We start from the raw sequence: 54,393 nt of genomic DNA, 5'->3' as shown, positions 1-54,393 counted from the left end.
CGAGCCGGACGACCCCTACCGCCTGCAGGAACAGGTAGGCTTCGTGCTGCGCAAGGCGCATCAGCGCCACGTCGCGATCTTCGCGGCGAAGATCTCCGACCTGACGCCCCCGCAGTTCGCCGCGCTGGCGAAGCTCGCCGACGTCGGCGAGACGTCGCAGAACCAACTCGGCAGCCTCGTCGCCATGGACGCGGCCACCGTGAAGGGCGTCATCGACCGGCTGAAGGCGCGCGGGCTGGTGCAACTGTCGAAGCACGATGTCGACCGCCGCCGCCTGATGGTCAGCCTGACGCCCGAAGGGCGCGACACGGTCGCGAGGCTGGTGCCGCTGGCCGAGGAGATCACCGCCGAGACCTTGCAGCCGCTGTCCGCCAGGGAGACGGCGACGCTCTTGAAGCTGCTCTCGCGGATCGCTTGAGCGTCCCGCGCGTTTAGGTCCGTCGATTGTCGAACTGGATGGCCCGACCGCATGACCCTTTCGCGAACCGCCCTTTGGCAGAACCTCCACACGCCCGGTCACGACACCGCCCTGATCGCTCCCGCGCTCAGCGGCTGGCTCCTGACCGGAATGGCGACGTTCCTCGGTGAACAGGGGCCGGCCGCCGTCAACTACACGGTCGAGATCGACGATGCCTGGCAGGCGCGGCGCGGCAGCGTCAGGGGCATCGCCGGCGGGCGGCGCTTCTTCCATCAGATGGAGCGCACGACCGATGGCTGGATGCTCGACGGCAAGTGGCAGGGACTGTCGGAACTGGTAGACCTCGATTTCGGATTCACCCCGGCGACGAATTTCCAGCAGTTGAAGCGGGCCGGGCTGGCGGTCGGCGAGCGCGCAGGCTTCTCGGTCGCATGGTTCGACATCGGCAAGGATGCGCTGGTCGACCTGCCGCAGATCTATGAACGGCGCGACGAGACGCATTACTGGTACCAGTCGCCGACATCCGGGTACGAGGCCATGCTGGTGCTCGACGAAAGCGGTTTCGTGCGGGTCTATCCAGAGCTTTGGGAGTTGGAACCCGCCTCAGCCGGCTGATCCGCCGAACAGCCGCTCGGCCTCCTCGGCGGTATAATAGCCCATCGCGACGTCGCGTTTCACCAGTGCCGGATCGCGTTCGCGCGGGTCGCCGTAGCCGCCGCCGCCCGGGGTTTCGACGCGCACGCGGTCGCCTGCCTTCAGCGGGATGTCCTGTTCCTTGGACAGGTGTTTCGGCACGTGCGTGGCGCCGTCGCGGAACACCGTGACGGTGTTGACCGCGCCGTCGGCGCCGCCGAGGACGCCCTGCGGCCCGACGCGGCCATGGTCCATGACGAAGGAGGCGCGCGCCTCTCCGCGCAGCAGTTCGACCTCATAGGCGAGGCCGAAGCCGCCGCGGTGTTGCCCGGCGCCGCCGGAGCCCTCGCGCAGCTTGTAGTGGCGGTAGATCACCGGATAGGCCTGCTCCATGATCTCGACCGGCGGCGATTTCGAGATGCCGATCGTCGAGCAGCCGTTGGAAAGACCGTCCTCGCGGCCATTGCCGCCATAGCCGCCGCCTGAAATCTGGTACATTACGAAGTCGCGGCCGCGCTGCGGATCGTGGCCGCCGAGCGCGAAATTTCCGCTCGATCCTGCGGGCGCCGCGGTGACGCGGCCCGGCACGGCCTGCACCATCGCGGCGAACACCGCCTCGGCGATGCGCTGCGATACCTCGGCAGCGCAGCCGGACACCGGCCTGGGATATTTCGCGTCGAGGAAGGTGCCCTCCGGGCGTATCACGGTCAGCGGCTCGAAGGCGCCGGCACTCATCGGCACGTCAGGGAAGATGTGGCGTATCGCCAGATAGACGGACGACATCGTGGTGGCGAGCACGCTGTTCATCGGCCCGGCGCAGGGTTTTGACGATCCCGCGAAGTCGAAGACGAGCTGGTCGTCCTTCTTCTCGACCGCCAGCGCGATGGTCAGCGGCTCGTCGACGACGCCGTCGGAATCGACGAACGCCTTGGAGCGGTAGACGCCGTCGGGAATGGCCGAGATGCAGGCGCGCATCTGCTCGGCGGCCCGCGACCGCAGCTCGGCGATCGCCGCCGCCACAGTGTCGTCGCCGTAGCGGTCGAGGATCGCGAACAGCCGGTCCTGGCCGACCCGGAGCGCGGCGGCCTGGGCTCGGATATCGCCGATGCGCTGGTCGGCCACGCGGATGTTGGAGGTGATGATCGCGTAGATCTCGGGATCGAGCTTTCCGCGCTTGAACAGCTTGACCGGCGGCAGCCTGAGGCCTTCCTGCTCGACCGCCGTCGCCGATGCGGAAAAGCCGCCGGGCACGGCGCCGCCGATGTCCGGCCAGTGCCCGGTGTTCGAGAGCCAGCAGAAGATCTTGCCGCCGCGCCAGACCGGCATGGCGAAGCGCACGTCCATCAAATGCGTGCCGCCGAGATAGGGGTCGTTGACGATGTAGATATCGCCTTCTTCAGGCGGCAGGCAGCGCCCCTCCGCGATCATCTCGATGATCGTCCGCGTCGAGTACTGCATGACGCCGACGAACACGGGCAGGCCCTGGTTGCCCTGCGCGATCAGCGAGCCGTCGAGCGCTGAATAGATGCCGTCGGAACGGTCGTTCGCCTCGGCGATGACGGGCGAGAAGGCGGCCCGGCTGAAGGCCAGGTCCATCTCGTCGCAGGTCTGCTGCAGCGCGGCCTGGATCACGGAAAGTGTGATGGCGTCGAGGCTCATGTCGTTCCCACCTCGATCAGGATGTTGCCGTCGGCGTCGCCGCGCGCGACGTCACCGGGTTCGAGGACCGTCGTGCAGTCGAGTTGTTCGAGGATCGCCGGGCCGCGCACGACCGCATCGAGGGGCAGCTTCTCGCGCAGATAGACCGGCGTATCGAGCCACGCGCCGTCGAACCAGACCGGGCGCGTCTCGCGCCTAGCGTCGTCGAGCGTCTCGGCGCGCCCGGCCGGGTTGATGAGCTGGCTGAGGTCGACCGCCGCACGCACGCCGATGACCGACGTGTTGAGGTTGACGAGGTTGGCCCGGATTTCCGGAAGCTCGACCCTGAAGCGCGCGAAATAGGCCTTCTCGAACAACTCCTGCAGCATGGCGCGCGAGACGTCGGCCGAAGGCAGCGGGACGTTGAGGATATGCGTCTGCCCGACGAACTGCATGTCGGCGGAATGGACGGTGCGGATCGTTTCCGGCTCGATCGCCTCCTTGGCGATCAGCGCCTCCCCCTCCTGCCTGTGGCGGTCCAGGGTTGCACGGACCAGCGCCTCGTCGATCAATGGAACCGGCTGGTTGATCGTGTTGACGAAATCGTGGCGCAGGTCGGCGACGACGCAGCCGAGCGCGTTGGTTATGCCCGGCCGAGCCGGCACGAGCACCGTAGGCAGCCCGAGTTCGCGCGCCAGCGCCGATGCGTGCAGCGGTCCCGCGCCGCCGAAGGCGAACAGCGCGAAATCGCGGGGGTCGTGGCCGCGCGCCACCGAAACCATGCGGATGGCGCCGGCCATCTTGAGGTTGCCGAGCTTGAGGACGGCGCCTGCCGCGGCGGTCGCGTCGAGCCCTGCGGCGCGGCCGATGCTGTCTTCGAACACGCGGCTGACCTGGTCGATCGTCACCGGCGCATCGACGGCGAGAAGCCGCTTCGGGTCGAGCCGGCCGAGCAGCAGGTTGGCGTCGGTGATGGTCGGCTCTGTCCCGCCGCGCCCGTAGCAGACCGGGCCGGGAGACGCGCCAGCGCTCTCGGGTCCGACCTGGATCAGCCCCGAGGCGTCGACGCGCGCGATCGAGCCGCCGCCGGCGCCGACCGTGTGCACGGCGACCATCGGCACGTGGATCGGCATCGCATACTCGATCTCGGTTTCGTTGGAGACCGCGGGCTCGGCGTCGAGGATCAGCGCGACGTCGGTCGACGTGCCGCCCATGTCGTAGGTCACGAGGTTCCTGTAGCCGGCGCGCCGGCCTGTATAGGCGGCGGCGATGACGCCGGAGGCCGGGCCGGACATGACCGTCTTGGCGGCGTCGCGCGCGACGAAGCGCGCCGAGATCATGCCGCCATTGCCGTTCATGATCAGGAAGTCGCGGGCGTAGCCCAGCCGCTCCAGTTCGGCGCGCAGCCTCTCGACGTAGCGCTCGAGGATCGGCTGCACCGATGCGTTGACCGAGGCGGTCACGCCGCGTTCGAATTCGCGCGCCTCCGACAGCAGGGAGTGTCCGGCGGTGATGTAGCGGTTGGGCCAGATGCCGGCTGCGATCTCGGCGGCGCGCCGCTCGTGGTTGGGATTGGCGTAGGAATGCAGGAAATGGATGACCAGCGCCTCGCAGCCCGCGGCGAGGAGCCGTTCCACGGCGGTTCGGACGCCGTCCTCGTCGAGCGGCGTGCGCACAGCGCCGGACGCCTCGATGCGTTCATCGACCTCGAGTCGGAGATCGCGCGGGATGACCGGCACGAACGTACCCGTCATGCCGTAGGCCTGCGGCCGCGTGCGCCGGCCGAGCTCGATGATGTCGCGGAAGCCCCGGGTCGTGATCATGCCGGTGCGGGCAAGCCTGCGTTCCAGCACGGCGTTTGTCGTCGTCGTGGTGCCGTGGACGATCAGGTCGACGCCCGATGCCTCGACACCGGCCGTGCCGAGCGCGCTGACGACGCCGAATGCCTGGTTGCCGAGCGTCGTCGGCACCTTGGCGATGCGCACGCCGCCCTGGCGCCCGTCGATCAGGATGAGGTCGGTGAAGGTGCCGCCGACGTCGATGCCGGCGACCACGCCGCGGTTGGCCTGTTGCGGGCGGCTGGCCTGAAAATTCTCAACCATGCACGAAATCCGAAACGTCGAGGCTAAGGATGGCCATCAAGTTGGAAGCCTGTTTCGCGCGGTTATCTTGACCTGATATTCATTTGTATACTAATTAATTTCCCAGACAAGGCATTGCCATTTTCAGCCGCCTGCCAACGTGCCGGACGCCGACGGGTCCGGGTGCGTGGACGGTCGAGTGCGTCGAAAGGACGAGGAATGCAGCAGGTCTCCGCAGTGCTGAAGGACGACGTCGCGGGCGAAAGCGTCGCGCGCTCTGACTTCCTCATTCCCGCGAACGTCCATGCGGAACGGGTCGTCTCGGTGCGTCACTACACCGACCGGCTGTTTTCCTTCCGGGTGACACGGCCGCAGTCCTTCCGTTTCCGCTCCGGCGAATTCGTGATGATCGGCCTGCCCAACGCCGAGAAGCCGGTGTTCCGCGCCTATTCCATCGCCAGCCCCGCCTGGGACGACGAACTCGAGTTCTTCTCGATCAAGGTGCCGGACGGCCCGCTGACCCAGCACCTGCAGCGAATCCAGCCTGGCGACACCGTTCTGCTGCGCCAGAAGGCGACGGGAACGCTGGTGGTCGATGCGCTGACGCCCGCCAAGCGGCTGTTCATGATCTCGACCGGTACCGGCATCGCGCCCTTCGCCAGCCTCGTGCGCGACCCCGACACCTACGAAAAGTTCGACGAGATCATCGTCACCCACACCTGCCGCGACCACGCCGAACTCGCCTACGGCGTCGAACTGTTCGAGAACCTGGAGGCAGATCCGCTGATCGGCGAACTGACGGCCGGGCGCGTCACCCTCTATTCGACCACGACGCGTGAGATCACGCCGCGCATGGGCCGCATCACGCGCCTCATCGAGACGGGCCGGTTCCATCAGGATCTCGGCATTGCGCCGCTGTCCCCCGAGACCGACCGGGTGATGATCTGCGGCTCGATGCACATGCTGAAGGACGTCAAGGAACTGGTCGAAGGCCTCGGCTTCAGGGAAGGCTCGCTCAGCCAACCGGCCGATTTCGTCGTCGAACGCGCCTTCGTCGGCTGATTCCCCCTTGTCGGCGACGCCGACACCTGCAAATAAGATGCGCTGCCGTACCCGTCGGTACGGTTAAACCTTGGCGGCTGGTGACAGCTCGTCGGAAACACCGACACGCCCCTCCGCCGGATGTCGTTCATGCGTCGCGCAAACGGTTGTTTGCGGGTGCGCCGTAGGAGGGAATTTCCTTGAAACTGCTGCGTTATGGAAAGCCGGGCAAAGAGCGTCCGGGCCTGCTCGATGCGGATGGCAAGATCCGCGATCTGTCCGAACATGTCGCCGACATCGGCGGCGCCGCGATCTCGCCGGCTTCGCTGAAGAAGCTCGCCAAGATCGACCCGAGCTCGCTGCCGCTGGCTAAGGGCAAGCCGCGCCTCGGCCCCTGCGTGACAGGCACCGGCAAGTTCATCTGCATCGGCCTCAACTACGCCGACCACGCAGCCGAATCCGGCATGGCCGTGCCGTCCGAACCCGTCATCTTCATGAAGGCGACCTCGTCGATCGTCGGTCCCGACGACGACGTTCTCATCCCGCGCGGCTCCAAGAAGACCGACTGGGAAGTCGAGCTCGGCATCGTCATCGGCAAGACGGCGAAATATGTCACCGAGGCCGATGCGCTCAACTATGTCGCCGGCTACTGCGTGATCAACGACGTCTCCGAGCGCGAATTCCAGGCCGAGCGCCAGGGCCAGTGGACCAAGGGCAAGAGCTGCGACACCTTCGGCCCGACCGGCCCGTGGCTGGTCACCAAGGATGAGGTGAAGGACCCGCAGAACCTCAAGATGTGGCTGACCGTCAACGGCAAGAAGCGCCAGAACGGCTCGACCAACACGATGGTCTACGGCGCGGCCTACCTCGTCTCCTACCTCAGCCAGTTCATGTCGCTGCTGCCCGGCGACATCATCTCGACCGGCACGCCGCCCGGCGTAGGCCTCGGCATGAAGCCGCCGAAGTTCCTGAAGAACGGCGATGTCGTCGAACTCGGCATCGAGGGTCTGGGCACGCAGAAGCAGACCTTCGTCCAGGACAAGTGATCGAACCGGCTCTCCGCCCGCGCAGGGCGGGGAGCCGTTGTCTCGACATGCTCGAGGGGACGCTCGTCACGATGGCCGTCGGCGATGACCGCATCACCTAGCTTTCTCGGCCTGCCAGAAAACTTCGGGGATGGCCGGAAACCCCGTGCCGTGATCTTCGGCGCCGGCCACGGCAGCACATATCCTGGCAGGGACAGCAGCTCCTACGCCATGGCTGCTGACTCCATCCGCGCCGCGAGCCAGGACGACGCGGCGCTCGTCGAGCACTGGGACTTCGATCTCGACGGTCCGCTGTTCGACGGAAAGCCGATCTCATGCATCGATATCGGCAACATCCCGACCATCATGCATGACAATGTCGGCAACCGGGCACGGATCGAGGCGAAGACGCGCGATATCCTGGCATCGGGGGCCGTGCCGATCCTGCTCGGGGGTGACGATTCCGTACCCGTTCCCTTCCTCGCCGGCTTTGCCGGCCACGGCCCCGTCTGGGTCCTGCAGATAGACGCCCACATCGACTGGCGCGACGAACTGCATGGCGAACGCCACGGCTATTCGAGCCCGATGCGCAGGGCGAGCGAGATGCCGCATGTCGCCGGTATCGTACAGGTCGGCCTGCGCAGCGTCGGCAGCGCACGCCTCGCTGAAGTCGAAGCGGCCCGGCGCTATGGCAGCCGTTTCGTCACCGCTCGCGAGGTGCATGCCCATGGCGTCGAAGCCGCCCTTCGCCATATTCCCGAGGGTGCGCGGGTCGTGGTTACGCTCGACTGCGACGGCCTTGATCCCGGGATCATGCCGGGCGTTGCCGCGCGCACGCCGGGCGGGCTTACCTACACGCAGGCGATCGATCTGATCTCGGGCACAGGCAGAAGGGCGAGGATCGAGGGGTTCGACATCGTCGAACTGTATCCTCCAGCCGACATCGACGGCCTGTCGGCAACGACTGTGGCGCGCCTTCTCGTCAACGCGATCGGCACGATCGTCAGGCAGGCCTGACGCGGCTGCGAGCCTGGTTTGCCGGGACCGGTTCTCAGAACAGGAAGTAACGCTGCGCCATCGGCAGCACGGTCGCCGGCTGGCAGGTCAGCAAGACGCCGTCGGCGCGCACTTCGTAGGTCTCCGGATCGACCTCGACGTCAGGCGTCGCGGTGTTCAGCTTCATCGCGGCCTTGCCGATGCCGCCGCGCGTGTTCTTCACCGCCACCAGCGCCTTGGCGACGCCCAGCCGTCGGGCGAGGCTGGCGTCGAGCGACGCCTGGCTGACGAACGTCACCGACGAACTTGTCCGCAGCTTGCCGAAGGCCGCGAACATCGGGCGAAAATGCATAGGCTGCGGCGTCGGTATCGATGCATTGGGATCGCCCATCGGTGCGGCCGCGATCGAGCCGCCCAGCAGCACCATTTCCGGCTTCACGCCGAAGAACGCGGGGTTCCACAGCACCAGGTCGGCCCGCTTGCCGACTTCCACGGAACCGATTTCGTGGGAGAGCCCGTGCGCGATGGCTGGATTGATCGTGTATTTGGCAATGTAGCGGCGCACCCGGAAGTTGTCGTTGTCACCGCTCTCCTCGGGCAGGCGCCCGCGCTGCCGCTTCATCTTGTCGGCGGTCTGCCATGTCCGGATCGCCACCTCGCCGACGCGCCCCATCGCCTGGCTGTCCGACGAGATGATGGAGAACGCGCCCATGTCGTGCAGGATGTCCTCTGCGGCGATGGTCTCCTTGCGGATCCGGCTTTCGGCAAAGGCGATGTCCTCGGGAATCGACGGCGACAGGTGGTGGCAGACCATCAGCATGTCGAGATGCTCGGCCAGCGTGTTGACGGTGTAGGGGCGCGTCGGATTGGTCGAGGAGGGGATGACGTTGGGCAGGCCGCAGACCTTGATGATGTCGGGCGCGTGGCCGCCGCCCGCGCCCTCGGTATGGAAGGCGTGGATGGTGCGGCCGCCGATGGCCGCGACCGTGTTCTCGACGAATCCGGATTCGTTCAGCGTGTCGGTGTGGATCATCACCTGGACGTCGTTCGCGTCGGCCACCGTCAGGCAGTTGTCGATCGCTGCGGGCGTCGTGCCCCAGTCCTCGTGCAGTTTCAGCGAGGACGCGCCGGCGAGGATCATCTCCTCCAGCGGCGCCGGCAGCGAGGCGTTGCCCTTGCCGGCCAGAGCGAGGTTCATCGGGAAGGCGTCGAAGCTTTCGATCATGCGCTCGATGTGCCACGCCCCGGTGCAGGTGGTGGCAAGCGTACCGTGCGCCGGGCCGGTGCCGCCGCCGAGCATCGTGGTGATGCCCGACATCAGCGCCTCGTCTATCTGCTGCGGGCAGATGAAATGGATGTGGGCGTCCATGCCGCCGGCGGTCAGGATACGCCCCTCGCCGGCGATCGCTTCGGTCGACGGGCCGATGACGATCGACACGCCGGCCTGCGTGTCGGGGTTGCCGGCCTTGCCGATGGCGTGGATGCGCCCGTCCTTCAGGCCGATATCGGCCTTGTAGATGCCGGTCCAGTCGACCACCAGCGCGTTGGTGATGACCGTGTCGACGGCGCCTTCCGCGCGGGTCGCCTGGCTCTGGCCCATGCCGTCGCGGATGACCTTGCCGCCACCGAACTTCACCTCCTCGCCATAGACGGTGAAGTCCTTTTCGACCTCGACGAAGAGCTCCGTGTCGGCCAGCCGAACCTTGTCGCCCACCGTCGGGCCGAACATCTGGGCATAGGCGGCGCGCGCGATTCTTGCAGGCATCTATCGGGCTCCCTGTCGGCAGGAGGTCACGCGCCGGGGAACCCGCGGCCTCGTGACATCGTTGCCACATTTCGGATGCATCGTGATGGGGCGTCGGACAACCGGAGGATGGCTGCAGGCATGGCGACAAGACGAACGCTGACGGCGGCCGCTCTTGCGGTGGCCCTGGTGCTTCCGGCAGGCGCGGCGATCGCCCAGGAAGCCGTAGAGCCGCATGCCGTGGATCCGATCATCGGAACCGAGGTGCAGGAGGAAGAAGCCAGCGCCTCGGTCGACGCGGCGCGGGTGATCGCGGCGATCGCCAAGACGGCCGAGAACGTCGCGATCGTGCGCAAGACTTCCAACGTCGCCAAGGTCGACATCGTCTTCCTGTCGGACGCCGCCCGAACCGAGGGCGGGCCGCCGCCCGAGATCGAGGTCAAGGTCAAGGAGCACGAGCCGGAGATCGCCGAACTGCGCAATGAGATCGAGGGCAACGCGATGCTGTTCCACGCGATCGACTCGCGCCAGATCCTGCCCCGGGACGTGCTGGCCGTCGAATTCAATTCGACGACGCCAACGGCGTGGTGATCTACGCGGCGGCCAAGCCTGCCGGATAGGTCTCCGGCCGTTGCGGGCGTCGCCCCCTCGCGCATCGCCTAGAGCTTCCCCATGATCTTCTGCTGGAAGCCGTACACCGTTCGGCTGCCCGACAGCGGCACCAGTGTCACGTCGCGCTCCTGGCCCGGCTCGAAGCGGACCGCCGTGCCGGCGGCGATGTCGAGGCGCATGCCGCGCGCCTTGTCGCGGTCGAAGACGAGGCCTTCGTTCGTTTCGAAGAAGTGGTAGTGGCTGCCGACCTGGATCGGCCGGTCGCCGCTGTTGGCGACCTTGAGCGTGACACTTGGCGCGCCGCTGTTGAGTTCGATCTCGCCGGCTGCGGTGATGACTTCGCCCGGGATCATGGGGGCCTCCTAGGCTCCGAAGGCGAGCCAGAGGCCGCCAAGGGCAGTCGCGCCGCCGGCCAGGCGGGTGGCGGCGGAGCCTACATCCTCGTTGAAGAACCTTGCGGTCCCAAGCGCCAGCGCGATCCCCGCGGCGTGAAGCGCAGTAGTGGCAACGGCGAAGCCGGCGCCGAAGGCAAGCGCGCCGGCGCCGCCGAGTTCGCCGCCATGCGCATGGCCGTGGAAAATTGCGAAGGAGCCGACCAGCGCCATCGCCGGCCCGGCGGGCATGTCGAGCGCGGCGGCGGCCAGCAGGCCAACGATCACAACGGAGGCGAGAATGATCGGTTCGACCGTCGGCAGCGCCATCCCGGCGATCGCAGCCGCAAAACCGAGTGCCATTGCGGCGACGAAGGCGCCAGGCACGAGCCACAGCGCGCGGCCGCCGGCGGCCCGCGAGAGCAGCGCGGCCCAGAGGCCGACCGCCACCATGGCGAGGACGTGGTCGGCTCCGAACAGCGGGTGCGAAACGCCTGCGAGGAACGAGCCGTGCTCGGCCGGGTCGAGGTGCGCCATGGCAGGCGCGGCGGACGCTGCAAGCAATGCGGCAGTTGCGGCCAAACGTCTGATCATCGGCATATCAACTCCTAGCGTATGGGTTCGTGCACGGTGACGAGCTTGGTTCCGTCGGGAAAGGTCGCCTCGACCTGCACGTCGTGGATCATCTCGGCGATGCCTTCCATCACCTGCGAGCGGCTGACGACATGTGCGCCTGCCTCCATCAGGTCGGCGACCGAGCGGCCGTCGCGCGCGCCCTCGACGACGAAATCGGTGATCAGCGCTATCGCCTCGGGATGGTTCAGCTTGACGCCGCGCTCGAGCCGCCTGCGGGCGACCATCGCCGCCATTGCGACCAGCAGCTTGTCCTTTTCCCGCGGCGTCAGGTTCATGCGCGCTCCTAGAGTGACCAAACCTTGGGCAGGCCTGCCTGCCCGTTGAGCAGCCCCACCAGGGGCGCCAGCCGCTTGCGCAGGGCATAGCCGTCCCCGGCGACTATCCTCGCAAGAAGCTTGCCAGTTCCGCCGACCGCCCAGGCGCTGGCGCCGCCGGCGTCGCCGATGATGCGCCGCGCCTCGGGCAGGAATGTCTCGGCGTCCTGCGCCACCAGAAGCACGGTGGCGAGGGCGGTCGCGCCGCCCGTCGCGGCAGGGCGAGCCAGTGTCGCGGCGATGTCGGGGCCGATCCTGAAATCCTCGGCATGGACCAGCCGGCCGCCGTGCCTGATCCTCCAGCGATCGTGGAAATGCGCCGTCGTGACGGTTTCGCCCATGGCGAGGCGGCCGAACAGGACCGCCTCGACGATCAGCCCCCGCGACCCCGCCGCCAGATCGGCCTCCAGCCGCCGTTCGAGCGAGGAACTGTCGTAGACGATGGTTTCCTGCGGCAGCCAGGCGATGCTCGCGCCGGCGCCCGCAGCCAGCCTGACGTCGACGCGGGCTGCGCCGGAGCGCGTGCGATAGACCTTTTCGCAGGCCTGTGTCGTCACGGCGACCGCCGAATGGGCCTGCGCCTCAATCTCCCAGGCGATTCGGTCGCCGCCGGTCAGGCCGCCGGCGGTGTTGATCAGGATAGCCTCCAGCGGATCGCCCTGCGAGCGCGGCATCCGGATCTTCGCCGCCCCCTCCTGGAACAGCCGCTCGATCCGGGTGCGGCCGGGACCCTGCCGCGCGGACAGGCGGGCGCGGGCGTCGACCCGCTGGGTCGAAAGCGCGGCGGATTCGCTGGCGGTCATCGGCATGCGATCGGTCCTTTGCCGGCATCGTCCGACACGCACGGCGTTTTGTCGAGGAAACTCCATTGTTGCTTCCCGACGCCCGGCTTTCTATAGAGTGCTGGTGTCCCCGTCGGCGGGGCACCCTGGATGCGCGGAGGCCGCATCCAAAGGGTCGCAGACGATCGACGCCCATGTAGGATGGGCAGGCGTTGGGGTGACGCATCATTCTGGAAGGGCGCAATGGCTGATCAGCTCGCAGAAGACATCATTTCCAAGGTCAAGGCGCATGCCGATCCGGAGATCGGCGAGATCGGCCCGGACACGGAACTGACGTCGCTGGGCATTCATTCGCTCGAACTGACCGAGATCATCTTCGACCTCGAGGAAGCCTATGACATCGAGATCGAGATGAACACGGTCGAGGCGTGGAGCAACCTCAAGACCGTCCAGGACATGGTCGAGGCGGTTCGCGCCCTGATCGCGAAAAAAGCCTAGGCAGTATGCGCAAGCGCATCGTCGTCACCGGCATCGGCGGGCTCTGCGGGCTCGGCCCCGATGCGGCGTCCGTCTGGCAGGCGATGCGTGAGGGCCGTTCGGCGATCGGCCCGCTCGACGGCGAGGTTCTGAAGGATCTGAAGATCAGGACCGGCTGCCAGATCAGGCAGCTGCCGGATCACGGCATCGAGCGCAGGCGGACCGTGACGATGGACCGGTTCAGCCTGTTCGCCGTGATCGCCGCGCGCGAGGCGCTCGCCCAGTCGGGCATCGTGGTGGACGAGAACAACACGCTGAGGGTCGGCGCCGTCGTCGGCGTCGGCGTGTTCGGCGCGGAAACGACCGACGAGAACTACCGCAAGCTGCTTGTCGAGAACAAGCCGCGCGCGGAAATCTTCACCGTCCCGAAGACCATGCCTTCCGCGGCAGCCGGCCAGGTCAGCATGAATCTCGGCCTGCGCGGGCCGACCTTCGGCGTGACGTCGGCCTGCTCGTCGTCGAACCACGCCTTCGCCAGCGCCATGGATCAGCTTCTGCTCGGGCGCGCCGACATGATGCTTGCCGGCGGCACCGAGGCGCCGTTGTCCTGGGGCGTCCTCAAGGGCTGGGAAGCGCTGCGGATCGTTTCGCCCGACACCTGCCGGCCCTTCTCGGCCGACCGCCAGGGCGTCGTGATGGGCGAGGGTGCGGGAATGGCGGTTCTCGAGACCTATGAACATGCCAAGGCGCGGGGCGCCACGATCCTCGCCGAACTGGCGGGCGTCGGCATGTCTGCAGACGCTTCCGACATCGTCGCGCCGACCATAGAAGGCCCAGCCGCGGCCATGCGCGCATGCCTTGCCGACTCCGGGCTCAATCCCGAGGACGTCGACTACGTCAACGCCCACGGCACCGGCACCAAGGCCAACGACCAGATCGAGACCGTGGCGATCAAGCAGGTGTTCGGGGCGCATGCGGCCAAGCTTTCGGTGTCATCGACCAAGTCGATGCACGCGCACTGCCTCGGCGCTTCCGGCGCCATCGAGATGATCGCCTGCATCATGGCGATCCGCGAGGGCCTGGTTCCTCCGACCGCCAACTACCGCGAGCCGGATCCCGACTGCGACCTCGACGTGACGCCGAACGTGGCCCGCGAGCGTAAGGTGCGCGCCGCGATCAGCAACGGTTTTGCCTTCGGCGGCACCAACGCGGTGGTGGCGTTCAAGGCAGTCTGACCGAAACGGCCGCCCCGGCGCTCGCGGCGTTCGCCGCCGGCGCCATTGATGGCCGCGCGCCGGAATCCTACCTGCGGGGCGCGACATCCTCCACCATCTCTTCCAGCCCTCCCGGAGCCTCCCATGACCGACCTTTCCGCATTTCCGATCGCCCTGCGCTGGAAGCCGCGGCATCCCGACCGCATCCAGCTCTATTCGGTCGCAACGCCGAACGGCGTGAAGGTGTCGATCGCTCTGGAGGAACTGGAGCTCGCCTACGAGCCGCACTACGTGGACATCATGAAGAACGAGAGCTGGACGCCGGACTTCCTCTCGCTCAATCCGAACGGCAAGATTCCGGCGCTGATCGATCCCGACGGACCGGGCGGCAAGCCGATCGGCCTGTTCGAATCCGGAGCGATCCTGCTCTATCTGGCGGAGAAGACCGGCCGGCTGATCCCTGCCGATCCGGCGCGTCGCTACGAGACGATCCAGTGGCTCTTCTTCCAGATGGCGAGCATCGGGCCGATGTTCGGGCAACTCGGCTTCTTCTACAAATTCGCCGGCCGCGAAATCGCCGACAAGCGTCCGCTGACGCGCTACGTGGAGGAGTCCAGGCGCCTGCTCGGCGTGATGGAAACCCGCCTGGCCGGCCGCAAGTGGTTCATGGACGACGAGTACACGATCGCCGACATCGCGCATGCCGGCTGGGTGCGGAATCTGATCGGCTTCTACGGCGCGGGCGAAGTCGTCGGCTACGACGGGTTTCCCAATGTCGATGCCTGGCTAAAGCGCGTGCTGGAGAGGCCGGCGGTGCAAAGAGGGCTTGCCATCCCCGCCCGCTCCTGAGGAACTGGCGCCCGCGCGGGCGCCAGTTGCCGCCCGGCCTACTTGCTGCCGGACTTGGCCGGCTTGGCGGCCTTGGCGCTCTTGCCGACCACCGCGGCCGCCATGGCCACGGCGCCCGCCATTGCGCCGGTTGCGCCCGTCGCGACCTTCCTCATCGCGCGCGCGGCGATCGACGAGGTCTCGGCGGCCTTCTTCGTCGGCGTCGCCGTCGAGGGTTTCGCAGCCGGCTTCACGGTCTTGGGTGCCGCCTTGCCAAACGTCTTCTTGGCGTCCTTCGAGCGTGTGGTCGAGGTCGTCGCGGCCTTGGCCGCAGACGGCTTTGCCGTCTTTGCGGTTGTGGAAGATGCCTTCTTCGTCCTGGTAGCCATTACCCGTTCCTTCCGGCCATTCGGCCCGATAGCGTTCTGCGCTAGACAAATCCAGTGCGGCGCGCGCCGCAGGCAAAATCAACGGCTGGGCGCGAACTTTGTTCCGCCTGGCCCGGCACGGGCTACTGGCTGAGCACGAGGTCAGCCTCGCGGCGGCGCGCAAGAACCCGCTCGATGTTGGGCATGTCGTTGGACGCGATCCAGGCGCGCGCCTCCTCGTCGGACTTGCCGTGCCCGCGCCAGCGCTGCATCAGCCTGCGCTCCAGTTCGCCGCGTGTTGCGTCCAGGAAGATGGTGAAGTCGAACAGATCGCCGAGCCGCGACCACGGTTCCTCGTCGAGCAGCAGGTAGTTGCCTTCGACGAGAACGAACTTGACGTCGGAGCCGACGATGGCCGCCCCGGCGCGCGACAGTTCCATCGAGCGGTCGAAGATCGGGATGGCGACGTCGGGCTCGCGCGCCTTGATGCGCCTCAGCAGGGCGGCGAAACCGGCCTGGTCGAACGTCTCGGGCGCACCCTTGCGCTGGCGCAGGCCCCTGCTGTTCAGCACGACATCATCGAAATGAAAGCCGTCCATGGGAACGACCACGGAGGATTGTTCCGGCAGCACCTCGTGCAGCCTCTCGGCGAGCGTCGACTTGCCCGAGCCCGGAGGCCCGGCGATGGCGACCAGGAAGCGAGGTGACTTGCCGGCGCGCTTGAAGATGGCGGCGGCGATCGAGGCGATCTCGGACATGGGGCACCGCGCTCCGGAGGCGTTTGGACCATACTGTCGCCGGCAGGCGAAAAATTCAATCGCGACCGCCGCCTGGTGGCCGGCCGCTAATGGTCGCGGCCTTCCTCGATGCGGCGCAGTTCCTCCAGCACCGGCATCGAGACGATGTGGTAGCCCGAATCGACGTAGTGGATCTCGCCGGTGACGCCTGAGGACAGGTCGGACAGCAGATAGAGCGCCGAGCCGCCGACCTCGTCGATGGTGACGGTGCGGCGCAGCGGCGAATTGCGCTGCTGGTAGGAGAGCATCTGCCTGGAATCGGCGATGCCCGCGCCCGCCAGCGTGCGGATCGGGCCTGCCGAGATGGCGTTCACGCGGATGTTCTTCGGGCCGTAGTCGCTGGCGAGGTAGCGTACGCTCGCCTCCAGGCCCGCCTTGGCGACGCCCATCACATTGTAGTTCGGCATGATCCGGACCGAGCCGGCGTAGGTCAGCGTGATCATGGCCCCGCCGCCGGTCATCAGCGGTGCCGCCTTGCGCGCGCATTCGGTGAAGGAATAGCAGGAGATCACCATGGTGCGGATGAAGTTCTCGCGGCTGGTGTCGGCGTAGAGCCCCTTGAGCTCGTTCTTGTCGGAGAAGCCGATGGCGTGGACGAGGAAGTCGATGCCGCCCCATTCGTTGCCGAGCGCCTCGAAGACGGCGTCGATCGACGCGCTGTCCTCGACGTCGCAGGGCAGCAGGAACGGCGCGCCGAGCTTTTCGGCGAGCGGCTTGACGCGCCGGCCGAACGCCTCGCCCTGGTAGGTGAAGGCCAGGGTCGCGCCCTCCGCGGAGAGCTTCTGCGCAATGCCCCAGCCGATCGAGTGATCGTTCGCGACGCCCATCACGAGGCCGCGCTTGCCCTGCATCAGCTGACCCATCGGCCCGCTCCCTACGCGGCGTAGCGCTGGAAGACCAGCGTTGCGTTGGTCCCGCCGAAGCCGAAGGAGTTCGACAGGACGGTGTCGATCTTTGCGTTGTCGATGCGCTTGCGCACGATCGGCATGCCCTCGAACTCGGGATCGAGGTTCTCGATATGGGCGCTCTCGCCGATGAATCCGCCCTGCATCATCAGGATCGAGTAGATCGATTCCTGCGCGCCGGCGGCGCCGAGCGAGTGGCCCGTCAGCGACTTGGTCGAGGTGATGTTCGGCATCTTATCGGCGAACACCTCGCGGATCGCCGCCATCTCGCGGGAATCGCCGACCGGCGTCGAGGTGCCGTGCGTGTTGATGTAGTCGACCGGCTGCGACACGCTGGCAAGCGCCTGGCGCATGCAGCGCACCGCGCCCTCGCCGGACGGGGCGACCATGTCGTAGCCGTCCGACGTCGCACCGTAGCCGACGACCTCGGCGTAGATCTTGGCGCCGCGCGCCTTGGCGTGCTCGAGTTCCTCGAGCACCAGGACCGCGGCGCCGCCGGCGATCACGAAGCCGTCGCGATCGGCGTCGTAGGCGCGGCTCGCGGTTGACGGCGAATCGTTGAACTTCGACGCCATCGCCCCCATCGCGTCGAACAGGTTCGACATGGTCCAGTCGAGATCCTCGTGGCCGCCGGCGAACACCATGTCCTGCTTGCCCCACTGGATGAGTTCGTAGGCATTGCCGATGCAGTGCGCCGACGTCGAGCAGGCCGACGAGATCGAGTAGTTGACGCCGTGGATCTTGAACCAGGTGGCGAGCGTCGCCGAGGCCGTCGATGACATCGCCTTGGGCACCGCGAACGGACCGATGCGCTTCGGGCTGTTGTTCTTCAGCGTGGTTTCGAAGGCCTCGACGATCGTGCGCGTGGAGGGACCGCCGGAACCCATGATGATGCCGGTGCGCTCGTTGGAGACGTCGGATTCGTCGAGCCCGGCATCCTTGATCGCCTGGTCCATGGCGACATGGTTCCACTGGCCGCCCTTCGACAGGAAGCGCAGCGCGCGCCGGTCGATCAGCGGGGTCGGGTCGAGCGTCGGCGCCCCCCAGACCTGGCAGCGGAACCCGTGTTCGGCAAAGGAGTCGGAAAAACTTATGCCGGATTTGGCGTCGTGGAGGGAGGCGGAGACCTCCTCCGCGTTGCTGCCGATCGAGGAGACAATCCCCAGGCCCGTCACGACGACACGTCTCATGATGCGCTCCTGATCAAGATCGCTGCGTCCGCCGGTCAGGCGGCGGACTGCTTGGACAGGCCGACCTTGAGGTCGGTTGCCGCGTATATGGGCTCGCCGTCGGCCTTCAGCCAGCCGTCGGCGATGCCGAGCACGAGACGCCCGCGCATGACGCGCTTGAAGTCCACGCCGTATTCGACCTTCTTGACCGACGGCGTGACCATTCCCTTGAACTTCACCTCGCCCGTCGACAGGGCCATGCCCTTGCCAGGTTCGCCGAGCCATCCGAGGAAGAAACCCGTCAGCTGCCACATGGCGTCCAGCCCCAGGCAGCCGGGCATGATGGGATTGCCGATGAAGTGGCAGTCGAAGAACCAGAGGTCGGGCTTGATGTCGAATTCGGCGCGGATGAAGCCCTTGTCGTAGGTGCCTCCGGTCTCGCTGATCTCCGTGATGCGGTCGAACATCAGCATCGGCGGATAGGGCAGCTGCGCATTGCCCGGACCGAAGAGCTCGCCGCGGGCGCAGGCCAGCAACTCCTCATAGCTGTAGCTGGACTTCGATACCGCCATCAAAACGCCTTCTCGTTCCTCCAGGCGACATGGCGTCGCCCCTCGTTATTGTTGCGTAGCTAACACAGCCATTGGCAGGCGGAAAGCGAAGTCAGCGATTATCGCGGCCCATCGCCGGGGTCAATCCGGGGCATTCCGGCGGGTCAAAGCGCCGCTATTGATCCGTTTCGGCTGACCGAATATATCTCGGGGGCAGGAAACCAACGAATTCGCGGCCTCCGGGGCCGTGAAAAACCGAATCTGGAACCGGATGGATCACAAGATCCGCGACGATGTGACGGCGATAGACAAGCGCGTGCGCGACGCCGGCCTGAGGCCGACGCGCCAGCGCGTCGCGCTTGCGCATCTGCTGTTCGCCAAGGGCGACCGCCATCTCTCGGCCGAGGAACTGCACGAGGAAGCGCTGAACGCCGGCGTTCCGGTGTCGCTGGCGACCGTCTATAATGCGCTTCACCAGTTCACCGAGGCCGGGCTGCTGCGCATCCTGGCCGTCGAAGGGTCGAAGACCTACTTCGACACCAACACGTCCGACCACCACCATTTCTTCATCGAGGGCGAGAACAGGGTGTTCGACATCGCGTCCGGGCCGGTGCGGGTCGTCAACCTGCCGGAACCGCCGGACGGCATGGAAATCGCCAATGTCGACATCGTGGTGAGGCTGCGCCCAAGGCGCGGCTGAGCGGTGTCCGGCGCCGGCTGCTCATGCCGCGCGATCAATCCTTCACGAGTTCGCCCGGATAGGCGCCCCAGACCTGCGACTGCATGATCCAGCCGTTGCGGCCGGCAAACGACATCTCGCACCACTGGCCGTCGCAACTGCGGATGTTGCCGATCGCGCCGGGCTCGACGATCGCCACGACGCGTCCGCTCGCCTCGGGGCGGTCGAAGAGGTCGATCCTGGCGTCCTTACCCTTCTGCCAGGGCGCGGCGATGGCGGTGCGGCGGCCGGAAAGCAGCGACTGGTTGATCCACCCCTCGGAGCCGTCGGCGTCGCGCACGCGGCGCCAGTTGTCATACTCCTGGATGATCTCCATCGGCAGGCCCGGCTTCAGGTAGAGCCAATCGACCGCGTAGTTGACGCCGGGTCCGATGCGCGAGTTCACGCGGCCGGACTTCAGGCTGACGAAGCGCGGCAGCGGCAGGCCGCTCGGTCCGCGCCTCGCGTCGGGCGACGCTTCCTGCTGCTCCGCCGGCGCGGCGGCTGCCGGCGGGGCGACCAGCGGGATGAGGGCCAGGCCTGCGAGGAACATGGCGTTCACGCCGAGCAGCGACAATCGGGGCACCTTGGATCCTATGCAATTGCGCGCCCCGCGGCAGGCACCGGGCAGGGCGACCCTTTTTCTTTGTCTTAGGCCCGGGCGCTTGTTACACAGGCAGCCGCGCCGGAGCCTGTTTCCAGTTTCGCCCCTCTTGGTTAAAGAGGTCTGAAGCGGGGCCAGGATCAACGGCTCCGAATCCGAGGAAAGCATGGTCGGCAGAAAGAAGCCTCTCGTCGTCATCACCCGCAAGCTGCCCGATCCCGTCGAGACCAGGATGCGCGAACTGTTCGACGCCAGGCTGAATGTCGACGACCAGCCGATGAGCCGCGACGAACTGGCAGCCGCCATGCAGGAGGCCGAGGTGCTGGTCCCGACCATCACCGACCGGATCGACGAGGAGCTGATCGCCGGCGCCGGCGCCAACCTCAAGCTGATCGCCAATTTCGGCAACGGCGTCGACCACATCGACGTGGCGGCCGCGAGCCGCAAGGGAATCGCCGTCACCAACACGCCCAACGTGCTGACGGAAGACACCGCCGACATGACGATGGGGCTGATCCTCACCGTTCCGCGCCGCCTGATCGAGGGCGCCAAGGTGCTTGCCGACAACGGCAAATGGGCCGGCTGGTCGCCGACCTGGATGCTCGGCCGCCGCATCTGGGGCAAGCGGCTGGGCATCGTCGGCATGGGCCGCATCGGCACCGCGGTGGCGCGCCGCGCCAAGGCGTTCGGCCTGTCGATCCACTACCACAACCGCAAGCGCGTGATGGCCTCGCTCGAGGACGAGCTGGAGGCGACCTACTGGGAAAGCCTCGACCAGATGCTGGCGCGCATGGACATCATCTCGGTGAACTGTCCCTCGACGCCGGCCACCTTCCACCTGCTGTCCGGGCGGCGGCTCGCCCTGCTGCAGCCGTCCGCCTACATCGTCAACACCGCGCGCGGCGACCTCATCGATGAGGATGCGCTGATCCAGCTGATCCAGAACGGCAAGATCGCCGGCGCCGGGCTCGACGTGTTCGAGCATGAGCCGGCGATCAACCCGAAGCTCCTCAAGCTCGCCGCAAAGGGCAAGGTGGTGCTGCTGCCGCACATGGGCTCGGCGACCATCGAAGGCCGCATCGACATGGGCGAGAAGGTGATCATCAATATCCGCGCCTACCAGGACGGCCACCGTCCGCCCGACCGGGTGCTGCCCAACCGCGCCTGACGTCACCCGGTTCGGCCATCCGGCGCGCTTGGGAGGAAGCCGACATGAAACCGCTGACGCGACTTCTCGCGGCGACAGCCCTGCTGTCGGCCGTGGCCTCGCCGGCGCATGCTGGCGAGGGATTCGACATTGTCGTCCTTGGCGCGCGCGGCGGCATCCAGGACGGCAATCTCAGCGCCTTCATGATCTCGCCGGCGGGTGACGACCGCGCCGTCACCTGTGATGCGGGGTCGCTTGTCGGCGGCCTCGTCGCGGCCGACGCCAGGGGCGCGCTGGACGGCGTCGCGGTACCGGCCGATTCGCCCTACACGCGGGTCGGCTACGTGTTGACCGACCGCATCCGGGGCTATCTCGTCAGCCATGCGCATATGGACCATGTCGCCGGCCTGGTGGCGGCCTCGCCCGACGATTCCGAAAAGCCTGTCTACGGCCTGCCTTCGGTGACCGAGCGCCTGCAGCGCAACTATTTCAACTGGGAGGCATGGCCCAACTTCGCCTTCGAGGGCGAGCCCCCTCAGCTCAGGAAGTATCGGCTGACCGACCTCGTCCCCGGCGAGGCGCGTCCGCTCGACGGGACGGCCATGCAGGTGACGGCCTGGCCGCTCTCGCACGCCGGCGTCGAATCCACGGCGTTCCTCGTCGAACGCGGCGAAGACGCGATCCTGTGCTTCGGCGACACCGGCCCCGACGAGGTCGAGAAGTCGAGCGCGATGCGTGACGTCTGGGCGGCAGTCGCAGACCGGGTTAGGCAGAAGCGCCTGAAGGCGATCATCATCGAGGTGTCATACGCCAACGCGCAGCCCGACAAGTTCCTGTTCGGCCACCTGACGCCGGCCTGGCTGCGGCGGTCGCTGGAAGAACTGGAGGCCATGGCCGGCCCCGGTTCGCTGAACGGCCTGCCGGTGGTGGTCAGCCATGTCAAATATTCGCTGAAGGCCGGGCTTCCGCCGACACAGGTGATTCTCGGCGAACTGGAGGCGGGCAATACGCTCGGCGTCCGCTACATCATGCCGGAGCAGGGCGACCGCTGGCGCTTCTGAACGCGTCAGCTCAGGCGCCCGTCCACGGCGACCGTGACGTCTCGGCCCGCGAAGCGCTCGAACTGGCCTCTGTCCAGCCTGACGGCGACGGGTGAGGGCCAGCCCATCTCCCGCGCCACGATCAGCCCGAGCAGGAGGATCGCGTCCGGCTCATGCATCACCAGCGCCGCCGGCGCGTTGCCGCGGCGGGTCAGTTCCAGCATCACCGACGAAGCCGACGACGAGCCGATCGTCCCGGGCAGGAAAAGGACGCGCCCGGCGATCGAGCAGCCGCGCTGGGGGTGGCGGACATCCACGATGTCGCCGGTCCTGGGGTCGACGCCGCCCCAGAAGCTGATCGGCGCCGACAGGACAAGCGCGGGCCCCGATCCAGCGTTTCCGGCAACCAGCACTTCTCCCTCGGCCGCTCCGCCCTGCTGCGCCGGGCTCATCGCGATCCTCCGAACGACGGCCTGCCGAGAACCGCGCTCTCCACGCAGTCGGCGAGCGAGGCGTAGAGGACCGCATAGCCGGTGTTGCCGGGCGCATAGTGCGCGAACTTGCCCGAATTGGTCATCAGCACGCCCGTCGTCCTGTCGGGCAGGATCGGCGTGACGACGACGCATGTGTCGGCGACGACGGTGACGCCGGCGTCTTCCAGCGCCTTGCGTCGGCCGGCCCGGTCGAGTTCGGCGAGCACATGGCGTCCCGTGCAGGCGTAAAGCGGCAGGGCGAGCCTGCGGCCCGAGATCGCCGTTTCGAGCGCGTCGAATTCGGCGAGCGAGAGATGCGGGCTGCCGATCGCGACGGCGTCGAGCCGGTCGGCGGAGGCGGCCGTCGACAACGACGCCTGCGCCTGCGCGACCATCTCCCCCGTCACGCGGATGACCGCCGCCGGCGGGCCTCCGCCGAGCGCTTCGGCCAGCGTCGGCGCTTCCGGCGTGATCCCGCAGACGTGAAACAGCCCGACGGCGCCGGAGGAAGCCGCCGCCGCGCCGAATGCCTTCAGGGCATCCTCGCCGGGATGCGCCGCAACGCCGTGGACGACGCCCACCGCATTGCCGACCTCGCGCCCGTAGAGGCTGCCCAGCACCGGCCAGGCGATCTCGGAGGCGAGGAATCCGGCCGGCAGCGCCGAGACGTCGAAGACGAGCGTCGCCAGGCGGTTTTCCGGTCGATGCAGCCCGCAGTCGGGGGCCCTGCCGGCGATCGCGCAGGCGATGTCCAGGAAGTCGCCGTAGCGGTTCGTCCGCGCGCCGAGCACCGAATTGCAGAAGACGACCGCGTTGGATTCGCCCCAGGCAACGTCGGTTCCCCGGGTCGGCCGGTGGCCGGCCTGGTAGGGCGCGCAGGTCCAGCTCTGCTCGCAGCCGAGATTTCGGTAGGCCTCCATCAGGCGGCGCGCCATCCCGCGCTCCGGTTCTTCTAGCCGCACCCGCGAACAGCCCATCAGGTCGAGCGCGCCGACATTGAGCGTCGAGTGCACCGCGACGCGGGCGCCACCCGCCACCAGCTTCTCGGCGAACAGCGTCCCGGAGTCGCCGTGATAGAGCGCGCCGTCGATATGCGCGGACACGATGGGCAAGAGGCGCGGCGCGGCCAGCAGACGCGCGCTTTCGGCGACGATGCGCATCGCCATCGCGGCGCCGTCGCCGGTCTGCCCGTCGGCGATAGCCCGTTCTTCGGCGGTCAGGTCCAGGCTCACGCGCGCCGCCGGCCGCCGGCCGCGGTCGTCATGTCCGGGCCCGGTAACGGACAGTGTCGAACCGTGCGGCGAGCGCGTCGTAGAGCAGCAGGCGACCGACCAGCGGCTCGCCGATGCCGGTGATCAGCTTGATGACCTCCATGGCCTGGAGCGTGCCGACGACGCCGGTCAGCGCGCCGAGCACGCCCGCCTCGGCGCAGGACGGCACCAGCCCGGCGGGCGGCGGTTCCGGAAAGAGGTCCCGGTAGGACGGGTTTGGCTGGCCGTCGCCGTCGTTCCCAGGCATCAGCACCGTCAGCTGCCCGTCGAAACGGCCGACCGAGGCATGCACCAGCGGCCGGTGCTCGGCCGCGCAGGCATCGGCGACGGCGTAGCGCGTCTCGAAATTGTCGGAGCCGTCGGCCGTCACGTCGTAGTGCGAGACCAGCGCGCGCGCGTTGTCGGCGTCGATGCGGAGGTCGTGCAGTTCGACGTTCACTCCGGGATTGATCCGCTCAAGGGAAGCGCGGGCGCTCCACAGCTTCGGCATGCCGACGCAGGCGGTATCGTGGATGACTTGGCGCTGCAGGTTGGAGAGCGAGACCGTGTCGTCGTCGACGATGCCGAGCGTGCCGACGCCCGCTGCCGCGAGATACTGGAGGACGGGGGCGCCGAGACCGCCGGCCCCGATGACCAGTACCCGGGCCCGTTTCAGGCGCTGCTGGCCGGCGCCGCCGATCTCTGGCAGCACGATGTGGCGCGCATAGCGTTCGAGTTCCTGGGGCGACAAGGGGGCTCGGGCATCCATGGCGTGAGATTACCGCGCCGGCGTCCGGTTGTCAGGCCTCAGCTGCGCCATACGCTGCCATGATCGACGGTGAGGAACTGGGCTCGGCCGGCGATACTGGAGAACAGCGCGGCGTCGGTGCCGGTCATGAAGCTCTGGCATCCGAGGTCCTCGAGGATAGAGAAAAGCGCCGCGCGCCGGCCGGCGTCGAGATGCGCGGCGATTTCGTCGAGGAGAAGAATGGGCACGTCGCCCGACATCTCGCCGGCCAGCCGCGCATGCGAAAGCACGATGCCGACGAGCAGCGCCTTCTGCTCGCCGGTCGAGCACTGGGCGGCGGGCATCGATTTGGGCCGGTGCCGCACGACGAGGTCGGAGCGATGCGGTCCGTCGAGGGTCCGCCCGGCGGCGCGGTCGCGCTCGCGCCCGCCGGCAAGGGCCACGCGGAAACGCTCCTCGATCTCCACCGCGGGCGCGTGGCCGACCATGGTCTCGAGGGGACCGTTGAGGGCAAGTTCGGCCTGCGGAAACGGGCCGTCCGGCAGCCTGCCGACCATGGCCGCCAGCAGGCCGACCATCTCGGCGCGCGCGGCCGCGATGGCCGTGCCTGATTCCGCCATCTGCGTCTCGATGGCGTCGAAGAAGGCGCCGTCGCGCGAGCCCTCGGCGAGCAGCCGGTTCCTGCCGCGCATCGTCTTTTCGTAGTCCTGCGCCCTGCGCCCGTGGCCCGGATCGATCGCCATCACCAGCCGGTCGAGAAAGCGGCGGCGGTCGCCGGCGGGGCCGGTGAACAGCGCGTCCATCGCTGGCGTGATCCAGAGGACGCGAAGCCAGTCCAGCAGGTCTTCCGCGGCGGCCTGGGCCGCGTTGATGCGTACGCGTCGGCCGCCTTCGCCGATTATCCCGGCGCCAGCGGTTCCGGTGCCGATCTCGAACGATCCCTGGGGGCCGTCGAGCGCCGCGTGCAGGGCGAAGCCGCCGGGACCGCCCTCGCGCGCGACCTCGCCGTAGGGCGCGCGGCGCAGGCCGCGTCCGGGCGTCAGCAGCGATATGGCTTCGAGCAGGTTGGTCTTGCCGGCGCCGTTGTCGCCGCTGAACACGACGAGGCCGGGCGCGAGATCCAGCGCGAGCGCGGCATAATTGCGGAAGTCCGTAAGCTTGAGCTTGCGGATATGGACCGGACCTGCGCCGTCAGCTGCAGGCGTCGGCGTCATTCCTGGAACAACCTCTCGTCGTTGCGGCCTACACGCGCATCGGCATGAGCACGTAGAGCGCGTTCTCGTCGGCGGTGTCCTGGATGAGGGTCGGCGAACCCGCATCGGCGAGCATGAAGCGCGCGTCGCCGCCGGTCAACTGCGCCGCGACATCGAGCAGGTAGCGGGCATTGAAGCCGATCTCGATCGGATCGGAGGAATAGTCCGCCGCGAGTTCTTCGGTCGCGCTTCCGGAGTCCGGATTGTTGACCGCGAGCGTGAGCTGGCCGTCGGAGATCGACAGCTTGACCGCGCGGCCGCGCTCGGAAGAAATCGTCGAGACGCGGTCCACCGCGGCGGCGAAGGTCTGGCGGTCGAGGACCAGCGCCTTGTCGTTGCCGGTCGGGATGACGCGCTGGTAGTCGGGGAAGGTTCCGTCGATCAGCTTGGAGGTCAGGACGACGCTGCCGATCGTGAAGCGGACCTTGGTGTCGGAGAGTTCGGTCGCGACCGCGACATCGGGCACGTCGACCAGCTTCTGCAGTTCGCTCACCGTCTTGCGCGGGATGATGACGCCGGGCATGCCCTCGGAGCCGGCCGGCGCATCCATCTCCGCGCGCGCGAGGCGGTGGCCGTCGGTCGCGACGGCGCGCAGCTTCAGCTTGCCGCCGGTCTCGATGGTGTGGAAGTAGATGCCGTTCAGGTAGTAGCGCGTTTCCTCGGTCGAGATCGCGAACTGCGTCTTGTCGATCAGCCCCTTCAGCGCCGCCGAATCGAGGCGGAACATGTGCGAGAACGAACCAGCGGTGAGTTCCGGGAAGTCGGACTGCGGCAGGCACTGCAGCCGGAAGCTCGAGCGCCCCGAGATGACGGACATGGCGTTGCCGTCCTCGTCGGTCTTCAGCATCACCTCGGCCCCGTCGGGCAGCTTGCGCACGATGTCGTAGAGGAGGTGGGCGGGAACGGTCGTCGCGCCGCCCTGCTCGACGGTGGCTGCCGTCGCCTCGGTAACCTCGAGGTCGAGGTCGGTCGCCTTCATCTCGAGGATCGCTCCGGTCGCGTTCAGCAGCACGTTGGACAGGATCGGGATGGTGTTGCGGCGCTCGACCACGCGGTGAACATGGTTCAGCGACTTGAGGAGGTTCGACCGTTCGAGAATGACACGCATGACAAGACGAGCTCGCTTGTAAGAAAGAACCGGAGTTCCGGACCGGAATTCCGCTACAGGCCGAGAAACAGCTTCGGAATCGCCGCAGACTGACAGGAAAATCGGCCCGAAGGCAAGTCCGACGCGCCTTGCGCGGCCGGTTTGGCGGGCTTTCTGGGGATAACGCAGCCCAACGGCTTTCGCGTGTCGCGCCAAGCGGTTTCGGGCGGCCGGTCGCGCCCGGATCGCCGGCGCGAGAGGGCGGCGGACCGGCCCGCCTGGGGCCGGTCCCGGCAGGCCGTCAGGCCTGGTCGTTGATCAGCCGTCGCAGCAGTTCGAGCTCCTGCGCCAGCGTATTGTCGGACCCGGTGAGGTCCTCGATCTTCCGGACGGCGTGCAGCACGGTCGTATGGTCGCGTCCGCCGAAGCGGCGGCCGATCTCCGGCAGCGAACGCGGAGTCATGACCTTGGCCAGATACATCGCGATCTGGCGCGGCTTGACGATGGTACGGGTGCGCCGGTTCGACAGGAGCTCGGTCTTCGACACGTTGTAGTGGCGCGCAACGATGCGCTGGATGTCCTCGATGCGCACGCGCTTCGGCTCGCCGGAGCGGTAGATGTGCCCGAGGATCTCGTCGATCCTGTCGATCGACAGTTGCGGCTCGAAGCTCTGGCGGAACAGCAGCTGGTTGAAGGCGCCTTCGAGTTCGCGGCCGCTGCCGGTCACGGTGCGCGCGATATGCGCCAGGATCTCGTCCGAGATGTCGATCGTGGAATCTTCCGCCTTGGCCGCCTGGTGGCGCATGGTCAGCATGCCGAGGCGCATCGTGTAGTCGGGCGCCGACATTTCCAGGGCGACGCCGCCGTTCAGGCGCGAGCGCACGCGCGGCTCCAGCGATTCCAGTTCCGCCGGCGGGCGGTCGGCCGCGACCACCACCTGCTTGGCGCTGTCGAGCAGCATGTTGATCAGGTGGCAGAATTCATGCTGGATCGACTTGCCCTGCAGGAACTGCATGTCGTCGATGATGAGAAGGTCGATGTCGCGAAGCTGTTCCTTCAGCGTCAGCGCATTGTTGTCGCGGATGGCGGTGGCGAAGCGCCACATGAAATATTCGGCCGTCAGGTAGACGACGCGCGATTTCGGATTCTGCCGGAGCGACTCCGCGGCGATCGCCTGCAGGAGGTGCGTCTTGCCGAGCCCGACGGTCGCATGCAGGAACAGCGGATTGAAGCGCGAGGCGGATTCCGCGACGGCGCGCGCCGCCGCAAGCGCCACTCGGTTCGACGGTCCCTCGACGAAGGACTGGAACGTGTAGCGCTGGTCGAGCGGCGAGCCGAGCACGCCCTGGCGGAACTCTGGCACGGGTGCTGTGCCGTTGGTGCGTGGCGCGGGCGCGCTTTCGGCCTTGGCGATCGTCCCGGAGCCGAGCGCGGTCTGCGCCGGCCGCGCCGGCTTGCGCACGGGCTCCATCTCGCTGTCGGCGGCCTGTCGGGACTGGCGGGTGGCGCTGCGCACCAGAACCTCGATGCGGAACAGGTCAGGCTCTTCCTGGCGCCAGATCTCGGCGATCAGGTCGAGATAGTGGCCGTTGATCCACGACTTCAGGAAGGCGGTGGGAACCGACAGGCGGACAATGCCCTTGGAGGCCTCGGCGAGCTTCATGCGCCCGAACCAGCTGGAGTAGACCTCGCTGCCGAGCTTGGCTTTCAACTGAACCTTTACGCGTTCGAAAATCCTCTCCGCATCGGACGAAGCCGCCATATCGTTCCCCTCGGTCATAGTCACAGGAAAGGGAAGGCCACCCCTGGTTTCCCTCTCGACGCCGCTTTGCATGTCGTTCAATCCCCGTTCCTCGAATTTCGACAGCATCGGAAGGGTCGCGGCTGTGCCGCCTCCCGCTCCGAGCCGCCCGGCTGTCCGCCTAGCAGCCGTACGCTTTACTCTCTGGGTCAGGTCAGCGTGATCGCGATGTCTCCCCGCCGGCATGCCGCTTGACGCCGGCAAAAGGACACCCCGTCGGTCCGGCGGCGCCGGACACGACCTGCTCACTCGCTGATGCTAACCCCACTTGTGTCCCAGCGGACAATAACGTCCCCCGCACGGAATCATCCATGCTGCAAACTTCGCCGTATTTGGCTGGTCTGTCGGGGGCCGAGGCCCGTCCGCTGTGATGGGGAGACCTTACAAAAACGGCGAAGGTCTGGGCAAGTGCGGGGCTAACTGATTTTTAATGAATCGAGGTCCCTTCGGGGACGATTCAAGAGCTCCCGCGAAGTCCGATTTCAGCAAAGCCGTTGTGATTCAAACGGTTCCGAAGCGCCGCCGGAAGGAACCGCGCGAGCACAAATTTTTCGAAATAAAACGCTTGACAGCCGCCAGCCCCCTGACTGGCGGTTGCGTCTTGTGGAATGTGTGGATAACCACCCGCAACTATCTGAAATAACAGCATTTTTTATGCTGGACAAATTGCGGCGAAAGACGGGGTGCGACTGTCTGCAGGGTCTGCAAACCGCGCCCCTGCCGGCAAAGCAAAGAGGCCCTGCAAAGGGCGGCTGGATGGCAGTCCGACGGACGGTCGCCAAGCCATTGTCCGGCAAAACAAAAACCCGGCGCGGGGCGCCGGGTGGGGCAGTCCTGGAAGTGACGGAAGGGCGCTCAGGCGGAGAGCGACTTGACCCGCTGCGCGAGGCGCGAGACTTTCCGCGATGCGGTGTTGGAGTGCATCACGCCCTTGGACGCGGCGCGCATCAGCTCAGGCTGCACGGCCTTGAACGCTGCCTCTGCGGCGGTCTTGTCGCCGGCGGCCAGCGCCTCTTCGACCTTGCGGACGAAGGTGCGGACGCGCGAGCGCCGGTTCGTGTTGATGGCAGCCTTGCGCTGCATCTTGCGCGCCGCCTTTTTGGCCGAGGATGTATTGGCCATGAAGCCTCTCTTCGTGTCTGGTCAACAAGCGCCTTGCGAAAACGGCCGGCGCGCAAAAAAACAAACGGGCAGCCGCCAGGCCGCCTCGGTTGGTGCGGGCTTATAGTGCAGCTTTTACGACGCGTCAACGCGGTTTAGGCGGAAACAGGTCAGCGGTCGAGAAAACGCGCGGGACGTTTCTCGACGAAGGCCGCCATGCCCTCCTTCTGGTCCTCCAGGGCGAACATCGAATGGAACAGACGGCGCTCGAAGCGCAGGCCTTCCGACAGGGTGGTCTCGTAGGCCCGGTCGACCGCCTCCTTGGCCATCATCACCGCCGGCAACGAGAATTCGGCGATCCGGGAAGCCGCCGTCAGCGCCTCCGCCATCAGGTCGTCCGCCGGCACGACGCGCGAAACCAGTCCGCAGCGTTCAGCCTCGGCGGCATCCATCATGCGGCCGGTGAGCACCATGTCCATCGCTTTGGACTTTCCGACGAAGCGGGTGAGTCGCTGTGACCCTCCCATGCCGGGCATGACGCCGAGCGTGATCTCGGGTTGCCCGAACTTGGCGTTGTCGCCGGCGATGATGAAGTCGCACATCATCGCCAGTTCGCAGCCGCCGCCGAGCGCATAGCCGGCCACGGCAGCGATGATCGGCTTGCGGATGCGGGCGAAATCGTCCCAGCCGGCGAAGGCGTCGGCGACGTACATGTCGACATAGTCGCGCGACTGCATCTCCTTGATGTCGGCGCCGGCGGCGAAAGCCTTTTCCGATCCGGTCAGCACCGACGCCGCAATGGCGGGATCGGCGTCGAACGCCCGGAAGGCGGCGAGCAGGTCCGCCAGCACCTGCGCGTTTAGCGCGTTCAGCGCCTTCGGACGATTGAGCGTGACGAGCCCGACCTTTCCACGTGTCTCGACGAGGATCGTTTCATAGGACATCGTGGAGTACTCCTCTTTGGCGCCCGGCGGGCGTTCAGTGTTGGCAGGTCGGGCAGTAGAACGTCGAGCGCCCGCTCTGGACGATGCGCGCGACGATGCCGGGGCAGCCCTTCTTGCGGCAGGGCTCGCCCTCGCGGTCGTAGACCGAGAAGGAATGCTGGAAATAGCCGAGCGAGCCGTCGGCACGGACATAGTCGCGCAGCGACGAACCGCCGGCCTCGATCGCGTCGGCGATGACCGAGCGGATGGCGGACGCCAGGCGTTCGGCGCGCGCGCCAGGCGCTCCCCGCGCCGATGCGATGGTTCCGGCGCGCCGCCGCGGCGACAGCCCGGCGCGCCACAGCGCCTCCGACACGTAGATGTTGCCCAGCCCGGCGATCACGGATTGGTCGAGCAGCGCCGCCTTGAGCGGCGATGCGCGGCCGCGCAGCAGGTCCGACAGCAGCCTGGCGTCGAGCGCGTTGCCGGTCGGCTCGACGCCGAGCCCGTCCAGCATCGGGTGCTGGTTGTTCTCGTCGGCGAACAGCATGAAGCCGAAGCGGCGCGGGTCGTTGTATACCACCTGTGACCGTTTCCCGTCCGGGGAGGCGAGGTGGAACACGACATGGTCGTGCGCCGTCGACTTGGACCGTTCGTGGTAGAAGGCGTCGCTCGTCGAAGCCGCGCCGTCCTCTTCGATGCGGAACGAACCGGACATGCCGAGATGGCAGATCAGGAGCGGGCCATTCTCGATCTCGGCCGTCAGATACTTGGCGCGCCTTCCAAGCGCGACGATCCGCTTGCCGGCCAGGCGTTCGGCAAAGCCCGACGGGAAGGGAAAGCGCAGGTCGGGCCGCCGCATCTCCACAGAGAGAATGCGCGCGCCTTCCATGGCGGGCTGCAGCCCGCGGCGGACAGTCTCCACCTCCGGCAGTTCAGGCATGGCCGGCGATGATCCCGTGGAAGGAGGCGCCGTGCCGGCCGGGCGCAAGCCCGAGATGTTCGGCGACGGTCTCTCCGATGTCGGCGAAGGTTGGCCGCAGTCCCACATCGCCGCCGGGCAGGCCGGGCGCCATGCCGAAGACGGGCACCCGTTCTCGCGTGTGGTCGGTCCCGGGCCATGTCGGATCGTTGCCGTGGTCGGCGGTGAAGACGAGCAGGTCGCCCGGGAGGAGCCTGGCCAGCGCCTCCGGCACCCGGCGGTCGAACGCCTCGAGCGCGGCGGCGTAGCCGGCGACGTCGCGGCGGTGCCCGAACTCCGTGTCGAAGTCGACGAAGTTGGCGAACACAAGGTCGCCGTCGCCCGCGTCGGCCATCGCCCCAAGGGCGGTGTCGAACATCGCCATGTTGCCGACGGCCTTGCGCACCTCGCTGACGCCGCGGTGGGCGAAGATGTCGCCGATCTTGCCGACCCCGATGACCCTGGAGCCGCGCCCGACCAGCCGGTCGAGCAGGGTCGGCTCCGGCGGCGGCACGGCGTAGTCGCGCCGGTTGGCGGTGCGCCTGAAGTCGCCGGCGCGCTCGCCGACGAACGGGCGCGCGATGACGCGGCCGATATTCAGGCTGTCGGCATGCCTGCGGGCGATCTGGCAGAGTCCGTAGAGGCGCTCGAGCCCGAAATGCCGCTCGTGCGCGGCGATCTGGATCACCGAATCCGCCGACGTGTAGAAAATGGGCTTGCCGGTGCGGATGTGCTCCTCGCCGAACGTCTCGATGACTTCGGTTCCCGAGGCGTGGCAACCGGCGAGGATGCCGGGCAGGCCGGCATCGCGGATGATCGCATCGGTCAGTTCCGCGGGGAAGGCGGGCACTGCCTTGGGGAAATACCCCCATTCGAAGGGCACCGGCAGCCCGGCGATTTCCCAGTGGCCCGACGGCGTGTCCTTCCCGGACGAGACCTCCTGTGCGGCGCCGTGGAAGGCGCAAGCTGCGACCGGCGCGCCGGCGGCCTGATGCCACCCGGCGGCGCCCGCCGCCCGACCGAGACCGAGCGCCATCATGTTGGGCAACTCGAGCGCCCCCTGGCGCAGTCCTTCGCGGTTCGCCCGGCCGGCAGCGCAGGCCTCGGCGATGTGGCCGAAGGTGTTCGATCCGACATCGCCGAACCGGGCGGCGTCGTCGGCGTCGCCTACGCCGAAGGAGTCGAGGACGAACAGGAACGCACGCGCCATTGGACTATGTTGGCTCCTGTTGCCAGGGGAGATCGGACGAGACATAGGGGCTGCCATTGGGATTGGCAATTCCGGACGGCGGCTGGGCGGGACGGATCCGCCTCGCCGTCAGCCTGCTCATTAACCGAAAATTCGACATGCCATTGAATAGGTGCGGCTTTCTGTATCCATTGCGCCGACCGGGGGCGGGACGAACACCTTGTTTGAATGGCTTGATACGAATATCGACTATCCCTTGATCGCGTGGATCAACGGCTTCTCCCAGCGATCCCAGATACTGGACAGGACCGTCGTCGACTTCATGATGCTCGACTCGGTCAGGCTGCTGCCGATCGTCACTGCGGTCCTGGTGGTTGCGTTGATGCGGAAGTCCGGCAGCGACACCAACCGCACCTTCGTCGTCGCGCTTGGCGGCGTGTTCCTCGCGCTCCTGGTCGCGCGTATCGCCCAGAACATCTCCGAACGTCCCAGGCCCATCTTCGCCGACATTCCGGGCTTCCGGATACCGTTCGGCACCGATTCCGACATACCGGCCGACTGGAGTTCGATCCCCAGCGACACGGCCGCGCTGGGTTTTGCGCTGGCGACGGCGGTGTTCCTGGGATCACGGCCGCTGGGCGTCGTCTGCCTGCTGTGGGCGCTGGTGGTCACCAGCCTGCCCCGTATCTATGCGGGCTATCACTATCCGAGCGACATCATGGCCGGCGGCGCGATCGGCGTGGCGTCCGTTCTGGCGGTGGCGCATGTCCCGCCGCGTCGCCTGATCGCGCTTGCCGAGCGCGCGATGGTGCGCAGCCAGCCGGTGTACTACGGAGCCGTCTTCGTCATCCTCTACGCCACCGCCACGATGTTCTTCGACCTGCGGCAGGCGCTGAGCGCGATGGCCGGGATCGTGCTGGCGTCGGATACGCAATAGGGCGGGTCGGGTTTCCCGGCTTACGAATGCCCGCCGGTTCGTGGCTAGCAGTCTGAACAGGGAATGGTCATGCTCATGCGGGGCCTGAGATAGTAGGTCTCCGACATGGCGATGCTGTCGAACGCCGAGGCCAGGCCAAGCGTCGACTTGGCGGACGCGGCCCAGGTGATGACGGGCTGATAGGCAAGCGTGGCGTCGGCTCTGACGAGGAAGCTGCCCTTGATCCGCAGCGCCGGCGGGATCACGACCGGGGTGCCCACCGTCTTGCCGGCGCTGAACGAGCCGTTCACCAGTTTTCGGGACCATACGACCTGGATCTTCGGTGTCGCTTCGTCGGTGACCTCGATCGCGGTGATCTCGATATTGGGCGCGCTTCGGTTGTAGGGCTGGAGCGTGGCCTCGCCGATCCGCATGATGCCTTCGAGTTCGGTCTTCGACATGGTCTGCTGCTGCGTGACCAGGTCGGCCACCATGCTGCCGACCCGGCCGACCTTCTTGTTTGCCTCGATCGCCTGCGCGACTTCCATCGTCACGAAGTAGAGCATCAGCAGGAGCGGCACGATCAGCGCGAACTCGAGCGCCGCAACGCCGCGCCTGTCGCGCCGCAACCGCCTTGCATGGTCAAGAATACCCGCCGCCCAATACACAGACATTTCCTTCCTTCCGGACTTCGCCCCAACGAAGCGGTTTTCAGTCGTCGAACGGTTCGTTTTGCCAGGTGACCGTCGCGAAATGCAGCGTCTTGCCGTCCTTCAGGTTAGAGACGAGCTTCGACATGAAGTCAGTGATGATGGGCCATTTGTAGAAGACCCTGAGCATGTTCTTCGACATCGACAGGCCCGGCTTGATGTCGAAGTCGCTGGTGTCGAGGTCCCGGTCGGCTGTCAGCTTGATGCGCACGGCGGCCGCGGCGGCGAAGGTCGGAAACTCGCGCAGGTCGACCTCCAGCCCGGGGCAGTCCTCGGCGACTATGATCTCCAGCCTGTCGCAGATTAGCGTCTCGAGCGATTCCTTGGTGATGTCGGCCGGCCGCAACTGGCCCGTCCGGATCTGGCGGGCCACGTCGTCGGTGATGTTGGCCATCAGCTGCTGCCCGGCGAAGGAGATGCAGCTTTCCAGGATGGCGAAGACGAGGATGGCGAAGGGAATCGACAGCAGTGTGAACTCGACAGCCGTCGCACCGCTGTCGTTGCGAAAAAAGCGCGCAGGAAAGCCCCACCGGCGCGCCTTCGCGATCTGTCCGTTCTGCGTGCTCATGTCGGGTCCCGCCGGTCTTCGTGCGTTGTCGGCTGGACCCTAGGACATTCCGGTTGAAGTCGCGTTTTGCGGACGGTCGCAATTGTAGCGCCGGTATTTACCGGGCATTAACATCGGCGCTGCCGGCGGGCGCTGCGCCGCCGACGCCGCGCGATGGCTGCCTAGTGGCCGCTCAGTTCGCTTTCGGAGGTCTGTTCGGCTTCCGTCTTGTAGGAACCCTCGCAATAGGGCGTGCACGAAAGCGTCTGGACCGACGCGCGCCGGTAGATGCGCACCGTCGAGGCGGTCGAGCGGCTCACCGTCACCTGCTCGTCGACGATGGGCAGCCCCTCCTGGTCGAAGACCACGAGGTTGGTCACGCCGAAGCCGCGGCCGGTGAGCACGATGGTCGATGCGTCCTGCACCGAGGCGTCGGCGATCTCGGGATTGCCGATGACGATGGTGTCGGCTGCCCGCGACAGCTTGACGATCTTGGCCTGGTTCATCGTCACCTCGATCCCGGTCTCGGCGTGCGCCGGAAGTGCCGAGGCGGCCAGGACCAGAAGTCCGAGGGTCAAACCAAGCTTCGCCATAACGGCTCTCCGTGGAACAGGTTCAACGGAAGATGAAGGATATTGGTGAACCAACGGTTAAGCCGGCCCGATCGAGGCTTTGCTTGCAGCCTTGCGGGCGTGCCGCGGGTTGGGCGGCGGCCGTGTTCGACACCGTATTCCATAAGGGGCGCGGTTCGGCCGGCAACAGGATGGCCTGCCGGCCGTGCTGTTTCATCGGCGTTAACCAATGCGGGAATTGGTGGCCGCAACGTTTCGGTAAGGCTGTTTCTTAAGTCGATCGAAAGAGCTTCCGCCTACAGTCCGGACCATCCGATCAACCAGTCACAGAAGTTGACGGAAGTGCTGTAACACGGAGTAGGAGCTCTAGCATGTCCAACATCTTTGCACGTTTCGTGAAGGACGAGTCCGGCGCGACCGCCATCGAATACGGTCTGATCGCCGCCCTCATCGCTCTGGCCATCATGGTTGGCGCCGGCGCCGTCGGCAACTCGATCGGCGAAAAGTTCAACGACATCGCCAGCGAACTGAACTAATCCCATCCCGCGCCGGTTCGTCCGGTCGGACTTGGAAAGGCCGCCCACCGGGCGGCCTTTTCGTTTTGGTGAAGAGAATTCAACCTCTGCTTTTCACGGCCGGTTAAGGGCGTTGCCTTATCACTTGGGCCTGGGTGCGTCGCCCTTCGGGAGCTGTTCCATGCTTGAAGCGCTTATCTTCGTCGTTTTCCCGTTCTGCATGGTCTTCGCGGCGCTGTCCGACATGCTCTCCATGACCATCGCCAACCGCGTGTCGCTGCTGCTTATCGCCGTGTTCGCCGTGGTCGCGCCGCTGACTGGCATGGGCTGGGCCGCCGTCGGCGCGCATTTCGCGGCCGGGGCGCTGGTCCTGGCGGTGACCTTTGGCCTTTTCGCGCTGGGCGGCATGGGGGGCGGCGACGCCAAGCTTATGTCGGCCACCGCCATATGGATGGGGCTCAGCCTCAATCTCGTCGAATATCTCGTGGTGTCGACCTTCATCGGCGGCGCGCTCACGCTCGCCATCGTCGGCTACCGCAACTCAGCGCTTGCCGTCTATACGGGAGGAAACCCGTTCCTGCGTCACCTCGCCGACAGCAAGACCGGCATTCCCTATGGCATCGCGCTCGGGCTCGGCGGCCTCGTCACCTATCCGTCGTCGCCGCTGATGGCGTGGGCGCTGCAAAGCCTGGCGTCCCAGTAGGCGGGCGGCTCTCGCCGCATAAACTTTCGATTAATCACGTTCGTAAGCACTGCATTAACCGTAATTTGACGATTGCCCCCGCATTGTCGGCCTTGGCTTGAGGGTATTGCCAAGGCGAGGGTTTGGACAATGGCGGCATCCCGACTGATAATTCTGGGAGTTGCGGTCGCGGCGGCGGGCGGCGCTGGCTACGTCGCGAAGAACATGATGGTCGCCCCGCCTCCCGAGGTGATCGTGGAACAGGGGCCGCAGGCACCCGCCATCGATCTCACCGAGGTACTGGCTCTCGGCGGCGACGTTCCGATGGGCGCGCCCGTCGGCGACCAGCTCGAATGGCAGTCCTGGCCGACCGAAGGCATCAACGAGAACTACATCACCCGCGACAACGACCCAGAGGCGCTCGAGACTTACAAGGGCGCCATCGCCCGCGTCGCGATGTATTCCGGCGAGCCGCTGCGCAAGTCGAAGCTCATCGGCGAGGGGCAGAGTTTCATGTCCTCGATCCTGCCCGCCGGCTACCGCGCGGTGGCCACGCAGGTCGCGGCGGACACGTCGGCCGGCGGCTTCATTCTGCCCAACGACTATGTCGACGTCATCATGACGCGCCGTTCCGACACGGCTTCGACGACCGGCGGTTTCGTCACCGAAACGATCCTCAAGAACATCCGCGTGCTGGCCATCGACCAGGCGATCCAGGAGGACGAGGAGGGACGCCGGGTCAAGGTCGGCGAGACCGCGACCCTCGAGCTAACGCCGCAGCAGGCGGAGATCATCACGGTCGCCCAGCAACTGGCTGACCGCCTCACGCTGTCGCTGCGCGCAGTCGTCGATACCCAGGAAAAGGTGACGGACGAGGCCGATTATCTGGTGTCCGGCAACGGCCGGCGCGGTTCGATCCGGCTGATCAAGTCCGGCGAGGTTTCCGAAGTGGGAGCAAGGAAATGACTTCACGGACAGCATTGCCGGCGACGGGACGCAGGGCGGTCGTCGCGGCCGCGGCGTTCGTGCTGCTCCTGAGCGGTTCGGCCCTGCAGGGCGGCGCACAGGCGGGCGGCCAGCTGAACGGCGGCGCCGACAGGAGCCAGGCCGGCGTCGGTTCGATGGTGGCGACGCAGGCCGTCAAGCTCGGCCTCAACAAGTCGGTCGTCATCGATCTCCCGGCGGATGCCTACGACATCCTCGTCGCCAATCCGGCGGTCGCCGACGCGGTCACCCGCACGGCGCGCCGCATCTACCTGTTCGGCAAGGCCGTAGGCGAGACCAACATCTTTGTCTTCGGCGCGGGCGGCGAGCAGATCGTCAGCCTCGACCTCCAGGTCGAGCGCGACACCGCGGGCGTCGAGGAATACATCAAGCGCTTCATCCCGACGTCGGACGTGAAGGTCGAACTGATCAACGACAACGTGGTGCTGACGGGCACCGTGGACACGCCGCTGGATTCGGCCCGCGCCGCCCAGATCGCCAACATGCTGGTGCGCGGCGGCGAGGCGACGACCGGACAATATTCGCAGACCGCGGCCGCGAGCAGCGACGGCGGCGGCGTCGACATCGACAATCCGGACTCCACGCGCCAGATCAGCGGCATCGTCAACCTGATCCAGATCATCGGCGAGGACCAGGTGATGCTGAAGGTGACGGTTGCCGAGATCAGCCGCAACGTGATGAAGCAGCTCAACGTCGGCCTGATGGCTCAGGGCTCCTCCAACGGGATCAACTGGGGCGCCATCAGCGAGAACCCCATGGGCCTCGGCGGCATCGTGCCTTCAAGCGCCGGCATCGCCACCTCCGCGATCGACGCATATCTGCAGGCGATGGAGCAGGCCGGCGTCATGAAGACCCTCGCGGAGCCCACGCTCACCGCAGTGTCGGGTGAGCAGGCGACGTTCCGGGTCGGTGGCGAGTTCAACATGCTGAACAGCATCAGTTCCGCAAAGAGCGATGACAACCAGGATGGCGGAGTCCAGCTGTCGTACGAGAAGATCGAGTACGGANGTCTCGGCGGCATCGTGCCTTCAAGCGCCGGCATCGCCACCTCCGCGATCGACGCATATCTGCAGGCGATGGAGCAGGCCGGCGTCATGAAGACCCTCGCGGAACCCACGCTCACAGCAGTGTCGGGCGAGCAGGCGACGTTCCGGGTCGGTGGCGAGTTCAACATGCTGAACAGCATCAGTTCCGCAAAGAGCGATGACAACCAGGATGGCGGAGTCCAGCTGTCGTACGAAAAGATCGAGTACGGCNTCACCGCAGTGTCGGGTGAGCAGGCGACGTTCCGGGTCGGTGGCGAGTTCAACATGCTGAACAGCATCAGTTCCGCAAAGAGCGATGACAACCAGGATGGCGGAGTCCAGCTGTCGTACGAGAAGATCGAGTACGGAATCGGACTTGAGTTCAAGCCGGTGGTGCTTTCTCCGGGACGCATCAGCCTGAAGGTGCGCACATCCGTCTCGGAGCCCACCAACGAGTCTCCGGCCTTCGCCAGACCCGTTCAGAGAGGCATGACGGTCAACATGATGTCGATCCGAAAGCGTCTCGCCGATACCACCGTGGAACTTCCGTCGGGCGGTTCCATGATGATCGCCGGCCTTGTCCGCGACGACGTCAAGCAGGCGGTGAACGGCCTGCCCGGCCTGTCGAAGCTGCCGGTGCTCGGCACGCTTTTCCGCAGCCGCGAATTCATCCGCAACGAGACGGAACTCGTCATCATCGTGACGCCCTACATCGCCCGCCCGACGGCGCGGAACCAGCTCGCCAAGCCGGACGACAATTTCAACGCCGCCAGCGACGGCGCCGGCATGTTCCTTGGCCGCGTCAACCGCGTCTACGGCACCATGAAGACCGATCTTCCCAACGGCCGCTATCACGGCGTCGTGGGTTTCATCTACAAGTGAGTGGGAACCTGGGCATGTCTAAGGTGTTCAAGACGAGAACCGCAGCGCCGGCCCCGAGGGGAGCTGGTCTCGTGCTGGCGGTCGTGACGGTCGGCCTGCTTTCCGGATGCGCGGCCTTCCAGAAGCGCGACTCGGTTGTCGTGGGTGCGATCCCCGACGACTACCGGACCAACCATCCGATCATCATCGCCGAGAAGGAAGAGACGCTCGACCTGCCGGTCGGCGCCAGCGACCGCGGCGCCACCGCCTCGCAGCGCGCGTCGCTGGAGGGCTTCCTCGTCGGATACGACAGTTCCGCCGCGCCGGTGCTGAACATCATCACGCCGTCCGGATCGCCCAACGCGGTCGCCGCGACTGACGCCGCACGGGACTTCGCGCACATCGCGAAGAAGAACGGCGTGCCCGGAAGCCGCATCATGATGGCATCCTACCAGGCCGGCCCGGAGGAAGTGTCGGCGCCGGTGCGCGTGTCCTTCGCCGGAATGCGGGCGCAGACCGGAAAGTGCGGCCGCTGGCCGAAGGACATGCTCGAGACCAGCGAGAACAAGCACTACGCGAATTTCGGCTGCTCCTACCAGAACAACGTCGCCGCACAGGTCGCCAATCCGGAGGATCTGCTGGGGCCGCGCAAGCCCACTCCGATCGATGCCGACAACCGCGGAACCATTATCGGCGAGTACCAGCGCGGTGACACATTCTTCAACCAGAACATTGGATACTGAGCCGGTCGGCAACTGGGGTAGGGCGATATGACGAATCTGGCTTACGAGGAGACCGAGGCGAACGAGGTCGCGGCCATGCAGGCGCTGCGTCCGGTGCCGCGCATCTCCATCCAGGCGTTCTGCGAAACCGAGGGCGTCGCCCAGCCGATCGAGCGCGCCGGCGAAGACCGCCGCATGGCGAAGGCCCATCTCAAGGTCCACATGGGCGGGGTGGCGACGGCGATCGAACTCTACCAGTCGGCGCCTACGCCCAACCTGATCATTTTGGAGTCGCGCAAGGAGCCGCGCGAGATGCTCCAGTCGCTCAACGAGCTCGCCGAATATTGCGATCCGACGACGAAGGTCATCGTCATCGGCCACTACAACGACGTCGGCCTCTATCGCGAGCTGATCCGCTCGGGCATTTCCGAATACATCGTCGCGCCGATCTCCATGGCCGACATGGTCAGCGTGGTCTCGACGATCTTCGTCGATCCCGACTCCGATCCGATCGGCCGCTCCATCGCCTTCATCGGCGCCAAGGGGGGCGTCGGCTCCTCGACGATCGCCCACAACGTCGCCTGGACGATGTCGTCGCTGTTCGAATCCGAAGTGACGGTCGCCGATCTCGACCTCGCCTTCGGCACAGCCAACATCAACTTCGACCAGGATCCTGCGCAGGGCATCGCCGAGGCCGTCTTCTCGCCCGAACGCATCGACGAGGTCTATCTCGATCGCCTGCTGGCGCAGTGCTCCGAACACCTGTCGCTGCTCGCCGCGCCCTCGACGCTCGAGCGCGTCTATGACTTCGACCAGGACGCCTTTGCGCAGATCATCGACACCGCGCAGCGCAGCGCGCCGCTTCTGGTGCTCGACGTGCCGCATATCTGGACCGGCTGGTCCAAGGCGACGCTGGCCAAGGCCGACGAGGTGGTTGTCACCGCGACGCCAGAGCTTGCCAACCTGCGCAACACCAAGAACATCGTCGACATGCTGAAGCGGCTGCGGCCGAACGATCCTGCGCCGAAGCTGATCATCAACCAGGCGGGCGTCCCCAAGCGCCCGGAGATCAAGCCGGCCGACTTCACCGAACCGCTCGGCATCGAGCCGATGGCGGTCATCCCGTTCGAGCCGCTCCTGTTCGGCAACGCGTCCAACAACGGCCGCATGCTCGGCGAGATGGACGCGGCGCATCCCATCGTCGCGATCATGCACGAGATGGCGCATGTGCTGACCGGACGCAGCGAGATCAAGGCCAAGAAGAAGGCGGGACTGGGCGGGATTCTCGGCAGATTCGCGCCGAAGAAGAAGTAGTCGGCGGAGCGGCGGGCGGACATGTTCGGTAAAAGAGGCAACGACGACGGTTCGCGGACGAAGCCCGAGTTCCGTCCTGCGACGCAGCCCCAGGGCGAGGCGCCGGTCGCGAAACCGGCGGCCGAACCGCGCGCCGACGCCGCGGCCGTCCTGACGCAGGCGCCGCCGCCACCCGCCGCCCCCGCTGCTCCCGCCGCGCCGCGCCGCCCGGTCGAAGCGCCGCCGCTTGCGGCCGAGCCGCGCAAGCTCCAGCGCGAGCGCAGCGATTCCTACTACGACACCAAGAGCCAGGTCTTCTCCGCGCTGATCGACACGATTGACCTGTCGCAGCTCGCCAAGCTGGACCCCGACAGCGCGCGCGAGGAAATCCGCGACATCGTCAACGACATCATCGCGATCAAGAACTTCGCGATGTCGATCGCCGAGCAGGAAGAACTGCTCGAGGACATCTGCAACGACGTTCTGGGCTACGGCCCGCTCGAGCCGCTCCTGGCGCGCGACGACATCGCCGACATCATGGTGAACGGGTCGCGCAACGTCTACATCGAGGTCAACGGCAAGGTCGAGCAGACCGGCATCCGCTTCCGCGACAACCAGCAGCTTCTCAACATCTGCCAGCGCATCGTCAGCCAGGTCGGGCGCCGCGTCGACGAATCGAGCCCGATCTGCGACGCGCGCCTGCCGGACGGTTCGCGCGTCAACGTCATCGCGCCGCCGCTCGCCATCGACGGCGCCGCGCTCACCATCCGCAAGTTCAAGAAGGACAAGCTGACCCTCGACCAGCTGGTCAGGTTCGCATCCATCTCACCGGCCGGCGCCGAGGTCTTGAAGATCATCGGCCGGGTTCGGTGCAACATCATCGTCTCTGGCGGCACCGGTTCGGGCAAGACCACCCTGCTCAACTGCTTGACCAACTATGTCGACCGCGAGGAGCGCGTCATCACCTGCGAGGATTCGGCCGAACTGCAGCTGCAGCAGCCGCATGTCGTGCGACTGGAAACCCGGCCGCCCAATCTCGAGGGCGAGGGCGAGGTGACCATGCGCGACCTTGTCAAGAACTGCCTGCGCATGCGGCCCGAACGGATCATCGTCGGCGAGGTTCGCGGACCCGAGGTGTTCGACCTGCTGCAGGCGATGAACACCGGCCATGACGGCTCGATGGGCACGATCCACGCGAACAGCCCGCGCGAATGCCTGAACCGCATGGAATCCATGATCGCCATGGGCGGCTACACGCTTCCGCAGAAGACCGTGCGCGAGATCATCGTCGGATCGGTCGACGTCATCATCCAGGCGGCGCGCCTGCGCGACGGCTCGCGCCGCATCACCCACATCACCGAGGTGATCGGCATGGAGGGTGACGTCATCATCACGCAGGACCTCGTCCTCTACAACATCCATGGCGAAGACGCGAACGGCAGGCTCCTCGGCGAGCACGTCTCGACCGGTGTCGGTCGGCCGCATTTCTGGGAGCGCGCCCGCTACTTCGGCGAGGAGCAGCGGCTCGCCACGGCGCTCGACTCCATGGAGAAGCGTGCGAACTAGGCTGTCGCGGCCGGGGCGGGGAATGGCATGAGTCAAATTCGGCGGATCGCATGTTTGGCATAGATACAACCGTACTGGCCTTCATCGCGCTCGCTGGCTTCAGCGCCGGCGCGGTCGCCTATGCGTTCCTGTTCAACCGGATCAGCGAGGAACAGACCACCGGGCGGCGGCTCGACACGATCAAGAAGGCCGAGACCGACAGGACGGTGATCAAGGCGAACCGTGACCGCGCCGCCGAGGCCGCCAAGCGCCGCAAGTCCGTCCAGGATTCGCTGAAGGAACTCGACGCCAAGCAGCTCGCCGCCGACAGGAACGTCAAGAAGCCGCCCTTGCGCATCCAATTGAGGCAGGCGGGACTGCAGGTGACAGTCGAACGCTTCTATCTTTATTCGGCCGTCTGCGGACTTCTCGTCACCGCTGGCGCCTACTTCCTCAAGGCGCCGGTGCTGACTTTGCCGGGCGCGTTCCTGGCAGGCGCGTTCGGCCTGCCGCGCTGGTTCGTCTCCTTCCTGCGGGCGCGCCGTGTGAAGGCGTTCCTGAATGAATTCCCGAATGCGCTTGACATCATCGTGCGCGCGGTCAAGTCGGGTCTTCCGCTCAACGACGGCATCCGGCTGATCGCGTCGGAGGCGCCCGAGCCTGTGCGCTCGGAGTTTCGCCGGATCGTCGAGTCGCAGCAGCTCGGCATGTCGATCCCGGACGCCGCGCTGCGCATGCCCGAAACCATGCCGTGCTCCGAGGCCGGCTTCTTCGGCATCGTGATCCAGATCCAGAGCCAGGCCGGCGGCAACCTGTCGGAAGCGCTCGGCAACCTGTCGCGCGTGCTGCGCGACCGCAAGAAGATGAAGGCCAAGGTGCAGGCCCTGTCGATGGAGGCCAAGGCGTCGGCGGCGATCATCGGCGCGCTGCCCTTCATCGTGGCGACGCTCGTCTACTTTTCCAGCCCGAACTACATCATGCCGCTGTTCACCACGAGCACCGGCCACTTGATCCTGGGCGTCTCCGGCATCTGGATGTCGATCGGCATCTTCGTGATGCGCAAGATGATGAACTTCGAAGTGTAGGTGCGATGCAATGACTGCCCAAGTCGTCAAGGCGATCACCGACCCGGCCTTCCTCATCGCGCTTTTCGTCGGCATCGCCGTCTTCGCGACCTTCTTCACCGTGATGCCCTCCCTGTCGGGGAACACGCTGAAGTCGCGGATGAAGTCGGTGGCGCTGGAGCGTGACGAACTGCGCATCAAGCAGCGCGCGCGGCTGGCCGCCGAGGCCGACCGCCGGCGCAAGGGCCTGCGCGAGGAGCAGTCGATCGGCATGCGGGCGATCGTCGACCGACTCGACCTGAGGCGAGCGCTCGCCGACGACAACACCGTTGCCAAGTTGAAGGTCGCCGGTTTCCGCGGCCAGAATCCGCTCACCCGGTTCCTCTTCTTCCGCCTGGTGCTGCCCTTCGTCTTCTTCGGCCTGGCCGCCGCCTACGTCTTCGTGCTCGGGGGGCTTCCCGAGCAGCCGCCGCTGATCAAGGGTTTCGTCTGCATCGTCGCCGCCTATGCCGGCTTCTACGCTCCGATCCTCTACGTCAACAACAGGGCGACCAAGCGCAAGCAGTCCATCCAACTCGCCTGGCCCGACGCGCTGGACCTGATGCTGATCTGCGTCGAGTCGGGCATGTCGATCGAGGCGGCGATCCGCAAGGTGGCCGACGAGATCGGCGGCCAGTCGGTCGGCCTGGCCGAGGAACTGATCCTCACCAACGCCGAACTCTCCTATCTGCCCGAGCGCAAGCAGGCCTACGAGAACCTCAACGCCCGCACCGGGCTGGAATCGGTCAAGTCTGTGACGCAGGCGCTGATCCAGGCGGAGCGTTACGGCACGCCGGTCGCGCATGCCCTTCGTGTCCTGGCCAGCGAAAGCCGCGACATGCGCATGAACGAGGCCGAGAAGAAGGCGGCGGCCTTGCCCCCCAAGCTGACGGTTCCGATGATCCTGTTCTTCCTGCCGGTGCTGTTCGCCATCATCCTCGGCCCGGCCGGTATCCAGGTCAACCAGCGCGGCGGCCTCTTCGGCGACGGCCAGAAGACGATGCAGGAATAGCGCGCCGCGCTTCGCGCCAAGAGAAAAGGCCGGTCGAGCGACCGGCCTTTTTCGTTCGGCTGACGCGTGCGATCAGTTGGTCGCGGACTTCTTCTTTTTCTTGTCTTCGTCCTTGAGCTGGCTCCAGGCGTTCTGCTGCGCCAGCATCTTGCGCAGGTAGGCGACGTTGGCCTGCGCCTGCTCCGGGGAAAGCTCCTGGCTGGCGATGCGTTCCGCCTCGTCGAAGCGGCCCTGCAGGCCGACCACCAGCGCCAGGTTCTGCCGCACACGGCTGTCCGCGCCGCGCTGCTCGGAAGCTGAACGCATGTAGGTTTCCGCAGTCTTCAGGTCGCCCTGCAGCACATAGGACATGCCGAGATTGGACAGGATCGACGGATCGTTCGGCTTGAGGTCGAGCGCGCGGCGGTAGAGCGTGCGCGCCTCGGCCGACTGGCCGAGCTGGTCGAGGATCGCCGCCTCCGCCGACAAAAGCTTCCAGTCCGGATACTCCGGAGTCTGCGCGCGGCGCACCGCGTCGAGCGCCGGCTCGAGTTCGCCGGCGCCGGCGAGCGCCTTGCCATAGGCGGCGAGAACGTCGCGGTCCTTCGGATAGTCGATGGCGAGCTTGCGCATCACGGCGAGCGACTGCTCGCTGTTGCCGTTCATCTGCAGCACCTGCGCGTATTTCATCGCGGTCGGCTTGTCGGAGGGGTTGGACGCGTAGGTCTTGCCGAGCGACGTGCTGGCACTGGCCAGTTCCTGCGCCGACATCTGTTCGACGGCCCGTCCGGACTTCGACACCGAGCCGGTGGTCATCTTGCTGGTGCCGCAGCCGGCGACGCCCACCGCGATGGTGATCGCCACCGTCGCCCGAAGAAGTCGTTTTCCGGTTGCGTTCATCGAGCGGGTGGTCAACATCTGCGCCGGGTCTCCCATCGCGCGGCGGACTTCCCGAGCGTCCGGCGCCGAACAGAAGCAATATTCCGTTAACCCTAACGGATGGTTAAGAGCGCGCCGCCGGCGCCGTGCAAGGACGTTTCGCATGCCTGTCCAACTCGTCGCAAAGAAGCCGCGTTCGTCGCGCCCGATCCACCTGGTCGCCGGCGGCGACCTCAAGGGGGCGGGGCTCGACGCCGCGGCTTCCGCCTGGGCCAAGGCCGCGGGCTTCAAGGGCGAAGCCGGCCAGTCGCTGCTGCTGCCTGGCGCCGGCGGCGAGGTCGCCGGCGTGCTGTTCGGCATCGGCAAGGCCGACGGCCGCCCGGCACTGGCCACAGGCGCGCTTGCAAAGTCCCTGCCCGACGGCGACTGGCATTTCGCGGCGGCGCCGGAGAAGCCGACGCTGGCCGCGCTCGGCATGCTGCTCGGCGGCTACATGTTCACCCGCTACGGCAAGAAGCCGCGCGCCAGCATCCGCCTGGCCGTTCCCTCCGGGGCCGACGCCGCCTATCTCGCGCGCGCCTCGGAAGCCGCCTTCCTCGCGCGCGATCTCGTCAATACGCCGACCAACGACATGGGCCCCGACGAGCTTGAGGCGGCGGTCCGGGCGCTGGCGCGCAGCCACAAGGCGAAGGTTTCCGTCACCAGCGGCGACGATCTCCTGGCCGCCAACCTGCCGATGATCCACGCGGTCGGCCGTGCGTCCGACAAGGCGCCACGCCTCGTCGACATGGTCTGGGGGCCGCGCGGCGCGCCGAAGGTCACGCTGGTCGGCAAGGGCGTCTGCTTCGACACCGGCGGCCTCGACATCAAGCCGCCGTCGAGCATGCTGCACATGAAGAAGGACATGGGCGGCGCCGCCAACGTCCTCGGCCTCGCGTCGATGATCATGGCGTCCGGGCTGAAGGTCAGGTTGCGCGTGCTCATCCCGGCGGTGGAGAACGCGATCTCCGGCAACGCCTTCCGCCCCGGCGACGTCCTCAGGAGCCGCAAGGGCACGACCGTCGAGATCGGCAACACCGACGCCGAGGGGCGGCTGGTGCTCGCCGACGCGCTGGCTCTCGCCGACGAGGAGGCGCCGTCGCTCCTCGTCGACATGGCGACGCTGACCGGCGCCGCGCGCGTGGCGCTCGGCCCCGAACTTCCGCCCTTCTACACCGACGACGAGGCGCTTGCCGCCGAACTCGCCGCGGCGTCCGCCGGCCTGGAGGACCCGCTCTGGCGCATGCCGCTCTGGCGGCCCTATGACGCAAAGCTGTCGTCGAAGGTCGCCGACATGAACAACGTCACATCCGATGGCTTCGCCGGATCGATCACCGCTGCGCTTTTCCTCAGGCGCTTCGTCGAGCGGGCGAGGAGCTGGGCGCATTTCGACATCTTCGCCTGGAACCCCACCGACCGGCCGCACGGTCCCGCCGGCGGCGAAGCGCAGGGGATTCGCGCGCTCGAACAGGTGATCGCCAGGCGCTACGGTTAGGCCGCGCAGCCGCAAGCCGGCGCAATGCGACCGGCAAATGATACGGATGCGAAACGATTTCGCGCTATACTGGCGTCATGATCGTTCTGCGACCGTTGCAAGCGCTGCGTCTGTGGCAGCAGGTTTCTCTCTCGGAGGTGCGTGACGAAGCGCCCGATTTGACCGTGCGCCAGATGGCGATCCTGCTCACCATCTATCTCGATCCGCCGCCGCACACGGTGCGCGGTCTGGCGGCGAAGCTCGAGGTCACCAAGCCGGTCATTACGCGGGCGCTGGATACGATGGGCGCCCTGAAGCTCGTTTCGCGCCATCGCGACGAGAAGGACAGGCGCAACGTCCTCATCAGGCGCACCGTCGAGGGCGCGCTCTATGTCGAGCGTTTCGGCGATGCTATCATCGCCAAGGCACAGGAACTCCCGCTTTGACCGCCCACGACAAGAGACTGCACGCCTTCCGTCCCGATCTCGCCGACGCAAGGCTCCAGGGCAAGGTTGCCGCCGAGCGCTTCGTCGACGGGCGTCCGGCGCGGATCGTCCAGCCGGTGGCGGACCTGCTCAGGGAACCGCGCCCGGACGCCGGTCTCGACACCCAACTCCTCTGCGGCGACGCGGTGACGGTCTTCGACGAGGCGGAAGGCTGGGCCTGGGTCCAGGCCGCCCGCGATGGTTATGTCGGCTACGTCTCCGGCGGCGCGCTCGGGCCGGGCGAAGCGCCGACCCATGTCGTCCACGCGCCCCGGAGCTTCATCTATCCGGGTCCCGACCTGAAGCTGCCGCGCATGGGCGAACTGTCGATGGGATCGGCGGTGACGGTGCGCGACTTCGCCGAGACGCGGGGCACGCGGTATGCGTTGCTGGCCAGCGGCGGCGCCATGATCGCCGCCCATCTCGGCGAGGCCGACCGGCGTGCCGACGATTTCGTCGCTGTGGCCGAGGATCTCCTGATGACGCCCTACCTCTGGGGCGGGGCCAGCGCCTTCGGCATCGATTGCTCCGGCCTGGTGCAACTCGCCATGCGCATGGCCGGGCGAGACGTGCTGCGCGACACCGACATGCAGGCGGCGACGATCGGCGCGGCGATCGAGCCTGGCGCAGACCGGGCCGATCTCAGGCGCGGCGATCTTGTATTCTGGAAGGGCCATGTCGCGATCATGGTCGATCCGCAAACGATCATCCATGCCAACGGCCACACCATGCTGGTCTCGCGCGAGGGGCTCGGCGAGGCCATCGACCGCATCGGCTACCTCTACGGCGGCCCGACCGGCTTCAGGCGGCCCTGAGAATTACTGACGGACTGAACGTTAGTATCCGGCCTTGCGATCGACGAGGTTGGCGAGCGGTTCGCCGCGCTCGAAGGCTTCCATCTGCTCGAGCATCGGGCCGACGAGATGGGACGGGTCGGAGGTGGCGGCTGAATGCGGCGTCACGAAGACGCGCGGATGCGTCCACAGCGGGCTGGTCTTCGGCAGCGGCTCGATCTCGAACACGTCGAGGCTGGCTTCCTTCAGCGTGCCGTCGTCCAGCGCGCGCGCGATGTCGGCGTCCTTCTGCAGCTTGCCGCGCCCGGCATTGATGAGCACCGCGCCGCCGAGCCCGTTGCGCTTGCGAAGCTGCTTGAGCAGGCGGTAGTCGACGATGCCCGTGGTCTGCTCGGTCAACGGCAGCAGCACGACGAGAATGTCGGTCGCGTTGAGGAACGGGGTCAGGCCCTGGTCGCCATGGAAGGTCGCGACGTCGGGCACGGACCGCTCGCTGCGGCTCCATCCATTGACGCGGAAGCCGGCGACCAGAAGCGCGCGGGCGGCGGCGCGGCCGAGCTCGCCAAGGCCCATGATGCCGACCGAGATGTCGTTGGCCGGCCGCTGCGGCGGTTCGTGCCACACCTTCCGCTTCTGCTGCGCCCTGTAGAGCATGCCCTGCCGGTGATGGTCGAGGACGCGCCAGAGGACGTAGTCCACCATGTGCTGCGTGAGATTCTCCGAGACGACGCGCACGATCGGCACGTCCGGCAGCGTCGGGTCCACGAGGATGTGGTCGACGCCGGCGCCCACCGAGAAGATCGCCTTCAGGTTGGGCAGCTTGGCCAGCAGGTTGCGCGGCTGTTTCCACACGACGGCGTAGGTGATGGAGGGGTCGTCGGGCGACGCCGGTTCGGTCACCACTTCGCGCGACTGCGAAAGAAGCTCGTACCAGGGGCGCGGGTTGGAACCGGTCATCGCAAGCAGGATGCGGCCTTTTTTGGGGTCAGACATTGTTCCTCCGAGATTCTCCGCTGCGAGCATGGCCTCGGGCCGGAGGCTTCGCAACCGTTTGGGGCCGGTTCGGACTATTCGCTGACGACGCCCGATGCCGCGGTTTCGATATGGAAGGCGGCCGAAAGCAGCGCCTTCGTGTAGTCGGTGCGCGGCCGCTCGAAAATCTGTTCGGCGGGGCCGCCCTCGACGATGCGGCCGTTGCGCATGACGATGACGTCGTTGGCCAGCGCCCGGATGACCTTCAGGTCGTGGCTGATGAAGAGATAGGCGAGGTCGTGCTTCTTCTGGAGGTCGCGCAAAAGGTCGACCACCTGCGCCTGCACGCTCATGTCGAGCGCCGAGGTCGGCTCGTCCAGCATCACGAATTTGGGCTTCAGGACCATGGCGCGGGCGATCGCGATGCGCTGGCGCTGGCCGCCGGAGAATTCGTGCGGATAGCGGAATCGGGTGCCGGGATCCAGGCCGACTTCGTTCAGCACGGCGACCACCCGGGCGTCGCGCTCGGCGGCAGACAGGGCGGGCTCGTGGATGGCCAGCCCCTCCTCGATGATCTCCGAGACCGACATCCGGGGGCTGAGCGATCCGAACGGGTCCTGGAACACGATCTGCAGTTCGCGCCGCAGCGGCCGCATCGCGCCGAAGGAAAGCTCGTTGATGTCGCGGCCGTCGAAGCGGATCTTCCCTTCCGACGAGATCATGCGGGCAAGCGCCAGCCCGAGCGTCGTCTTGCCCGAGCCCGATTCCCCGACCACGCCGAGCGTCTGCCCGGCCCGCACCGTCACGTCGATGCCGTCGACGGCCTTCACATTGTCCACGACCTTGCGGAAGAAGCCCCGCTTGATGGGAAACCAGACCTTGACGTCGCTGCCCGCCATCACTGTTTCCGCCGACGGGTCGGATGCGGGCGGCCGGCCCTTGGGCTCGGCGGCCAGCAGGTGTCGGGTATAGTCGTGCTGCGGGTTGGCGAAGATCTCCTTCGTCGGCCCTTCCTCGACGATCCGGCCGTGCGTCATGACGCAGACCCGGTCTGCGACCTTGCGCACGATGCCGAGGTCGTGGGTGATGAAGAGCATCGACATGCCCTTCCTCGCCTTGAGGTCGGCCAGCAGGGCCAGGATCTGCGCCTGCACGGTGACGTCGAGCGCGGTCGTCGGCTCGTCGGCGATCAGCAGTTCGGGCTCGTTGGCGAGCGCCATGGCGATCATCACGCGCTGCCGCTGCCCGCCGGAAAGCTGGTGCGGATAGGCGCCGAGGCGCTTTTCGGGATCGCGAATGCCGACCTCCGTGAGAAGTTCGATGGTGCGTTCGCGCGCCGCGCGCTCGCGCATGCCCTGGTGGATCGACAGCACCTCGCCGATCTGCTGTTCGATCGTGTGCAGCGGATTGAGCGACGTCATCGGCTCCTGGAAGATCATGGTGATCTTGTTGCCGCGCACCTGCCTCAGGTCCTTTTCCCCGAGCGCCAGAAGGTCCTGGCCCTCGAACAGGATCTTGCCGGAGGGATGGCTTGCCGGCGGGTAGGGCAGGAGCTTCAGCACCGAGAGCGCCGACACCGACTTGCCAGAGCCGGATTCGCCGACCAGCGCCAGCGTCTCTCCCCTGGCGATGTCGAAGGAGACGTGATCGACCGCGGTGGTTGTCGCGCCGCCTTGCGAGAAGGCGACCGAAAGGTCGCGGACGGAGAGCAGGGGGGCATCCGTCATTTGAAGGTCTTCCGGGGGTCGAAGGCGTCGCGTGTCGCCTCGCCGACGAAGATCAGCAGCGACAGCATCAGCGAGATGACGACGAAGCCGGAGATGCCGAGCCAGGGTGCGTTGAGGTTGCGCTGCCCCTGGCGCAGCAGTTCGCCGAGCGACGCCGAGCCGGGCGGCAGGCCGAAGCCGAGGAAGTCGAGCGACGTCAGCGTGGTGATCGATCCGTTCAGGATGAATGGCAGGAAGGTCAGCGTCGCCACCATCGCGTTGGGAAGCAGGTGCCGTCGCATGATGGTTGCGTTGGAGACGCCGAGCGCGCGCGCCGCGTTCACATATTCGAAGTTGCGCGCGCGCAGGAATTCGGCGCGCACCACGCCGACGAAGGCGGTCCAGGAAAACAGCAGCATCAGGCCGAGCAGGATGAAGAAGCCCGGCGGCAGCACCGCGGCCACGATCAGCAGCAGGTAGAGGACGGGGATCGCGGTCCAGATCTCGATGAAACGCTGGAACAAGAGGTCGGTCAGGCCGCCGAAATAGCCCTGCACGGCGCCGGCCGAGACGCCGATGATCGCCGAGCCGAGCGTGAGCGTCAGGCCGAACAGCACCGAGACGCGAAAACCGTAGAGCACGCGCGCCAGCACGTCGCGCGCCTGGTCGTCGGTGCCGAGCCAGTTCCAGTTGCCGATCGAGCAGTTGGGGTCGTCGACGCCGAGCGGATAGGCCGCGCAGCGCGTCGCCTTGTCGTAGAGCCAGGACGGCTTGGCCGGCGCCGCCGTGGGGATCTGGTTGTTGACCGTCCGGTAGTTGTAGCGGACCGGCGGCCAGACGAGCCAGCCGTTCGCCGTGATCTCGTCCTGGATGACCGGGTCGCGGTAGTCGGTGATGGCGTAGAAGCCGCCGAACTTCTCCTCCGGATAGTCGACCGCCACCGGCACCAGCAACTCGCCCTTGTACCACGCAAGTATGGGGCGGTCGTTGGCTATCAGCTCGGAGAACAGCGAAAGCACGAAGAGGACGAGGAAGATCCAGAGCGACCAGTAGCCGCGGCGGTTCGCCTTGAAGCTCGCCCAGCGGCGCTGGTTGAGCGGCGACAGGCGCGCGCGCTTCGCCGCGACGGGCGCCATATCGGCCAGGGCCGTCATACGTCCCTCCGCTCGAAGTCGATGCGCGGATCGATCCAGGTGTACATCATGTCGGAGATCAGGCTGACGAACAGGCCGATCAGCGAGAAGATGTAGAGGTTGGCGAACACCACCGGATAGTCGCGGTCGATGATGGAGCGGAAGCCGAGCAGGCCGAGCCCGTCCAGCGAGAAGATGTTCTCGATGAGCAGCGAGCCGGTGAAGAAGGCAGAGATGAACGCGCCGGGGAAACCGGCGATGATGATCAGCATGGCATTGCGGAAGACGTGGCCGTAGAGCACCTGCCGCTCGGTCAGTCCCTTGGCGCGGGCGGTCACCACATACTGCTTGCGGATTTCGTCGAGGAAGGAGTTCTTGGTCAGGAGCGTCGTCGTCGCGAAGGCCGACAGCACCATCGCGGTCAGCGGCAGCGCGAGATGCCAGAAATAGTCGACGATCTTTCCCCACAGGCTGAGCTGGTCGAAATTGTCTGAGGTCAGGCCGCGCAGCGGGAACCAGTCGAAGAACGAGCCGCCGGCGAAGAACACCATCAGCATGATGGCGAACAGGAAGCCCGGGATCGCGTAACCCACGATGACGATGGCGCTCGTCCAGATGTCGAAGGTGGAGCCGTCCTTGACCGCCTTGCGGATGCCGAGCGGGATCGAGATCAGGTAGGAGATCAGGGTGATCCACAGCCCGATCGATATCGACACCGGCATCTTTTCCAGGATCAGGTCGACCACCGAGATGTCCCGGAAATAGCTGTCGCCGAAATCGAAGCGGGCATAGTTCCAGAGCATCATCCCGAAGCGCTCGAGCGGCGGCTTGTCGAAGCCGAACTGCTTTTCCAGCTTGGCGATGAACTCCGGATCGAGCCCCTGCGCCCCGCGATACCGGGTCGAGCCTTCGGCCGAGCCGAGATTGTCCTCGCCGCCGAGGCCGTCGCCGCCGCCTCCGCCGCTCAGCGGATCGCCGCCGCCCTGGCCGGTCAGCTTGGCGATCACCTGCTCGACCGGTCCGCCCGGCGCGAACTGGATGACCGCGAAGGAGATCGCCATGATGCCGAACAGGGTCGGGATCATCAGAAGGACGCGCCGCAGGACGTAGGCGCCCATCAGGCCCTGCCTCCCGCCTGTTTCACGCTGTCCGCGCCGCGGTTGAAAGCCGGACGCGTCGCTCCGGGCCTTGCCTTACCCCCTGCCAATTGCCGCCGCCTTGTCCTTGTCGAACCACCACATCGTCTCGATCGGGAAGCCGTAGTCGGGCTTCGGTTCGACGAAGCCGAACATGTCCCAGTATGCCGCCCGGTGATTCGCCGAATACCAATTTGGAATCCAGTCCATCCGCGCACGCAAGACCCGGTCCAGCGCGCGCAGCGCGACGACCAGTTCCTCGCGGCTTGTCGCGCGGCCCGCGGCCTCGACCAGGCGGTCCACCGCGGGGCTGGCAGTGCCCGGCAGGTTGCGCGATCCGGGGGTTGCGGCGGCGCGCGAGTGGAAGATGGTTTCCAGCGTGCTCTGGGTCGG

At 66.7% G+C, this 54,393-nt stretch carries 57 protein-coding genes (2 of these 57 only partly in view); 25 read left to right on the top strand and 32 right to left on the bottom strand.

The features are described 5' to 3' along the window. Both ABUE31_RS15080 and ABUE31_RS15075 read left to right on the top strand, forming a co-directional pair. On the top strand, window positions 1-418 hold the 3' portion of the coding sequence (locus tag ABUE31_RS15080) for a MarR family winged helix-turn-helix transcriptional regulator (RefSeq protein WP_367724480.1). 38 nt of this gene lie to the left of the window's left edge; only the last 418 of its 456 coding nucleotides appear in the window; its start codon lies off the left edge, out of view; its stop codon occupies window positions 416-418. 51 nt (window positions 419-469) lie between these two features. Beyond that, complete coding sequence (locus ABUE31_RS15075; protein WP_367724479.1) at window positions 470-1,033, top strand: putative glycolipid-binding domain-containing protein; 564 nt, start codon at window positions 470-472, stop codon at window positions 1,031-1,033. On the opposite strand, the gene ABUE31_RS15070 is transcribed toward ABUE31_RS15075, so the two are convergent. Further along, a complete protein-coding gene (locus tag ABUE31_RS15070) occupies window positions 1,022-2,710 on the bottom strand; it encodes a hydantoinase B/oxoprolinase family protein (protein ID WP_367724478.1) in 1,689 nt (562 codons plus the stop codon). The two genes, ABUE31_RS15075 and ABUE31_RS15070, sit on opposite strands and share 12 nt — an antisense overlap. After that, window positions 2,707-4,791 carry a hydantoinase/oxoprolinase family protein gene (locus ABUE31_RS15065; protein ID WP_367724477.1) on the bottom strand — a complete coding sequence of 695 codons (2,085 nt, stop codon included), beginning with the start codon at window positions 4,789-4,791 and terminating at the stop codon, window positions 2,707-2,709. Before ABUE31_RS15065 ends, ABUE31_RS15070 begins: the two co-directional genes overlap by 4 nt. Before the next feature lie 198 nt (window positions 4,792-4,989). On the opposite strand from ABUE31_RS15065, the gene ABUE31_RS15060 reads away from it, so the two are divergent. The 3 genes from ABUE31_RS15060 to ABUE31_RS15050 all read left to right on the top strand — a co-directional run bounded on the left by ABUE31_RS15060 (window position 4,990) and on the right by ABUE31_RS15050 (window position 7,853). Beyond that, window positions 4,990-5,832, top strand: a complete 843-nt coding sequence (locus tag ABUE31_RS15060; protein ID WP_367724476.1) for a ferredoxin--NADP reductase — start codon at window positions 4,990-4,992, stop codon at window positions 5,830-5,832. A 179-nt stretch (window positions 5,833-6,011) separates the two neighbouring features. Beyond that, complete coding sequence (locus ABUE31_RS15055; RefSeq protein ID WP_367724475.1) at window positions 6,012-6,857, top strand: fumarylacetoacetate hydrolase family protein; 846 nt, start codon at window positions 6,012-6,014, stop codon at window positions 6,855-6,857. 84 nt (window positions 6,858-6,941) lie between these two features. Continuing rightward, complete coding sequence (locus ABUE31_RS15050; protein ID WP_367724474.1) at window positions 6,942-7,853, top strand: agmatinase; 912 nt, start codon at window positions 6,942-6,944, stop codon at window positions 7,851-7,853. Between the two features lie 34 nt (window positions 7,854-7,887). On the opposite strand, the gene ureC is transcribed toward ABUE31_RS15050, so the two are convergent. Beyond that, the gene (gene ureC / locus ABUE31_RS15045; RefSeq protein ID WP_367724473.1) at window positions 7,888-9,597 is read right to left on the bottom strand and encodes an urease subunit alpha; all 1,710 of its coding nucleotides are present in this window, start codon (window positions 9,595-9,597) and stop codon (window positions 7,888-7,890) included. Window positions 9,598-9,717: 120 nt separating this feature from the next. Here ureC and ABUE31_RS15040 point away from each other — a divergent pair, with 120 nt between their 5' ends. Continuing rightward, entirely contained in the window at window positions 9,718-10,167 is a 450-nt protein-coding gene (locus ABUE31_RS15040; protein ID WP_367724472.1) for a hypothetical protein, read from the top strand. 68 nt (window positions 10,168-10,235) lie between these two features. Here ABUE31_RS15040 and ABUE31_RS15035 read toward each other — a convergent pair whose 3' ends face one another. From ABUE31_RS15035 to ABUE31_RS15020, 4 genes are read right to left on the bottom strand one after another with little or no spacing between them, the layout of a single operon-like run. After that, window positions 10,236-10,541 (bottom strand): urease subunit beta, encoded by a 306-nt coding sequence (locus tag ABUE31_RS15035; protein ID WP_367724471.1) that lies wholly within the window; start codon window positions 10,539-10,541, stop codon window positions 10,236-10,238. A gap of 9 nt (window positions 10,542-10,550) precedes the next feature. Beyond that, window positions 10,551-11,153 (bottom strand): HupE/UreJ family protein, encoded by a 603-nt coding sequence (locus tag ABUE31_RS15030; RefSeq protein ID WP_367724470.1) that lies wholly within the window; start codon window positions 11,151-11,153, stop codon window positions 10,551-10,553. Window positions 11,154-11,167: 14 nt separating this feature from the next. Beyond that, the gene (locus tag ABUE31_RS15025) at window positions 11,168-11,470 is read right to left on the bottom strand and encodes an urease subunit gamma (protein ID WP_367724469.1); all 303 of its coding nucleotides are present in this window, start codon (window positions 11,468-11,470) and stop codon (window positions 11,168-11,170) included. Window positions 11,471-11,478: 8 nt separating this feature from the next. Next, window positions 11,479-12,318, bottom strand: a complete 840-nt coding sequence (locus ABUE31_RS15020; RefSeq protein ID WP_367724468.1) for an urease accessory protein UreD — start codon at window positions 12,316-12,318, stop codon at window positions 11,479-11,481. Between the two features lie 216 nt (window positions 12,319-12,534). Here ABUE31_RS15020 and ABUE31_RS15015 point away from each other — a divergent pair, with 216 nt between their 5' ends. The 3 genes from ABUE31_RS15015 (at window position 12,535) to ABUE31_RS15005 (ending at window position 14,831) form a co-directional block, all read left to right on the top strand. After that, the gene (locus ABUE31_RS15015) at window positions 12,535-12,789 is read left to right on the top strand and encodes an acyl carrier protein (protein WP_367724467.1); all 255 of its coding nucleotides are present in this window, start codon (window positions 12,535-12,537) and stop codon (window positions 12,787-12,789) included. A gap of 5 nt (window positions 12,790-12,794) precedes the next feature. Next, on the top strand, window positions 12,795-14,003 hold the full coding sequence (locus ABUE31_RS15010) for a beta-ketoacyl-[acyl-carrier-protein] synthase family protein (protein ID WP_367724466.1): 1,209 nt from the start codon (window positions 12,795-12,797) through the stop codon (window positions 14,001-14,003). Window positions 14,004-14,126: 123 nt separating this feature from the next. Next, window positions 14,127-14,831 (top strand): glutathione binding-like protein, encoded by a 705-nt coding sequence (locus tag ABUE31_RS15005; RefSeq protein ID WP_367724465.1) that lies wholly within the window; start codon window positions 14,127-14,129, stop codon window positions 14,829-14,831. A gap of 38 nt (window positions 14,832-14,869) precedes the next feature. On the opposite strand, the gene ABUE31_RS15000 is transcribed toward ABUE31_RS15005, so the two are convergent. The 5 genes from ABUE31_RS15000 to fabA form a co-directional block, all read right to left on the bottom strand. Further along, the gene (locus tag ABUE31_RS15000; protein WP_367724463.1) at window positions 14,870-15,199 is read right to left on the bottom strand and encodes a hypothetical protein; all 330 of its coding nucleotides are present in this window, start codon (window positions 15,197-15,199) and stop codon (window positions 14,870-14,872) included. 122 nt (window positions 15,200-15,321) lie between these two features. Beyond that, entirely contained in the window at window positions 15,322-15,936 is a 615-nt protein-coding gene (locus ABUE31_RS14995) for a nucleoside triphosphate hydrolase (protein ID WP_367724462.1), read from the bottom strand. 86 nt (window positions 15,937-16,022) lie between these two features. Continuing rightward, window positions 16,023-16,838: an enoyl-ACP reductase FabI gene (fabI, locus tag ABUE31_RS14990; RefSeq protein ID WP_367724461.1), complete on the bottom strand. Its 816-nt coding sequence runs from the start codon at window positions 16,836-16,838 to the stop codon at window positions 16,023-16,025. 11 nt (window positions 16,839-16,849) lie between these two features. Continuing rightward, complete coding sequence (fabB, locus tag ABUE31_RS14985) at window positions 16,850-18,070, bottom strand: beta-ketoacyl-ACP synthase I (protein WP_367724460.1); 1,221 nt, start codon at window positions 18,068-18,070, stop codon at window positions 16,850-16,852. Between the two features lie 35 nt (window positions 18,071-18,105). After that, window positions 18,106-18,621, bottom strand: coding sequence for a 3-hydroxyacyl-[acyl-carrier-protein] dehydratase FabA (gene fabA / locus ABUE31_RS14980; RefSeq protein ID WP_367724459.1), 516 nt, complete (start codon window positions 18,619-18,621; stop codon window positions 18,106-18,108). Window positions 18,622-18,871: 250 nt separating this feature from the next. On the opposite strand from fabA, the gene irrA reads away from it, so the two are divergent. Beyond that, window positions 18,872-19,300, top strand: a complete 429-nt coding sequence (irrA, locus tag ABUE31_RS14975) for an iron response transcriptional regulator IrrA (RefSeq protein WP_367724458.1) — start codon at window positions 18,872-18,874, stop codon at window positions 19,298-19,300. Between the two features lie 34 nt (window positions 19,301-19,334). On the opposite strand, the gene ABUE31_RS14970 is transcribed toward irrA, so the two are convergent. Continuing rightward, complete coding sequence (locus ABUE31_RS14970) at window positions 19,335-19,871, bottom strand: SH3 domain-containing protein (RefSeq protein ID WP_367724633.1); 537 nt, start codon at window positions 19,869-19,871, stop codon at window positions 19,335-19,337. 217 nt (window positions 19,872-20,088) lie between these two features. Here ABUE31_RS14970 and ABUE31_RS14965 point away from each other — a divergent pair, with 217 nt between their 5' ends. Further along, the gene (locus ABUE31_RS14965; protein WP_367724457.1) at window positions 20,089-21,090 is read left to right on the top strand and encodes a 2-hydroxyacid dehydrogenase; all 1,002 of its coding nucleotides are present in this window, start codon (window positions 20,089-20,091) and stop codon (window positions 21,088-21,090) included. A 44-nt stretch (window positions 21,091-21,134) separates the two neighbouring features. Continuing rightward, window positions 21,135-22,130 (top strand): MBL fold metallo-hydrolase, encoded by a 996-nt coding sequence (locus ABUE31_RS14960; protein ID WP_367724456.1) that lies wholly within the window; start codon window positions 21,135-21,137, stop codon window positions 22,128-22,130. Window positions 22,131-22,135: 5 nt separating this feature from the next. On the opposite strand, the gene ABUE31_RS14955 is transcribed toward ABUE31_RS14960, so the two are convergent. The 10 genes from ABUE31_RS14955 to ABUE31_RS14910 form a co-directional block, all read right to left on the bottom strand. After that, window positions 22,136-22,561 carry an aconitase X swivel domain-containing protein gene (locus tag ABUE31_RS14955; protein ID WP_367724455.1) on the bottom strand — a complete coding sequence of 142 codons (426 nt, stop codon included), beginning with the start codon at window positions 22,559-22,561 and terminating at the stop codon, window positions 22,136-22,138. Next, window positions 22,558-23,814, bottom strand: a complete 1,257-nt coding sequence (locus tag ABUE31_RS14950) for an aconitase X (RefSeq protein ID WP_367724454.1) — start codon at window positions 23,812-23,814, stop codon at window positions 22,558-22,560. Before ABUE31_RS14950 ends, ABUE31_RS14955 begins: the two co-directional genes overlap by 4 nt. 28 nt (window positions 23,815-23,842) lie before the next feature. Then, entirely contained in the window at window positions 23,843-24,601 is a 759-nt protein-coding gene (locus tag ABUE31_RS14945; RefSeq protein WP_367724453.1) for a molybdopterin-synthase adenylyltransferase MoeB, read from the bottom strand. Between the two features lie 38 nt (window positions 24,602-24,639). Further along, window positions 24,640-25,794, bottom strand: coding sequence for a DNA replication/repair protein RecF (gene recF, locus ABUE31_RS14940; protein WP_367724452.1), 1,155 nt, complete (start codon window positions 25,792-25,794; stop codon window positions 24,640-24,642). Between the two features lie 28 nt (window positions 25,795-25,822). Further along, entirely contained in the window at window positions 25,823-26,941 is a 1,119-nt protein-coding gene (dnaN, locus tag ABUE31_RS14935; protein WP_367724451.1) for a DNA polymerase III subunit beta, read from the bottom strand. A 280-nt stretch (window positions 26,942-27,221) separates the two neighbouring features. Continuing rightward, window positions 27,222-28,754: a chromosomal replication initiator protein DnaA gene (gene dnaA / locus ABUE31_RS14930; protein ID WP_367724632.1), complete on the bottom strand. Its 1,533-nt coding sequence runs from the start codon at window positions 28,752-28,754 to the stop codon at window positions 27,222-27,224. 822 nt (window positions 28,755-29,576) lie between these two features. Next, window positions 29,577-29,843 carry a 30S ribosomal protein S20 gene (rpsT, locus tag ABUE31_RS14925; RefSeq protein ID WP_367724450.1) on the bottom strand — a complete coding sequence of 89 codons (267 nt, stop codon included), beginning with the start codon at window positions 29,841-29,843 and terminating at the stop codon, window positions 29,577-29,579. Between the two features lie 149 nt (window positions 29,844-29,992). Continuing rightward, a complete protein-coding gene (locus tag ABUE31_RS14920) occupies window positions 29,993-30,766 on the bottom strand; it encodes an enoyl-CoA hydratase (protein ID WP_367724449.1) in 774 nt (257 codons plus the stop codon). Window positions 30,767-30,800: 34 nt separating this feature from the next. Then, entirely contained in the window at window positions 30,801-31,688 is an 888-nt protein-coding gene (gene mutM / locus ABUE31_RS14915) for a bifunctional DNA-formamidopyrimidine glycosylase/DNA-(apurinic or apyrimidinic site) lyase (RefSeq protein WP_367724448.1), read from the bottom strand. Beyond that, a complete protein-coding gene (locus ABUE31_RS14910; protein ID WP_367724447.1) occupies window positions 31,681-32,916 on the bottom strand; it encodes a phosphopentomutase in 1,236 nt (411 codons plus the stop codon). The genes mutM and ABUE31_RS14910 overlap by 8 nt, the downstream gene beginning before the upstream one ends. 199 nt (window positions 32,917-33,115) lie before the next feature. On the opposite strand from ABUE31_RS14910, the gene ABUE31_RS14905 reads away from it, so the two are divergent. Next, complete coding sequence (locus tag ABUE31_RS14905) at window positions 33,116-33,832, top strand: phosphatase PAP2 family protein (RefSeq protein ID WP_367724446.1); 717 nt, start codon at window positions 33,116-33,118, stop codon at window positions 33,830-33,832. 44 nt (window positions 33,833-33,876) lie between these two features. On the opposite strand, the gene ABUE31_RS14900 is transcribed toward ABUE31_RS14905, so the two are convergent. From ABUE31_RS14900 to ABUE31_RS14890, 3 genes are all read right to left on the bottom strand, one after another. Next, on the bottom strand, window positions 33,877-34,485 hold the full coding sequence (locus tag ABUE31_RS14900) for a TadE/TadG family type IV pilus assembly protein (protein WP_367724445.1): 609 nt from the start codon (window positions 34,483-34,485) through the stop codon (window positions 33,877-33,879). Between the two features lie 37 nt (window positions 34,486-34,522). Then, a complete protein-coding gene (locus ABUE31_RS14895; protein WP_367724444.1) occupies window positions 34,523-35,089 on the bottom strand; it encodes a TadE/TadG family type IV pilus assembly protein in 567 nt (188 codons plus the stop codon). A 161-nt stretch (window positions 35,090-35,250) separates the two neighbouring features. Further along, the gene (locus tag ABUE31_RS14890) at window positions 35,251-35,661 is read right to left on the bottom strand and encodes a pilus assembly protein N-terminal domain-containing protein (protein WP_367724443.1); all 411 of its coding nucleotides are present in this window, start codon (window positions 35,659-35,661) and stop codon (window positions 35,251-35,253) included. 350 nt (window positions 35,662-36,011) lie between these two features. Between ABUE31_RS14890 and ABUE31_RS14885 the strand changes: the two genes are divergently transcribed. The 9 genes from ABUE31_RS14885 to ABUE31_RS14845 all read left to right on the top strand — a co-directional run bounded on the left by ABUE31_RS14885 (window position 36,012) and on the right by ABUE31_RS14845 (window position 45,403). Further along, window positions 36,012-36,176, top strand: a complete 165-nt coding sequence (locus tag ABUE31_RS14885) for a Flp family type IVb pilin (RefSeq protein WP_367724442.1) — start codon at window positions 36,012-36,014, stop codon at window positions 36,174-36,176. Window positions 36,177-36,336: 160 nt separating this feature from the next. Beyond that, on the top strand, window positions 36,337-36,858 hold the full coding sequence (locus ABUE31_RS14880) for an A24 family peptidase (RefSeq protein WP_367724441.1): 522 nt from the start codon (window positions 36,337-36,339) through the stop codon (window positions 36,856-36,858). A gap of 129 nt (window positions 36,859-36,987) precedes the next feature. Next, window positions 36,988-37,803: a Flp pilus assembly protein CpaB gene (gene cpaB / locus ABUE31_RS14875; RefSeq protein WP_367724440.1), complete on the top strand. Its 816-nt coding sequence runs from the start codon at window positions 36,988-36,990 to the stop codon at window positions 37,801-37,803. After that, a complete protein-coding gene (locus ABUE31_RS14870; protein ID WP_367724438.1) occupies window positions 37,800-39,749 on the top strand; it encodes a type II and III secretion system protein family protein in 1,950 nt (649 codons plus the stop codon). Before cpaB ends, ABUE31_RS14870 begins: the two co-directional genes overlap by 4 nt. Window positions 39,750-39,763: 14 nt before the next feature. Beyond that, entirely contained in the window at window positions 39,764-40,471 is a 708-nt protein-coding gene (locus ABUE31_RS14865; protein ID WP_367724437.1) for a CpaD family pilus assembly protein, read from the top strand. 27 nt (window positions 40,472-40,498) lie between these two features. Further along, the gene (locus ABUE31_RS14860; RefSeq protein ID WP_367724436.1) at window positions 40,499-41,764 is read left to right on the top strand and encodes a CpaE/TadZ family protein; all 1,266 of its coding nucleotides are present in this window, start codon (window positions 40,499-40,501) and stop codon (window positions 41,762-41,764) included. A 21-nt stretch (window positions 41,765-41,785) separates the two neighbouring features. Further along, the gene (locus ABUE31_RS14855; RefSeq protein WP_367724435.1) at window positions 41,786-43,309 is read left to right on the top strand and encodes a TadA family conjugal transfer-associated ATPase; all 1,524 of its coding nucleotides are present in this window, start codon (window positions 41,786-41,788) and stop codon (window positions 43,307-43,309) included. Window positions 43,310-43,359: 50 nt separating this feature from the next. Then, window positions 43,360-44,373 (top strand): type II secretion system F family protein, encoded by a 1,014-nt coding sequence (locus ABUE31_RS14850; protein ID WP_367724434.1) that lies wholly within the window; start codon window positions 43,360-43,362, stop codon window positions 44,371-44,373. A 10-nt stretch (window positions 44,374-44,383) separates the two neighbouring features. After that, a complete protein-coding gene (locus ABUE31_RS14845; RefSeq protein WP_367724433.1) occupies window positions 44,384-45,403 on the top strand; it encodes a type II secretion system F family protein in 1,020 nt (339 codons plus the stop codon). Between the two features lie 72 nt (window positions 45,404-45,475). On the opposite strand, the gene ABUE31_RS14840 is transcribed toward ABUE31_RS14845, so the two are convergent. Then, window positions 45,476-46,300: a tetratricopeptide repeat protein gene (locus ABUE31_RS14840; RefSeq protein ID WP_367724432.1), complete on the bottom strand. Its 825-nt coding sequence runs from the start codon at window positions 46,298-46,300 to the stop codon at window positions 45,476-45,478. Window positions 46,301-46,424: 124 nt separating this feature from the next. Between ABUE31_RS14840 and ABUE31_RS14835 the strand changes: the two genes are divergently transcribed. From ABUE31_RS14835 to ABUE31_RS14825, 3 genes are all read left to right on the top strand, one after another. Next, a complete protein-coding gene (locus ABUE31_RS14835) occupies window positions 46,425-47,795 on the top strand; it encodes a leucyl aminopeptidase family protein (RefSeq protein ID WP_367724431.1) in 1,371 nt (456 codons plus the stop codon). Between the two features lie 77 nt (window positions 47,796-47,872). Then, window positions 47,873-48,220 carry a MarR family winged helix-turn-helix transcriptional regulator gene (locus tag ABUE31_RS14830; RefSeq protein WP_367724430.1) on the top strand — a complete coding sequence of 116 codons (348 nt, stop codon included), beginning with the start codon at window positions 47,873-47,875 and terminating at the stop codon, window positions 48,218-48,220. After that, window positions 48,217-49,074, top strand: coding sequence for a C40 family peptidase (locus ABUE31_RS14825; protein ID WP_367724429.1), 858 nt, complete (start codon window positions 48,217-48,219; stop codon window positions 49,072-49,074). Before ABUE31_RS14830 ends, ABUE31_RS14825 begins: the two co-directional genes overlap by 4 nt. A gap of 21 nt (window positions 49,075-49,095) precedes the next feature. On the opposite strand, the gene ABUE31_RS14820 is transcribed toward ABUE31_RS14825, so the two are convergent. The 5 genes from ABUE31_RS14820 to ABUE31_RS14800 all read right to left on the bottom strand — a co-directional run. After that, window positions 49,096-50,046, bottom strand: coding sequence for a 2-hydroxyacid dehydrogenase (locus ABUE31_RS14820; protein ID WP_367724428.1), 951 nt, complete (start codon window positions 50,044-50,046; stop codon window positions 49,096-49,098). Between the two features lie 74 nt (window positions 50,047-50,120). Continuing rightward, a complete protein-coding gene (locus ABUE31_RS14815) occupies window positions 50,121-51,752 on the bottom strand; it encodes an ABC transporter ATP-binding protein (RefSeq protein WP_367724427.1) in 1,632 nt (543 codons plus the stop codon). Then, window positions 51,749-52,885 (bottom strand): ABC transporter permease, encoded by a 1,137-nt coding sequence (locus tag ABUE31_RS14810; protein ID WP_367724426.1) that lies wholly within the window; start codon window positions 52,883-52,885, stop codon window positions 51,749-51,751. Before ABUE31_RS14810 ends, ABUE31_RS14815 begins: the two co-directional genes overlap by 4 nt. Further along, window positions 52,882-53,982, bottom strand: coding sequence for a microcin C ABC transporter permease YejB (locus ABUE31_RS14805; RefSeq protein ID WP_367724425.1), 1,101 nt, complete (start codon window positions 53,980-53,982; stop codon window positions 52,882-52,884). The genes ABUE31_RS14810 and ABUE31_RS14805 overlap by 4 nt, the downstream gene beginning before the upstream one ends. Window positions 53,983-54,057: 75 nt before the next feature. After that, window positions 54,058-54,393 carry the final stretch of an extracellular solute-binding protein gene (locus ABUE31_RS14800; RefSeq protein ID WP_367724424.1) on the bottom strand. Its footprint extends 1,539 nt past the window's final position, so the window shows 336 of its 1,875 coding nt (coding positions 1,540-1,875); its start codon lies off the right edge, out of view — the gene reads right to left on this strand; the stop codon is at window positions 54,058-54,060.

Source organism: Mesorhizobium marinum, assembly GCF_040813675.1.
Classification (GTDB): Bacteria; Pseudomonadota; Alphaproteobacteria; order Rhizobiales; family Rhizobiaceae; genus Mesorhizobium_K; species Mesorhizobium_K marinum.
The sequence above is the reverse complement of the archived record's forward strand: the minus strand, read 5'-3'. Positions and strand labels throughout refer to the sequence as shown.

Excerpts from the sequence above, each read along its gene's own strand:
- ABUE31_RS14835 (WP_367724431.1), top strand. The coding sequence starts at position 46,425 with ATGCCTGTCCAACTCGTCGCAAAGAAGCCGCGTTCGTCGCGCCCGATC.
- ABUE31_RS15040 (WP_367724472.1), top strand. The coding sequence starts at position 9,718 with ATGGCGACAAGACGAACGCTGACGGCGGCCGCTCTTGCGGTGGCCCTG.
- ABUE31_RS15015 (WP_367724467.1), top strand. The coding sequence starts at position 12,535 with ATGGCTGATCAGCTCGCAGAAGACATCATTTCCAAGGTCAAGGCGCAT.
- ABUE31_RS14960 (WP_367724456.1), top strand. The coding sequence starts at position 21,135 with ATGAAACCGCTGACGCGACTTCTCGCGGCGACAGCCCTGCTGTCGGCC.
- ABUE31_RS14880 (WP_367724441.1), top strand. The coding sequence starts at position 36,337 with ATGCTTGAAGCGCTTATCTTCGTCGTTTTCCCGTTCTGCATGGTCTTC.
- irrA (WP_367724458.1), top strand. The coding sequence starts at position 18,872 with ATGGATCACAAGATCCGCGACGATGTGACGGCGATAGACAAGCGCGTG.
- ABUE31_RS15010 (WP_367724466.1), top strand. The coding sequence starts at position 12,795 with ATGCGCAAGCGCATCGTCGTCACCGGCATCGGCGGGCTCTGCGGGCTC.
- ABUE31_RS14850 (WP_367724434.1), top strand. The coding sequence starts at position 43,360 with ATGTTTGGCATAGATACAACCGTACTGGCCTTCATCGCGCTCGCTGGC.
- fabI (WP_367724461.1), bottom strand. The coding sequence starts at position 16,838 with ATGGGTCAGCTGATGCAGGGCAAGCGCGGCCTCGTGATGGGCGTCGCG.
- recF (WP_367724452.1), bottom strand. The coding sequence starts at position 25,794 with ATGACGCCGACGCCTGCAGCTGACGGCGCAGGTCCGGTCCATATCCGC.
- ABUE31_RS15035 (WP_367724471.1), bottom strand. The coding sequence starts at position 10,541 with ATGATCCCGGGCGAAGTCATCACCGCAGCCGGCGAGATCGAACTCAAC.
- ABUE31_RS14995 (WP_367724462.1), bottom strand. The coding sequence starts at position 15,936 with ATGTCCGAGATCGCCTCGATCGCCGCCGCCATCTTCAAGCGCGCCGGC.
- rpsT (WP_367724450.1), bottom strand. The coding sequence starts at position 29,843 with ATGGCCAATACATCCTCGGCCAAAAAGGCGGCGCGCAAGATGCAGCGC.
- ABUE31_RS15000 (WP_367724463.1), bottom strand. The coding sequence starts at position 15,199 with ATGGCTACCAGGACGAAGAAGGCATCTTCCACAACCGCAAAGACGGCA.
- ABUE31_RS14860 (WP_367724436.1), top strand. The coding sequence starts at position 40,499 with ATGACGAATCTGGCTTACGAGGAGACCGAGGCGAACGAGGTCGCGGCC.
- ABUE31_RS14965 (WP_367724457.1), top strand. The coding sequence starts at position 20,089 with ATGGTCGGCAGAAAGAAGCCTCTCGTCGTCATCACCCGCAAGCTGCCC.
- ABUE31_RS14955 (WP_367724455.1), bottom strand. The coding sequence starts at position 22,561 with ATGAGCCCGGCGCAGCAGGGCGGAGCGGCCGAGGGAGAAGTGCTGGTT.
- ABUE31_RS15060 (WP_367724476.1), top strand. The coding sequence starts at position 4,990 with ATGCAGCAGGTCTCCGCAGTGCTGAAGGACGACGTCGCGGGCGAAAGC.
- ABUE31_RS15025 (WP_367724469.1), bottom strand. The coding sequence starts at position 11,470 with ATGAACCTGACGCCGCGGGAAAAGGACAAGCTGCTGGTCGCAATGGCG.
- ABUE31_RS14970 (WP_367724633.1), bottom strand. The coding sequence starts at position 19,871 with ATGTTCCTCGCAGGCCTGGCCCTCATCCCGCTGGTCGCCCCGCCGGCA.
- ABUE31_RS14945 (WP_367724453.1), bottom strand. The coding sequence starts at position 24,601 with ATGGATGCCCGAGCCCCCTTGTCGCCCCAGGAACTCGAACGCTATGCG.
- ureC (WP_367724473.1), bottom strand. The coding sequence starts at position 9,597 with ATGCCTGCAAGAATCGCGCGCGCCGCCTATGCCCAGATGTTCGGCCCG.
- ABUE31_RS14805 (WP_367724425.1), bottom strand. The coding sequence starts at position 53,982 with ATGGGCGCCTACGTCCTGCGGCGCGTCCTTCTGATGATCCCGACCCTG.
- dnaA (WP_367724632.1), bottom strand. The coding sequence starts at position 28,754 with ATGCAAAGCGGCGTCGAGAGGGAAACCAGGGGTGGCCTTCCCTTTCCT.
- ABUE31_RS14855 (WP_367724435.1), top strand. The coding sequence starts at position 41,786 with ATGTTCGGTAAAAGAGGCAACGACGACGGTTCGCGGACGAAGCCCGAG.
- ABUE31_RS15070 (WP_367724478.1), bottom strand. The coding sequence starts at position 2,710 with ATGAGCCTCGACGCCATCACACTTTCCGTGATCCAGGCCGCGCTGCAG.
- ABUE31_RS15020 (WP_367724468.1), bottom strand. The coding sequence starts at position 12,318 with ATGCCGATGACCGCCAGCGAATCCGCCGCGCTTTCGACCCAGCGGGTC.
- ABUE31_RS14865 (WP_367724437.1), top strand. The coding sequence starts at position 39,764 with ATGTCTAAGGTGTTCAAGACGAGAACCGCAGCGCCGGCCCCGAGGGGA.
- ABUE31_RS14885 (WP_367724442.1), top strand. The coding sequence starts at position 36,012 with ATGTCCAACATCTTTGCACGTTTCGTGAAGGACGAGTCCGGCGCGACC.
- ABUE31_RS14900 (WP_367724445.1), bottom strand. The coding sequence starts at position 34,485 with ATGTCTGTGTATTGGGCGGCGGGTATTCTTGACCATGCAAGGCGGTTG.
- ABUE31_RS14895 (WP_367724444.1), bottom strand. The coding sequence starts at position 35,089 with ATGAGCACGCAGAACGGACAGATCGCGAAGGCGCGCCGGTGGGGCTTT.
- cpaB (WP_367724440.1), top strand. The coding sequence starts at position 36,988 with ATGGCGGCATCCCGACTGATAATTCTGGGAGTTGCGGTCGCGGCGGCG.
- fabB (WP_367724460.1), bottom strand. The coding sequence starts at position 18,070 with ATGAGACGTGTCGTCGTGACGGGCCTGGGGATTGTCTCCTCGATCGGC.
- ABUE31_RS15075 (WP_367724479.1), top strand. The coding sequence starts at position 470 with ATGACCCTTTCGCGAACCGCCCTTTGGCAGAACCTCCACACGCCCGGT.
- ABUE31_RS14910 (WP_367724447.1), bottom strand. The coding sequence starts at position 32,916 with ATGGCGCGTGCGTTCCTGTTCGTCCTCGACTCCTTCGGCGTAGGCGAC.
- ABUE31_RS14840 (WP_367724432.1), bottom strand. The coding sequence starts at position 46,300 with ATGTTGACCACCCGCTCGATGAACGCAACCGGAAAACGACTTCTTCGG.
- ABUE31_RS15030 (WP_367724470.1), bottom strand. The coding sequence starts at position 11,153 with ATGATCAGACGTTTGGCCGCAACTGCCGCATTGCTTGCAGCGTCCGCC.
- fabA (WP_367724459.1), bottom strand. The coding sequence starts at position 18,621 with ATGGCGGTATCGAAGTCCAGCTACAGCTATGAGGAGTTGCTGGCCTGC.
- ABUE31_RS15005 (WP_367724465.1), top strand. The coding sequence starts at position 14,127 with ATGACCGACCTTTCCGCATTTCCGATCGCCCTGCGCTGGAAGCCGCGG.
- dnaN (WP_367724451.1), bottom strand. The coding sequence starts at position 26,941 with ATGCGTGTCATTCTCGAACGGTCGAACCTCCTCAAGTCGCTGAACCAT.
- ABUE31_RS14830 (WP_367724430.1), top strand. The coding sequence starts at position 47,873 with ATGATCGTTCTGCGACCGTTGCAAGCGCTGCGTCTGTGGCAGCAGGTT.
- mutM (WP_367724448.1), bottom strand. The coding sequence starts at position 31,688 with ATGCCTGAACTGCCGGAGGTGGAGACTGTCCGCCGCGGGCTGCAGCCC.
- ABUE31_RS14845 (WP_367724433.1), top strand. The coding sequence starts at position 44,384 with ATGACTGCCCAAGTCGTCAAGGCGATCACCGACCCGGCCTTCCTCATC.
- ABUE31_RS14815 (WP_367724427.1), bottom strand. The coding sequence starts at position 51,752 with ATGACGGATGCCCCCCTGCTCTCCGTCCGCGACCTTTCGGTCGCCTTC.
- ABUE31_RS15050 (WP_367724474.1), top strand. The coding sequence starts at position 6,942 with ATGACCGCATCACCTAGCTTTCTCGGCCTGCCAGAAAACTTCGGGGAT.
- ABUE31_RS14890 (WP_367724443.1), bottom strand. The coding sequence starts at position 35,661 with ATGGCGAAGCTTGGTTTGACCCTCGGACTTCTGGTCCTGGCCGCCTCG.
- ABUE31_RS14920 (WP_367724449.1), bottom strand. The coding sequence starts at position 30,766 with ATGTCCTATGAAACGATCCTCGTCGAGACACGTGGAAAGGTCGGGCTC.
- ABUE31_RS15065 (WP_367724477.1), bottom strand. The coding sequence starts at position 4,791 with ATGGTTGAGAATTTTCAGGCCAGCCGCCCGCAACAGGCCAACCGCGGC.
- ABUE31_RS14810 (WP_367724426.1), bottom strand. The coding sequence starts at position 52,885 with ATGACGGCCCTGGCCGATATGGCGCCCGTCGCGGCGAAGCGCGCGCGC.
- ABUE31_RS14820 (WP_367724428.1), bottom strand. The coding sequence starts at position 50,046 with ATGTCTGACCCCAAAAAAGGCCGCATCCTGCTTGCGATGACCGGTTCC.